This window comes from Bacteroides sp. AF39-16AC (genome assembly GCF_003602735.1).
GTDB lineage: Bacteria > Bacteroidota > Bacteroidia > Bacteroidales > Bacteroidaceae > Bacteroides > Bacteroides uniformis.
Genome location: NZ_QTLN01000013.1, coordinates 63,889 through 121,559, shown reverse-complemented (window position 1 = coordinate 121,559; position 57,671 = coordinate 63,889). Strand labels below are relative to the sequence as shown.

General features: G+C 48.4%; 42 protein-coding genes (1 of these 42 running past the window's edge). 24 read left to right on the top strand and 18 right to left on the bottom strand.

Features of this window, described 5'->3' with window-relative positions:
• The 5 genes from DW039_RS12400 to DW039_RS12380 form a co-directional block, all read left to right on the top strand.
• On the top strand, positions 1-822 hold the 3' portion of the coding sequence (locus tag DW039_RS12400; RefSeq protein ID WP_120381992.1) for a 3-phosphoshikimate 1-carboxyvinyltransferase. The gene continues 501 nt to the left of window position 1, outside the view; 822 of the gene's 1,323 nt are visible here — the last part of the coding sequence; its start codon lies beyond the left edge, outside the window; it ends in the stop codon at positions 820-822.
• Positions 823-1,076: 254 nt separating this feature from the next.
• The gene (locus DW039_RS12395) at positions 1,077-1,505 is read left to right on the top strand and encodes a hypothetical protein (protein ID WP_035450311.1); all 429 of its coding nucleotides are present in this window, start codon (positions 1,077-1,079) and stop codon (positions 1,503-1,505) included.
• A 50-nt stretch (positions 1,506-1,555) separates the two neighbouring features.
• Positions 1,556-2,368, top strand: a complete 813-nt coding sequence (locus tag DW039_RS12390) for a metal ABC transporter permease (RefSeq protein ID WP_005824182.1) — start codon at positions 1,556-1,558, stop codon at positions 2,366-2,368.
• Between the two features lie 13 nt (positions 2,369-2,381).
• Positions 2,382-2,807, top strand: a complete 426-nt coding sequence (gene tsaE / locus DW039_RS12385) for a tRNA (adenosine(37)-N6)-threonylcarbamoyltransferase complex ATPase subunit type 1 TsaE (protein ID WP_117703512.1) — start codon at positions 2,382-2,384, stop codon at positions 2,805-2,807.
• A 49-nt stretch (positions 2,808-2,856) separates the two neighbouring features.
• Positions 2,857-3,075, top strand: coding sequence for an immunity 17 family protein (locus tag DW039_RS12380; RefSeq protein WP_005835118.1), 219 nt, complete (start codon positions 2,857-2,859; stop codon positions 3,073-3,075).
• Positions 3,076-3,136: 61 nt separating this feature from the next.
• On the opposite strand, the gene DW039_RS12375 is transcribed toward DW039_RS12380, so the two are convergent.
• The 3 genes from DW039_RS12375 to dnaE all read right to left on the bottom strand — a co-directional run bounded on the left by DW039_RS12375 (position 3,137) and on the right by dnaE (position 7,866).
• Entirely contained in the window at positions 3,137-3,469 is a 333-nt protein-coding gene (locus DW039_RS12375; protein ID WP_005824189.1) for a hypothetical protein, read from the bottom strand.
• 118 nt (positions 3,470-3,587) lie between these two features.
• Positions 3,588-3,902, bottom strand: a complete 315-nt coding sequence (trxA, locus tag DW039_RS12370; RefSeq protein WP_005824191.1) for a thioredoxin — start codon at positions 3,900-3,902, stop codon at positions 3,588-3,590.
• 166 nt (positions 3,903-4,068) lie between these two features.
• A complete protein-coding gene (gene dnaE, locus DW039_RS12360; protein ID WP_009037192.1) occupies positions 4,069-7,866 on the bottom strand; it encodes a DNA polymerase III subunit alpha in 3,798 nt (1,265 codons plus the stop codon).
• A gap of 170 nt (positions 7,867-8,036) precedes the next feature.
• Here dnaE and DW039_RS12355 point away from each other — a divergent pair, with 170 nt between their 5' ends.
• The 3 genes from DW039_RS12355 to DW039_RS12345 all read left to right on the top strand — a co-directional run bounded on the left by DW039_RS12355 (position 8,037) and on the right by DW039_RS12345 (position 9,811).
• Positions 8,037-8,723, top strand: a complete 687-nt coding sequence (locus tag DW039_RS12355; protein WP_005824199.1) for a phosphatidylserine decarboxylase family protein — start codon at positions 8,037-8,039, stop codon at positions 8,721-8,723.
• 13 nt (positions 8,724-8,736) lie between these two features.
• A complete protein-coding gene (gene pssA, locus DW039_RS12350) occupies positions 8,737-9,444 on the top strand; it encodes a CDP-diacylglycerol--serine O-phosphatidyltransferase (protein WP_005835110.1) in 708 nt (235 codons plus the stop codon).
• Between the two features lie 67 nt (positions 9,445-9,511).
• Complete coding sequence (locus tag DW039_RS12345) at positions 9,512-9,811, top strand: DUF4834 family protein (RefSeq protein ID WP_005824202.1); 300 nt, start codon at positions 9,512-9,514, stop codon at positions 9,809-9,811.
• A gap of 24 nt (positions 9,812-9,835) precedes the next feature.
• On the opposite strand, the gene DW039_RS12340 is transcribed toward DW039_RS12345, so the two are convergent.
• Positions 9,836-10,270, bottom strand: coding sequence for a nucleoside deaminase (locus DW039_RS12340; protein WP_009037193.1), 435 nt, complete (start codon positions 10,268-10,270; stop codon positions 9,836-9,838).
• Positions 10,271-10,302: 32 nt separating this feature from the next.
• A complete protein-coding gene (locus tag DW039_RS12335) occupies positions 10,303-10,536 on the bottom strand; it encodes a hypothetical protein (protein WP_005824205.1) in 234 nt (77 codons plus the stop codon).
• Positions 10,537-10,716: 180 nt separating this feature from the next.
• Here DW039_RS12335 and DW039_RS12330 point away from each other — a divergent pair, with 180 nt between their 5' ends.
• The 4 genes from DW039_RS12330 (at position 10,717) to DW039_RS12315 (ending at position 14,067) form a co-directional block, all read left to right on the top strand.
• Positions 10,717-12,519: a S41 family peptidase gene (locus tag DW039_RS12330; protein ID WP_008665734.1), complete on the top strand. Its 1,803-nt coding sequence runs from the start codon at positions 10,717-10,719 to the stop codon at positions 12,517-12,519.
• A complete protein-coding gene (locus DW039_RS12325; RefSeq protein ID WP_005824208.1) occupies positions 12,519-12,884 on the top strand; it encodes a YraN family protein in 366 nt (121 codons plus the stop codon). Before DW039_RS12330 ends, DW039_RS12325 begins: the two co-directional genes overlap by 1 nt.
• Before the next feature lie 69 nt (positions 12,885-12,953).
• Positions 12,954-13,310, top strand: coding sequence for an MmcQ/YjbR family DNA-binding protein (locus DW039_RS12320; protein WP_005824210.1), 357 nt, complete (start codon positions 12,954-12,956; stop codon positions 13,308-13,310).
• Positions 13,294-14,067: a biotin--[acetyl-CoA-carboxylase] ligase gene (locus tag DW039_RS12315; RefSeq protein ID WP_005835105.1), complete on the top strand. Its 774-nt coding sequence runs from the start codon at positions 13,294-13,296 to the stop codon at positions 14,065-14,067. The genes DW039_RS12320 and DW039_RS12315 overlap by 17 nt, the downstream gene beginning before the upstream one ends.
• Before the next feature lie 121 nt (positions 14,068-14,188).
• Here the strand turns inward: DW039_RS12315 and DW039_RS12310 are convergent, their stop codons facing one another.
• The 5 genes from DW039_RS12310 to DW039_RS12290 form a co-directional block, all read right to left on the bottom strand.
• Positions 14,189-16,630, bottom strand: a complete 2,442-nt coding sequence (locus tag DW039_RS12310) for a sugar-binding domain-containing protein (RefSeq protein WP_016274167.1) — start codon at positions 16,628-16,630, stop codon at positions 14,189-14,191.
• A 36-nt stretch (positions 16,631-16,666) separates the two neighbouring features.
• Complete coding sequence (locus DW039_RS12305) at positions 16,667-18,274, bottom strand: glycoside hydrolase (protein WP_120381991.1); 1,608 nt, start codon at positions 18,272-18,274, stop codon at positions 16,667-16,669.
• 118 nt (positions 18,275-18,392) lie between these two features.
• Positions 18,393-20,054 carry a RagB/SusD family nutrient uptake outer membrane protein gene (locus DW039_RS12300; protein ID WP_055288498.1) on the bottom strand — a complete coding sequence of 554 codons (1,662 nt, stop codon included), beginning with the start codon at positions 20,052-20,054 and terminating at the stop codon, positions 18,393-18,395.
• A gap of 13 nt (positions 20,055-20,067) precedes the next feature.
• A complete protein-coding gene (locus DW039_RS12295) occupies positions 20,068-23,118 on the bottom strand; it encodes a TonB-dependent receptor (protein WP_120381990.1) in 3,051 nt (1,016 codons plus the stop codon).
• Positions 23,119-23,140: 22 nt separating this feature from the next.
• Positions 23,141-24,661, bottom strand: a complete 1,521-nt coding sequence (locus DW039_RS12290; RefSeq protein ID WP_120381989.1) for a hypothetical protein — start codon at positions 24,659-24,661, stop codon at positions 23,141-23,143.
• A 203-nt stretch (positions 24,662-24,864) separates the two neighbouring features.
• Here DW039_RS12290 and DW039_RS12285 point away from each other — a divergent pair, with 203 nt between their 5' ends.
• Positions 24,865-28,920: a hybrid sensor histidine kinase/response regulator transcription factor gene (locus tag DW039_RS12285; protein WP_120381988.1), complete on the top strand. Its 4,056-nt coding sequence runs from the start codon at positions 24,865-24,867 to the stop codon at positions 28,918-28,920.
• Between the two features lie 40 nt (positions 28,921-28,960).
• Here DW039_RS12285 and DW039_RS12280 read toward each other — a convergent pair whose 3' ends face one another.
• Complete coding sequence (locus DW039_RS12280) at positions 28,961-29,641, bottom strand: lipopolysaccharide assembly protein LapB (protein WP_034523335.1); 681 nt, start codon at positions 29,639-29,641, stop codon at positions 28,961-28,963.
• 143 nt (positions 29,642-29,784) lie between these two features.
• On the opposite strand from DW039_RS12280, the gene DW039_RS12275 reads away from it, so the two are divergent.
• The 11 genes from DW039_RS12275 to DW039_RS12225 all read left to right on the top strand — a co-directional run bounded on the left by DW039_RS12275 (position 29,785) and on the right by DW039_RS12225 (position 45,304).
• Complete coding sequence (locus DW039_RS12275; protein ID WP_117866706.1) at positions 29,785-31,152, top strand: MATE family efflux transporter; 1,368 nt, start codon at positions 29,785-29,787, stop codon at positions 31,150-31,152.
• 269 nt (positions 31,153-31,421) lie between these two features.
• The gene (locus DW039_RS12270) at positions 31,422-33,944 is read left to right on the top strand and encodes a heavy metal translocating P-type ATPase (protein WP_120381987.1); all 2,523 of its coding nucleotides are present in this window, start codon (positions 31,422-31,424) and stop codon (positions 33,942-33,944) included.
• 88 nt (positions 33,945-34,032) lie between these two features.
• Positions 34,033-34,971, top strand: a complete 939-nt coding sequence (locus DW039_RS12265) for a DMT family transporter (RefSeq protein ID WP_005824237.1) — start codon at positions 34,033-34,035, stop codon at positions 34,969-34,971.
• A gap of 22 nt (positions 34,972-34,993) precedes the next feature.
• Positions 34,994-35,509: a nucleoside 2-deoxyribosyltransferase domain-containing protein gene (locus DW039_RS12260; protein ID WP_005824239.1), complete on the top strand. Its 516-nt coding sequence runs from the start codon at positions 34,994-34,996 to the stop codon at positions 35,507-35,509.
• 83 nt (positions 35,510-35,592) lie between these two features.
• On the top strand, positions 35,593-36,303 hold the full coding sequence (pyrH, locus tag DW039_RS12255) for a UMP kinase (protein WP_005835090.1): 711 nt from the start codon (positions 35,593-35,595) through the stop codon (positions 36,301-36,303).
• 113 nt (positions 36,304-36,416) lie between these two features.
• Positions 36,417-36,977, top strand: a complete 561-nt coding sequence (frr, locus tag DW039_RS12250) for a ribosome recycling factor (RefSeq protein ID WP_005824243.1) — start codon at positions 36,417-36,419, stop codon at positions 36,975-36,977.
• Positions 36,978-37,083: 106 nt separating this feature from the next.
• Positions 37,084-38,016, top strand: a complete 933-nt coding sequence (gene rsgA, locus DW039_RS12245) for a ribosome small subunit-dependent GTPase A (protein ID WP_120381986.1) — start codon at positions 37,084-37,086, stop codon at positions 38,014-38,016.
• 121 nt (positions 38,017-38,137) lie between these two features.
• A complete protein-coding gene (locus DW039_RS12240) occupies positions 38,138-39,220 on the top strand; it encodes an efflux RND transporter periplasmic adaptor subunit (protein WP_117652454.1) in 1,083 nt (360 codons plus the stop codon).
• A 40-nt stretch (positions 39,221-39,260) separates the two neighbouring features.
• Entirely contained in the window at positions 39,261-42,293 is a 3,033-nt protein-coding gene (locus tag DW039_RS12235; protein WP_120381985.1) for an efflux RND transporter permease subunit, read from the top strand.
• A complete protein-coding gene (locus DW039_RS12230; RefSeq protein WP_119958060.1) occupies positions 42,290-43,615 on the top strand; it encodes a TolC family protein in 1,326 nt (441 codons plus the stop codon). The genes DW039_RS12235 and DW039_RS12230 overlap by 4 nt, the downstream gene beginning before the upstream one ends.
• Before the next feature lie 48 nt (positions 43,616-43,663).
• The gene (locus DW039_RS12225; protein WP_044467866.1) at positions 43,664-45,304 is read left to right on the top strand and encodes an amino acid permease; all 1,641 of its coding nucleotides are present in this window, start codon (positions 43,664-43,666) and stop codon (positions 45,302-45,304) included.
• Positions 45,305-45,351: 47 nt separating this feature from the next.
• Here DW039_RS12225 and DW039_RS12220 read toward each other — a convergent pair whose 3' ends face one another.
• The 7 genes from DW039_RS12220 to DW039_RS12185 all read right to left on the bottom strand — a co-directional run.
• Positions 45,352-46,509, bottom strand: a complete 1,158-nt coding sequence (locus tag DW039_RS12220) for an acyltransferase (RefSeq protein ID WP_009037205.1) — start codon at positions 46,507-46,509, stop codon at positions 45,352-45,354.
• Between the two features lie 371 nt (positions 46,510-46,880).
• On the bottom strand, positions 46,881-48,521 hold the full coding sequence (locus tag DW039_RS12210) for a fumarate hydratase (RefSeq protein WP_005824254.1): 1,641 nt from the start codon (positions 48,519-48,521) through the stop codon (positions 46,881-46,883).
• A gap of 132 nt (positions 48,522-48,653) precedes the next feature.
• A complete protein-coding gene (locus tag DW039_RS12205) occupies positions 48,654-50,645 on the bottom strand; it encodes a DUF4954 family protein (RefSeq protein WP_022402282.1) in 1,992 nt (663 codons plus the stop codon).
• A gap of 108 nt (positions 50,646-50,753) precedes the next feature.
• Positions 50,754-52,010 carry a GTPase HflX gene (hflX, locus tag DW039_RS12200; RefSeq protein ID WP_005824258.1) on the bottom strand — a complete coding sequence of 419 codons (1,257 nt, stop codon included), beginning with the start codon at positions 52,008-52,010 and terminating at the stop codon, positions 50,754-50,756.
• A gap of 187 nt (positions 52,011-52,197) precedes the next feature.
• On the bottom strand, positions 52,198-52,974 hold the full coding sequence (locus tag DW039_RS12195; RefSeq protein WP_022402281.1) for a hypothetical protein: 777 nt from the start codon (positions 52,972-52,974) through the stop codon (positions 52,198-52,200).
• A gap of 31 nt (positions 52,975-53,005) precedes the next feature.
• Positions 53,006-54,634: a RagB/SusD family nutrient uptake outer membrane protein gene (locus DW039_RS12190; RefSeq protein ID WP_225982625.1), complete on the bottom strand. Its 1,629-nt coding sequence runs from the start codon at positions 54,632-54,634 to the stop codon at positions 53,006-53,008.
• A 25-nt stretch (positions 54,635-54,659) separates the two neighbouring features.
• A partial coding sequence (locus DW039_RS12185) for a SusC/RagA family TonB-linked outer membrane protein (RefSeq protein WP_256373166.1) occupies positions 54,660-57,671 on the bottom strand: 3,012 nt, incomplete at its 5' end.

Here is a 57,671-nt window from a genome sequence, read left to right as displayed (position 1 = left end):
GACATCATCTCCCGCCCTTACATCAACCTGACCCTGCAACTGATGCGCGACTTCGGTGCCCAAGCCGACTGGGCCTCCAAAGATTGTATCACCGTCAGCCCCGGCGGATACACAGATACTCCTTTCACCGTGGAAAGCGATTGGAGCGCCGCCTCTTACTGGTATCAGATGATGGCAATAGAAGGAATTAAAAATGAAAAAATAAAAATGAAAGGGGGAGACAGAAGTAGCGCGAAAGAAAGTGAAGACAGCACGAAGGAAGAAGCGCACACGGCAGAAATCGGACTGCTCGGTCTCTTCGCCCACAGCTATCAAGGCGACAGCCGCGGCGCGGAAGTCTTTGCCCGCCTCGGCGTCCATACCGAATATACAGACCGGGGAGTAAAACTGATCCGTAAGGGTACTCCCGCCACCCGTCTCGACGAAGACATGGTGGACATCCCGGACCTGGCGCAGACCTTTGTCGTCACCTGCTGCCTGATGGACATCCCTTTCCGCTTCACCGGACTGCAAAGCCTTAAAATAAAGGAGACCGACCGTATCACCGCCCTCATTACGGAACTGCGTAAACTGGGTTACGTCGTGCGCTCCGAGCAAGACAGCATCTTGTTGTGGGATGGCGAACGCTGCCCGGCAGACGCTGACCCCGTCATCGCCACCTACGAAGACCACCGTATGGCCATGGCATTTGCCCCCGCCTGCCTTGTACTGCCCCAAATACAGATAGATGAACCACAGGTCGTTACCAAATCTTACCCTGCTTACTGGGAAGACTTGCAAAAGGCGGGATTTAAAGTCTGCCAAAATGCAATGCAATCTTAGAATAAAGCTTTTATTCTAAGAAATACAGCCTTTATTCTTAAGAATATAACCTTTATTCTTAGAAATAAAGGATACATTCTAAGATTAGGATGTATCCAAAGTAGTTTTACAGTACGTTCCAAGCAAGTAATGCCTGCGTCGGGTGGAAGTAATCTACCTACCTGCAATCTGAAGCATTATTTTGTCGTGTACAAAACAATATGTATCTTTGTCCGTTCTATTAATGGAACATGTTTTTCAAGAAAAGGAAGCCCATGTGGATATTGATTATTAGCCTGATTGCCCTTGCCCTCGTGGCAGCCACAGCCGGAATTATACGCAACCGGAAACTGCAGAAGAAGATAGACCGCGGCGAACTGGACGCCATGCCCGAAGTGCAGGAAGTGGATGCCGAGTGCTGCGGACAGCATGAAATCTGCGAACGTGACAGCCTGCTGGCAGCCGTCAGCAAGCAAATAGAATATTACGATGACGAAGAACTGGACAAATACATCGGCACCGCTCCCGATGCCTATACTCCCGAGCAGGAAGACGAGTTCCGCGACGTGTTCTACACCATGCAAGACACGGACGTAGCCGGATGGGTGCGCAGCCTGCAACTGCGTGGCATAGCCTTGCCGGACAACATCAAGGATGAAGTGTTCCTCATCATCGGCGAACGCCGTCTCACCCCCCATTCCTAACACTCCACATCCAACTTTTAATTTTTAATTCTTAATTTTTAATTGAATAAATGGAGCTACTGCAATACACTTTTTTCCAACATGCCCTCATCGGCAGTCTGCTGGCAAGCATTGCTTGCGGGCTGATAGGCACGTACATCGTTACCCGGAGACTAGTGTTCATCAGCGGCGGATTGACGCATGCATCTTTTGGCGGTATCGGCCTGGGATTGTATACCGGCATTTCCCCCATTCTGTCGGCAGCCTTGTTTGCAGTCTTGTCCGCTTTCGGTGTAGAGTGGCTCAGCAAACGGAAGGACATGCGGGAAGACTCCGCCATTGCCGTATTCTGGACATTGGGCATGGCACTGGGCATCATGTTCACTTTCCTCTCGCCGGGATTCGCACCCGACTTGTCCGCCTATCTCTTCGGCAACATTCTCACGATTACCTGGAGCGACATCGCTCTATTGGGAGGGCTCGCCGTCCTGCTGATACTGTTTTTCGCGCTGTATCTCCATCCCATCATCTACGTGGCTTTCGACCGGGAGTTTGCTCGCTCGCAAGGTATTCCGGTGCAGGTATTCGAATATGTACTGATGATGTTCATTGCGCTGACCATCGTGGCATGCCTGCGCATGGTGGGCATCGTGCTGGTTATTTCACTGCTCACCGTTCCGCAGATGACCGCCAACTTGTTCTCGCACCGGTTCCACCGCATCATCTGGCTTTCCATCGGCATCGGTTACCTCAGTTGCCTGGGCGGGCTGATGATTTCTTTCTACTTGAATGTCCCCTCGGGTGCATCCATCATATTCTTTTCCATCATTATCTATGCCATTTGCAAGACGGGAAAAAGTTTTTGGCTATATTTGCAACGCTAAATCAAAAGACACAATGGAAATCAAAATTCAGTCATTAGACCAGATTCACGAAGCCGCCCGCCAGTTCATCGCTGAAATGGGTGACAATACCGTCTTCGCCCTCTATGGAAAAATGGGGGCGGGCAAGACGACTTTCATCAAAGCCGTTTGCGAGGAATTGGGCGTTTCCGACGTCATCACCTCCCCTACCTTCGCCATTGTCAACGAATACCGTTCCGACACTGCCGGCGAACTGATTTACCATTTTGACTTCTACCGCATCAAGAAGCTGGAAGAAGTGTATGACATGGGGTACGAAGATTACTTCTACAGCGGCGCCCTCTGCTTCATAGAATGGCCGGAGCTGGTAGAGGAACTCTTGCCGGGCAACACCATCAAGGTCACCATCGAAGAAGTGGAGAACGGAGAGCGGAAAGTCACGTTAGAGAGCTTTGAATAAGGCATGCTTTTCCCCCGCTTTAATTTTTAATTCTTAATTCTTATTTCTGATGAGCCAATACATCGTTCAAGGGATTTTTGCCGTCGCAGGCATCATCGCCTTGCTGGCAGCCATATTGGACTGGAACTGGTTCTTTACTGCCCGAAACACCCAGTTTATCGTACAAAATGTAGGGCGGCGACAAGCTCGCCTGTTCTACGGTGTATTGGGTGTCATTCTCATCGGCACATCCATCTTCTTTTTTCTGAATACGCCACCGGTTACATAAAAACAAGAAATCGCGGATGAAGCCATGCTCATCCGCGATTTTACTATACTTTTGATACAGACTATTCTTCGTCCAAAGATTCCGTATATTCCATCTCACCTTGTACGATGAAAAGGATTTCTTCCGGATCATAGTCACCCATCTCATCCTTATGGGCTTCCTTGACAATATAGTCCACGATTTTCCCCAAATCAATCTCGATGTACCCATCCGCATCCGGCTGCGCATCAAGGATGCCGCTCTCGGAATAGTACTCGTCAATCAAATCGAGAAAATAATAGAACTCGTCGTCAGAGAACTTCTCTTTCAACTCCTGCGGCAAATAATTCTTGATGTACTCGATGGTCTTTTCATCATCGACATCATTCTGCAAAAAATCGTCTTCCATTCCCATACTTACTATTGCTTAAAGGGTTAATGTTATTGACTATTTGACGATTTACGATTTACTATTTGGCTGCGCTATGATGCCGAAAGGGTAAATCGTAAATAGTAAATCGTCAAATAGTACCTTATAATATCGCTTCTATCTTGGCCACGTAAGCAGATTTCGGAGCAGAACCTACTTGCTTGTCCACCAGCTCTCCATTCTTGAAGAACAAGACTGTAGGGATGTTGCGTATACCATATTCGGCAGCCACGTCGCCGTTCTCATCCACGTCACATTTGCCAATGATTACCTTTCCTTCATATTCAGTAGCCAATTCATCGATGATTGGTCCCACCATCTTACAAGGGCCGCACCAAGGTGCCCAGAAATCCATAACTACCGGTTTTCCCTCTGCCAGGATTTCTTGAAAATTGCTGTCTGTAATTTCTAAAGCCATTTCTTTTAATATTAAATGTCAACTATAATTATTAATTTACTGTCAATTGCGTTTTATCAACCTTCGCTTTCGAAGCAAAGATAGTGCAAACCGAATGCAAAACAAAATGAACTAGTTCATTTTTTATGCTGAGATGCAGCCTATCTTCGTTTTCCAACAAAGATAACTAATTAATCCTGAACTCAAGATCCGAACGCTCTTTTAAATAAGTAATCAGTTCACGCCCCACGGAAAGCTTCACGGGACGGGAAATCAAATCGACCGTCATCTTGCTATCCTCATCTCTGACTTTGAAATAAAGCTCCGTACTGCCCGGACGTTCCTTGGTCAGTTCCGCCAGTTCAGTTATCAAAGCCTTGTTCAGCACACTCAGCGGAATGAGAATGGTTATCTTCTCAATCAGTTTCTCCTTGACGTCAGGCAACAGTTCCATGGAGGTTATCTTCAGCTCCAACTCATCCTGCCGCCATTGCTTGGGCTGGCAACGGGCTTTGATGAACAAGAAGGTACGTTCACCCAGATACCCCTGATAGGTCACCCAATCATTTCCGAAGAAAGGAAGCTCTGCCGAACCGGAATAGTCTTCAATCTTGGCTATGCCGTAAGGATTTCCATTTTTGCTGATACCGCGACGCACGGCGGTCACGATGCCACCCATTGTTATTTCGCGTCCCACAAGTGCCGTCTTATCTTCCAGCTCTGCCATGTGAGTGTTGCAAACATGCTCCAGAACTACGGAATACTCATCCAACGGGTGTGCGGACAGATAGATACCTACCAAATCGCGCTCCCGGTTCAAACGGTCGAGGTCGCTCCAACGTTCCGCTACCGGTATTTCCGGAGTGGCGATATCCACCACATTCTCACCGCCGAACAAGGAGTTTGCAGCCGCAGCCTGGTCGGCCTGGTAACGGTTACCATACCGCACCAAGGTTTCGAGGAAGACCTCGTTCTTGGAATTTACGGCAAAATACTGCTCTCGCTTCAGCTCCGGGAAGCTGTCGAACCCGCCCGCCAAAGCAAGACATTCCAGATTCTTCTTGTTGCAGGCTGTCAGATTGACACGCTGCACAAAATCAAATATACCCTTGAAAGGACCATTCTTCTCGCGTTCCTCCATGATGCTCTGCACAGCACCCTCGCCTACCCCTTTCACCGCGCCAAGACCAAAACGGATATTGCCTTCCTTGTTCACGGTGAACTTCAGGTTACTTTCATTCACATCCGGCCCCAATGTATTGATGCCCATTGCCTTGCATTCGTCCATCAGTTTGGTTATATCGGTAATATTCGCCAAACTTCGGCTCATGACCGCCGCCATGTATTCGGCCGGATAGTTGGCCTTGAGGAAAGCCGTCTGATAGGCCACCCACGAATAGCAAGTGGCATGTGACTTGTTGAAGGCATAGGATGCAAACTTTTCCCAGTCGGCCCAGATTTTCTCAAGCACTTTCGGGTCGTGGCCGTTCTTTTGTCCGCCCGAAATGAATTTCGGCTTCATGTGGTCCAGCTTGTCACGCAGTTTCTTACCCATCGCCTTACGCAAGGCATCGGACTCACCACGGGTGAAGTCCGCCAGCAAACGCGACAGAAGCATGACCTGCTCCTGGTAGACCGTAATACCGTAGGTATCCTTCAGATACTTCTCCATGATGGGGATGTCATACTCGATGGGCTTGCGTCCCCACTTACGGTCGATGAAGTCGGGGATATAATCCATAGGTCCCGGACGGTAGAGGGCGTTCATGGCAATCAAGTCCTCGAAAGTGCTCGGTTGCAACTCACGCAGATATTTCTGCATACCGGCCGATTCAAACTGGAACGTACCGATGGTGCGGCCGTCGCAATAGAGTTTATAGGTAGCAGGGTCGGAAATGGATATCTTGTCGATGTCGAGTTCCAAGCCGCGGTGCAGACGTACATTGGCAACGGCTTCCTTAATGATGGACAAGGTTTTCAGTCCGAGGAAGTCCATCTTGATAAGTCCCGTATCTTCGATGACGGAACCTTCGTATTGGGTTACGAGCATCTTCTCGCCCGTCTCCTTATCATCCGCCGTGCTGACGGGTACCCAATCCGTGATGTCGTCACGGCAAATAATAGTACCGCAGGCATGCACACCCGTACCGCGTACATTACCTTCCAGCATCTTGGCATATTTCATCGTATCGCGCACCAGCGGATCGGGCGAAGCCTCCGCAGCCTGCAATTCGGGTACGTACGCGATAGCATTCGGCAGGTTGAGTTTTTTGTCGGGAATCTTATCCGGCACGAGCTTGCACAGACGATCCGATTCGCTCAAAGGCAGTTTCTGTACGCGCGCCACGTCCTTGATAGCCATCTTGGTCGCCATCGTGCCGTATGTAATGATGTGCGCCACCTTCTCTTGCCCGTACTTCTCCGTCACCCAGCGGAGCACTTCTCCACGCCCGTCATCATCGAAGTCCACATCGATATCAGGCAAAGAGATACGGTCGGGATTCAAGAAACGCTCGAACAGAAGGTCGTATTGAATCGGGTCTATTTTCGTGATGCCCAGGCAATAGGCCACCGCCGAGCCGGCAGCCGAACCACGTCCCGGTCCTACCGAAACGCCCAGCTGTGTGCGGGCGGCATTGATAAAGTCCTGCACAATCAAGAAGTATCCCGGGAAACCCATCGTCTTCATGATGTACAGCTCAAAGACCAGACGCTCCTTCACCTCGTCGGACAAGGGATCACCGTACAGCTTTTTAGCACCGTCGAATGCCAACTTTGCCAGATAGTCGGCTTCCAGCTTGATACGGTACAGTTTGTCGTAGCCCCCCAGACGCTTTATCTTGGCATTGGCGGCATCCTCATCCAGCACCACCTTGCCGTTTTCATCCTGGGTAAACTCATCAAATAAGTCCTTTTCGGTATATTTCTGCCGATAGCCCTCTTCCGTTCCGAAATCTTCCGGAATAGCAAACGTAGGCATAATAGGAGCGTGGTCGATGGAATAATATTCCACCTTGTCCAAAATCTCCAAGGTATTGGACAAGGCTTCGGGAACATCCTCAAACAAGGCGTTCATCTCAGCCTTTGTCTTCATCCATTCCTGCTTGGTATAAAGCATTCGGGTAGGGTCATCCAGATCTTTACCCGTGCTCAGACAAATCAGGCGGTCGTGCGCTTCCGCATTCTCTTCATCCACAAAGTGGACGTCATTAGAGCAGATAACCTTAATGTCATATTTCCGGGCAAGCTCCAGCAACTTGGCATTCGCCTTCTGCTGAAGCGGATAGGCTTCGTGGTTGGCACGGGGAACAGTGGCTTTATGGCGCTGAAGCTCCAGATAGTAATCATCGCCAAACAGATTCTTATACCAGCGTACAGCTTCTTCTGCCTCTTCCAGCTGGTCATTGATAATCTTCTTAGGAACCTCGCCACCGATACAAGCCGAGCAGACAATCAGCCCCTCATGGTACTTTTCCAGTTCACTGCGGTCTGTACGCGGACGCATATAGTATCCCCTTGTCCAGGCATGCGATACAAGTTTTATCAGATTGTGATACCCCTTCTCATTCTTTGCCAGCACAATCAGGTGATAGCCACTCTGGTCCGGCTTCCCCTCCTTCTTATCCATGGTTCGGCGGGCCACATACATTTCACAGCCTACAATCGGCTTGAACAGCTTGCTTTCCGCTTCTGCCATCTTGGCACGACAATCGGCAATCTCCGCTTCCTTGTCTTCACACTCTATCTCACCGCTTTCAATACCGGCAATCCTTTTCTTGAGGTCCTTTATCTCCCCCTTTGGCCCGCTGTTCTTCTTGTTGACATAGTTGGTGAACTCCTTGATACCGAACATATTTCCATGGTCGGTCACGGCAATGCCTTTCATACCATCCTTCATGGCCTTGTCAACCAGCCTGCTGACACTTGCCTGACCATCCAGAAGAGAGTATTGGGTATGGACATGTAAATGAACAAAATCTTGCATATATATCCTTTCTATTGAGAGCCTAAAATTACAACCTCTATCACAGCTAACAAAAATATTTCCCAAAAAGTTATCAACATGCACATTTCTCTCTCCAAATCCTTGTTAGATTTTCAAAATAAGCCTATTTTTGCAGATAATTTCTATCTAAATTAGCAAATACGATATACATGGGTCGATTAAAAAGATTAAAAAAGATACGCATACACCGTGAAGGAACACATACATTGGCAGGCAGCCTGGTTCTGATTCTGGCTGTCAACACTGCCCTTTACTTCGGATTGGAATGCAAAGTTCCTTTTTACGTAGTAGCGGTCATCAGCCTCATAGTATATGGCATACTCGTGAACTTCTTCCGCTGCCCCATCCGTTTGTTCGGACAAGAAACGGAGAAAGTCGTGGTAGCTCCTGCCGACGGTAAAATCGTAGTGGTGGAAGAAGTGGAGGAAAACGAATACTTCCACGACCGCCGTATCATGGTATCTATATTCATGAGTCTGGTTAATGTACACGCCAACTGGTATCCGGTAGATGGTACGGTAAAGAAGGTATGGCACAAAAACGGGAAGTTCATGAAAGCCTGGCTGCCCAAAGCCAGCACCGACAACGAGCGTTCCACCGTAGTAATAGAAACTCCGGAAGGCGTGGAGATTATGGCACGACAGATAGCCGGAGCCATGGCGCGCCGCATCGTGACCTATGCCGAACCGGGCGAGGAATGCTATATTGACGAACATATGGGTTTCATCAAATTCGGCTCCCGCGTGGATGTCTTTCTACCGTTGGGCACCGAAGTATTCGTTAAACTAGGACAACTGACTACCGGCAATCAGACTGTGATAGCCAAACTTAAATAATAAAAGAACAACAATGGCAAACTGCATTACCCGCCATATTCCAAATACTCTGACCTGCCTGAACCTATTCTCCGGGTGTATTGCTTGTGTCATGGCATTCGAAGCCAGATATGAATGGGCACTCGCTTTCATTATCTTCAGTGCCGTATTCGATTTCTTCGATGGCATGATGGCACGTGCACTGGACGCACACTCCATTATCGGCAAGGATTTGGATTCTCTGGCAGATGATGTCAGTTTCGGAGTGGCCCCTTCCCTGATTGTATTTTCCTTGTTCAAGGAAATGGACTATTCGGGCGCAATGGAAAGCTTGGCCGGCGTTTTCCCCTATCTCGCATTTCTTTTGTCCGTATTCTCTGCACTGCGGCTTGCCAAGTTCAACAACGACACCCGCCAGACGAGCTCTTTCGTAGGACTTCCCGTCCCGGCAAACGCCTTGTTCTGGGCTTCATTGGTGACGGGCGCTCACGACTGGCTGGTGAGCAGCAATTTCCATCCGGTTTATCTGTTGCTGCTGGTCTGCCTTTTCTCATGGCTGCTTGTATCGGAGATTCCAATGTTCTCACTCAAATTCAAGAATCTGTCATGGAAAGACAATAAAACAAGCTTCATTTTCCTGCTTGTCTGCATTCCGTTCCTCATCTTCTTGGGAATCTGCAGCTTTTCTGCAATCATCGTCTGGTATATACTGCTTTCGCTTATTACAAGGAAAAGTAAATAAACAAATCTTTGGCACGGTTGTTGTATTGAAGTTCGCAGAAAACGAACACATAAAAAGACATTAGCCCATGTTTCATATTTTAGGATTTTTATTCATCATCATAATTGCCATTCTGCTCATTGGCCTCAGCATTATCGGTACTGTCATCCGGAACATATTCGGATTGGGCGGACGCCGTACTTCCTCCAACTCCGGTCCCTACCAAAAAGGAAATGGTAATTACCAGCCGGGAGGGTATTCCTACAATGATAATAGACAATCGTCTGAGGAGGCACAAACTGAAGAAGGTGAAATACGTCCCCGCCACAAGAAACTGTTCTCCAAAGACGAGGGAGAGTATGTGGATTTTGAAGAAATCAAGGAGTAGGGATTAGGGATAAAGGATTAGAGATTATTTGCGCTTGGCGGCAAAGAACTCTTTCATCAGGGCGGCACATTCATCTGCCAGAATTCCTTTTACTACTTGTGTTTTGGGATGCAATGCCTGCGAGGCATAGCGCTGATACCCTCTTTTCTCATCTTCGGCGCCAAACACCAGACGCCCCATCTGTGCCCAGGCAATGGCACCGGCACACATCACGCAGGGTTCCACTGTGACATAGAGAGTACATTCATTCAGATATTTGCCGCCAAGAGTTGCAGCGGCAGCGGTAATGGCTTGCATCTCGGCATGGGCGGTGACATCCGTCAAAGTCTCCGTCAGATTATGGGCACGAGCTATGATACGGTCCTTGCACACCACAACTGCACCTACGGGAACTTCTCCCCGTTCACCGGCCTTATGGGCTTCCAAAAGCGCCTGCTTCATATAATAGCTATCGTCCAACGCCACCCCCTTTAATTTTTAATTTTCAATTTTCATCTCCTCATGTCGTGCTCACCGAACAAAGTAGGATAATCCTCTTCCATATTCTTATGGATAAACATGAGAATAGTCTCCCGCAGCCAACGCGACTTGTTCGTTATCTTGTATTTCTCCAGATAACGGTCCACAATCCGCTGCTCTTCCTCGCTCATCAGGCATACCATGCGCTGCTCGCGTTTCGGTTCTTCGGGCGTTGCTTTCGCACACGTTTTATCTCTCTTTCTCATATTTCCTGCAAAATTACTTTTACTTCTGTAAAAACAAAACGAACCTACGTAATTTTTATATCGGAAACACTTAAATAGCACTGAAATATTTTTTTGACCGGTAAACTTAAAGTATTTCTTAAAAACATTTTAATTTAGTAATTAAAAACGTATTTTTGGAGAGTTCTAAATTTAAAAGGTATGAAACATGTAAATTATCTTAGTTTCTTTCTACTCACATTGTTCAGTATAAGTTTTATCTCATGTAGTGACGATGACGATAATAAACTTAATACCGGCATAACCAATCAGAGTTGGACAGAGGGAAAATCCCTGGAGATCAGCCAGGATAATGAGTTGTCTGTAAGCTTCAATGCTGCAGCCAAATGGGTAGCTTCCGTCACCTCAGGAGCGGATTGGTGCAAACTGAATACGACCTCGGGTACAAAAGGACAAAGCACCTTGAAATTATCTGTAAGTACAAGTTCCACCACCGACCGGACAGCCAGAATTTCCATTAATATAGACGGCTATTCTCCTGCAAGTTTTGAAGTTACACAAAAGGGGACCAGTGTTCCCCAAACCACTGAAGATATGGAGATTAACGCAAAAGTTGATGAATATCTGAGGGAAATGTATCTCTGGAACGATGAATACAAAACGTTGAATCTTGACCATAACAAAGGCTATGAAGACTTCTTCTATGATGCATTGGGAAGTATGACTACCAATACATTGGATAAAAAAACATATGTCGGTAGCGACGGCAAGACATATTATAATCTTTTCTCTTATATCCAGCTATTGCCCAATATTAGTTCAACCCGTACCACCAAAATTGTAAACAAGGAACTGGCATATAGTTTCGGTATCACCGGTATAACCCCCATAAGCATTGGCACACAAGCAGAAAATACCATTTATTTCTGCCTCCAAGGTGTATATCCCGATTCACCGGCCTCCGAAGCTGGACTCAAACGAGGAGCAATGATAAGCCTGATAAATGGAAAGAAGATAAATAATAACAATATTAATAACTTCTATTACGACATATTGTCACCAGATGCAACTATCAACTATACTTTGACAGAAGATGTCGTAGAAGGAGGCACCATTACCGGGCAAAAGGAATACACCATAACTTCCAAAGCCACATACAACAACCCCGTCATCTTCAGTAATGTCAAGGAAGATATAGAAGGACATAGAATCGGTTACCTCGTTTATTCTGGGTTCGAGGCAGGCTTTGACCAAGAATTATTCAATGTTTTCAAAGATTTTAAAAACAAGAACGTCACAGATTTGATTCTGGACTTGCGGTACAATGGTGGTGGGCATACCATGTCGGCTAATCTGATAGCAACTTGTATTGCCGGTACTGCCTCTCAAGGTAAAGTATTCAGCAGTTTACGATACAATGATGAAAGAATGGCAAAACTCAATAACAAACGGGAAGATGAATTATTTGCATACTCCAGTTATCCCAACTTGGGTACTTCCTTATCAGCCGGAAGCCTCAACCTTCCCCGCGTCTACTGCCTTGTCGGAAATGGAACGGCCTCTGCCAGTGAACTCGTCATTAATTCCTTAGAAGGAATAGATTTGGACGTAATACTTATAGGTGAAAAGACCACTGGTAAGAACGTAGGTATGGAATATGAGGAGTACACTGTCCGGAATAACACATATCGTGTTGTTCCTATCACCTTCCAAAGCTATAACGCCAAAGGATTCGGGGAGTATGAAAAAGGATTTGAACCCGATATATTGATGGATGAAACCAATCCTTATAACGAACAAGGTGTATTCTATATTCATAAAGATTATGGAAACAATGAAGAACCTCTGTATGCCAAGGCCATTGAACTGATTACCGGTACAAATCCAGCCCCCCAAACGCGCAGTGCAGTGGTCAATACATTGGATGGTAAAACTTATAAGTTGCCCGCTATCTTCCGTCCTGGACACGACGGTATGCTGATGCCTGCCAGACACGCAGAATAATGAGTGCACACAATATTCTTGGAAAAGCCGGTGAAGACGCCGCTGCCAAATACTTGGAACAGAACGGTTACACCATACGTGACCGTAACTGGCGGAAGAATCACCTTGAGCTGGATATTGTAGCCGACAAAGATAAGGAACTGATTATTGTGGAAGTGAAAACCCGTAGCAATACGGACTACATTGAGCCGCAGGATGCCGTGAACTGGCAGAAAATACGACGTATTGTCGTAGCGGCCGATGCCTATATCAAACACTTCTGCTTGGATGCACCCGTCCGCTTCGACATCATAACGGCTGTAGGCGAACCGGGTGCATTCAGGATAGAGCATCTCAAAGAAGCCTTCTATCCGCCGATGTTCTGAGAGTTGAAAATTGACAAGCAAGAGTTATTTCAATCGTAAATTGTAAACCGTAAAACCGTAAATACCATCATGGACATCGAAACCGCCCGCGAATATTGCCTCAGCAAAAAAGCCGTCACGGAATGCTTTCCGTTTGACGAATACTCGCTCGTGATGAAAGTCATGAATAAAATGTTTGCACTTATCGACCTGGAAAGCGCCAACAAGATTTGTCTGAAATGCGACCCCGAATATGCACTCGAACTGCGGGAGCACTATGTTGCCATCGAAGGTGCCTATCACTTCAACAAAAAGTACTGGAACCAGGTGTTCCTTGACGGTGACGTCGACGACAAACTGTTGAAGCAACTGATAGACCACTCCGTGGAAGAAGTATTGAAGAAGTTCACCAAAAAAATGCGTACCGAATATGAAGCCCTGCCCTGACACATTCCCGTTCCCGCTGGTGGCATTGGACGAGACGGCATCGACCAACCAATACCTCAGCCAGCTTTGCAACCAGTTGCAAGAATCCGTTGCCGAACTAACAACCGTGACTGCCGAGTTCCAAACTGCCGGTAAAGGCCAGCGCGGCAACACCTGGGAAGCTGAAGAAGGCAAGAACCTGCTTTTCAGCTTTGTACTCTACCCTTCTTTTCTGGAAGCCCGCCGGCAGTTCATCCTTTCACAAATCGTTTCCCTCGCCATTAAGGAAGAGCTGAGCAGATGGTCTGATGAAATCACCATCAAATGGCCGAACGACATTTATTGGAAAGACAAGAAAATCTGCGGCATACTGATAGAGAACGACCTTTCCGGACATCATATCAGGCGCAGCATTGCCGGAATCGGCATCAACATCAACCAGGAAGTCTTCAACAGTGATGCTCCCAACCCCGTCTCACTGAAACAAATCACCGGAAAGGAGCACGACCGTTATGAAATCCTTGCCCATATCCTAAGACGTGTACAAATCTACTACAACAGCCTCCAAATGGAGGACTTCGCCGTCTACTCCGACGAGATATCCACACGGTATGCCCGCTCCCTTTTCCGTCGCCGGGGATTGCACCCTTATGAAGATGCCAACGGCAAGTTCCTTGCCCGGTTGCTGCGTGTAGAGCAAGACGGACGGTTCGTGCTGGAGGATGAAGGAGGAAGTGAACGGGAATATCTGTTCAAGGAAGTGCAATACATTCTGTAAGAAATGCACAACCCGTGCCATCGCATTGGCAAAGTTGTGCCACCATACTGGCACAGCCTTGCCATCGTACTGGCACGACTGTGCCAATACGATGGCACAAACATAAGTCCATAGTAGTGTACTACTGCCCTACTTCAAACTTTACTTCAGTTCCTTTCAGAAGGGGGGAAGCAAACTTTACTTTAACCGGTCCCTCTCCTCCGGTAGTCTGTATATAGGCCAGCAAACGCCCGTGGTATACGCGGTGACGGTTATCGGTATAATCACTCATGTCACTGTTGTCAGAGCCTTCGAGCCCAAGCAGACGCGCCGCTCCTTCAACTGTACACGTAATTTCATTGTCGCCAAGTTTCACAACAGTACCTTCTTCGTCAACCACCTCTACGGTTATGTGCGCAGTGGCGCGGTCGCCGGACAAAATAGTGCGATCCGCCGTGGCACGGATGGCATAAGGACGTCCAGATGTCCGGATGGAATAGCTCGACAAAGCATTTCCTTCCTTATCGCAGCCCTCAGCACGAAGCTCACCAGCCCGGAAAGGAATATCCCAGTAGATGATGCCGGTCTTTTCATCATAAGGTTTCATCTCGCCTACCACCCTGCCGTTGAGCAGCAAACGCGCCTGCGGAGCATTGGTATAACACACCACACGTATGTTCTGCCCCTCGTCATAGTTCCAGATGTCCCATGCATCAGGCGAAAGGAATACATGCTCGGGATGCTTGGGATGGACATATACCGGATATGTTCCTGCATACGTGACCGGATTCTCGCACCACAACGAAGCCCGGAAATGTCCGCGTGGCTTGGGGAAACTTCCGAAATCGAGCAAACCCGTGTACAAACCGCGGGACGGCCATCTGCCCGATTCACCCAGATAATCCGTACCGGTCCAGATGAACTGCCCGAAGATGAAATCCTTGTCGCGGACGGCATACCAGGCATCAAGCCCCGAACCCGTCTCGCTTCCATAGATAATGCGGTCCGGATAAGTGGCATGGTCTTGGTCGTAGCGGTTTTCCGTATAGTTATACCCCACCACATCCACAGCATCGGGATACTCCGTCTCGTTCGACATCACGACACCCGCCAAAGCTCCGGTCACGGGACGGGAAGTGTCCACGGCACGTACACAGGCAGCCAGACGCTTTGCTATGGTTCCGATGCGCATGGCATCGGGAGCATCCGGCTTATAGCCCCCGAACATAGGCTGGTTGATTTTAGCTCCATCAAGAACGGGATGCGAATAAGGGTCGTTCGGATAATCCACTTCATTGCCGATACTCCACAAGAAAATACAGGTATGATTGCGGTCACGACGTACCATATCGGTTACGTCCCGTTCTATCCACTCCTCGAAGAAGTCGAAAGTACCGTCATAACTCGGAGTACCCACATTCCAGCCTTGTACCCATTTGCGTTTCGGAAACTCCCATTCGTCAGAGACTTCATCCATTACAAGAAATCCCAGGCGGTCACACAGTTCATAAAGAACGGGGGCTTGTGGGTTATGGCTCATGCGGATGGCATTTACGCCAATCCCTTTCAAGTTATTCAAGCGGCGTTCCCATACCTCCGGCGGCACTACTGCACCCAGCACTCCTGCATCATGATGCAGGCATACACCTTTTACCTTCATCCAGTTGCCGTTGAGGGCAAAACCTTTGTTGGCATCAAATTCCAGCGTACGCAGTCCCACTTTGGTCTCACTGCCGTCAATGCGTTTGCCATTGGCAAGCAATTCGGTTTTCAATGTATACAGATACGGATTATCCAGATTCCAACGATGGGGTTTGGACACTTTCAAGTCAAGACTTTGCTTGGCAATGCCCTCTTTTCCATCGGCAACACGCACACGGCGTTGTGCCACCTGCTTTCCGGCAGTATCGTACAGTGAAGCCTTCAGTTCCAGTTTGTCGGAAGTTGCCTTGTGCTTCTCCACCTCTACATCGACCGCAACGACGGCTTGCTTGTCTGTCAGCGAAGCGGCATGCCAGCCCACACCCCATTGCGCAATATGTGTATCGGGAGCAGCCACCAGCCATACATCGCGATAGATGCCCGACCCCGTATACCAACGCGAATCGGCATAACGGCTATGGTCTACACGGACAGCCAGCACATTGTCGCCTTCCTTCAGGTAAGGGGTCATGTCGTAAAGAAACGATACATAGCCGTTGGGGCGCCTGCCAAGCAGATGCCCGTTCAGGTAAACCTCGCTCCGGTTATATACCCCTTCGAAATAGATATAATGACGTGTTGCGTTGTCTTCAACCCTGAAGTGTTTGCGATACCAGCCTATCCCACCCGGCAGGTACCCGGTGCAACTGGCCAGTGTGGGCGACAATTGCCCCTCTATGGACCAATCGTGTGGCAAAGAAAGCTTCCGCCATTCGCTGTCGTCATAGTCAGTCCGGACAATAGCCGAGTCGTCCGTCAGCCGGAACAGCCATCCGTCATTGAATTTTGCGGCATCGCCAAATGCCACCTGCGCCTTTATCGGAGCAACGGCCAGCATTGCCAGCAAGAAGACAAGAGCAGTCCTGTTATTCTTAAAATACATTTTCATATAGATTTTCTTTGAAGTTAAACTAATTCCTTACTTCAGGCTATACACCACGGTTGTCACACTCTTGGCTTCCAGAATCACCTGCTTGCCTGCCGCCACCGTTCCTTCCACCAGATTCTTGCTACCGGTAGTTGTATAAGTAGCTATTGACTTCGCTTCATTGCTCCATCCCACATGCGTTTCACCTAAGCGAACCGCCTTATCAGACATGTTTGTATAGACGGCCACTACCTTATCCCCCTCGGGAGAAAGCCAGGCGGAACCGAAAAAAGTACGCGATTCGTTCAAGTCGAGGGCAATACGGCGGTATCCCGGACGGATAAAGCGGCTGTAATTGCCCAGTACCCAAAGAGTGGCAGTAGCCTGATAGCTTCCCTCCTGCTCTATATCACCATACTCGCCACCGGCAGGTACCAGCGAAATCAAGAGAAAACGGTTCTTATGCCCCCAACGGGAAACATCCATCGATGTCCAGTAACTCCAGGAAGACACCCCAGCCACAGTGAGGTCATTGTGGATGACCTTCGACATGTAGAAAGCGATATCCATCTCAGAAGCCTGCTCGTAGCCCACGAATTCGGAACTGCTGTAATTATCGCCCAGCATACTCCATTCACTCTGCCAAACATCCAGATTATACTGACCGGCAGCCTGGGCCACTTGCTTGCGCACGTTGCGCATACCGTCCCATGTGCCGTCAGTCCAATAGCTGTGTCCGCAAATGAGATTCTTCACGTGTGCCAAGTCACCCACGTAGGCGGAAGAGCCGGGTGTAAAGAAAGCTGAGAATACATTACTGCGGTTGGCATCGCCTTTCACTTTATACAGATACTCCCAATCACCGGATTCGCCCAAGAGAATGTCTGTGGAAAGCCCCCGGTCATCCAACGACATATCCAACTCGCGTGCCAGTGCAGCCACTTCGTCATTGGTCCAGCCACTGCCCTCCTGTCCGCTGTCCCAGTTGTACTGCGGCTCGTTGACGGGTGAGATATGGCTTATGTGATAGCCTTCAGCGGTATAACGGGCCGCTACATCGGCCATATATCCTGCAAAGTCACCATAATGTTCCGGTTTCAGATTAGAAAGTCCCCCTCTGGCGGAAAATCCTTTTCCATTATAGGTGTACTGCACGGGAGGTGTATTGCTGAAAAGAACGAAATTGTTACATCCCAGCTCCTTGGCACGGTCCATGAAGTAACGTTGTCCCTCGCAACGGGTCCAGTCGTACGTCAAGTCATCGGTAAGATAGGATTCCGCACGACGGGATTTGTCCTCGATGCCGCAGGCTTCACCTTGCGCGGCACTGCCGCCACCAAGATTCACCCGCCATTGGGAAAGGCCGATTCCTTTCGGCTTGCCGCCCACAATCTCTGAGGAAAAAAGCAGTTCCGTAATCCCCGCACGGTGCGAAGTCCATGACTTGCCCACAAAGGCTGGCGTCCAACAGTCCGAAGCGCCGAAGCCGGCTATTGTCTGGAAAGTCTGTCCGGCATCGATGCTCACCAGTTTCTCTACGCTGTTCGTAATGTCCGGACCCTCAGGAGTGTCGGGAGTATCCGGTGTAACGGGAGAATCATCGCTGCAAGCCATTGCGGTAAGCAGTGCCGGAAGAATAAAAATGTGTCTCAAATTCATGATATTATTTTGGATTAAAAAACTGCCGCGGATAATCCATTGCAAACTATCCGCGACAGAATATAAAGACCTATTGAATAATCAGTTCCTGCAACAATCTGCTTTCATCAGAATGTGTTTAATTCCAACCCGGATTCTGGGTAATGGAACCGTTGGACATCGTGATTTCGTACAAAGGAATGGGGAACACCATGTCGCGGTTTTCATTGAAAGTGATGCCTTTGTCACTTGCTTCACCTTGATTTTCCCACTCAAGAGCGTCACGGGTAGCCTCTTCAGTGTTCCACTTCACAAAGGAACCGTTCGGTCCCAGGATATTGCTAATCATCTTTTTACCATTTGTATCAGTCCAGCGGCGGATATCATACAGACGGTTCTGCTCGAAAGCCAATTCCAAACGGCGCTCCAGGCGAATGGCACTTTGCAATGCCTTTCCACTTGCCGTAACGTCATCCAACTTGGCCCGTCTGCGCACCTGATTGAGAGCATCGCGGGCAGAAGCGTCATCACCCAGTTCATTGCAAGCCTCAGCATACATTAAAAGGACATCGGCATAACGCAGAATACGGTGATTCAAAGGACTCTTGTCCGTGGCGTAAGCCGTTGCATCGCCTTGAGCACGATATTTCATCGGCAGGAAATACTTGCGGATGATACGCGCAGACTTATGGTCAGCGGGATTGATAATATAGCAATTGGGGTCCCAACCATATTTATCAAGATATTCCTGATACTTATTCAACGCTTTGCTTGCGTCAATGAAATCTTCGAATTGGTCTTCGCCAGCAATTTCTGTACAGCCCGACTTGATTATTGTCCATTTCAAACGTTCCGTATCACCGGCCTCAATATAAGCTTGCTCCAAATTTGCCGTAGGCTGACACCAGCTCCAACCATCACCAGGACCATTACGGGCACCGGTTACCGTAGCAAGCGCCCCTCCTAAGCCCAAAGTGGGATGATATTCATACTGGATTTCCAGAAGGCTCTCCGCACTGTTGTCATAGTCGACATTCCATACCTGCCCGAAATCGGGAAGCAATTGGTATTCGCCTTCATCTATCACAGTCTTCAACACATCATGGGCAGCCTGCCATTTCTCCTGATAGAGGTACACCTTACCCAATAATCCTAAAGCGGCGCCACGGGTAGCATGCCCTACTTGCGCAGTACTGCGTTGCGGCAGTATTTCGGCAGCTGCCATCAGGTCATCCTCTATGAATTTGTACACGGCTTCTGCCGTAGCACGTTCTGTTCCCTCCACTTCTTCCGGCATTTGGAAACTGGTCATCAAGGGCACCCCGCCAAAATTTCTCACCAGTTCGAAGTAATAGTAGCCACGCAGGAAACGGGCTTCTGCCACCAGACGGTCTCTGGTTTCTGTCTCTTGGGTTTCGAGAGCCGCAATGCGATCTATGGCTATGTTACAACGTAAAATACCTTTGTAACGGTACTGCCAAAAATTGGAGATAGGGCCATTGCTGGCACCGTTTCCCTGATAATGCGCCAATGAGATATAATCACTCTGAGACTGAGAGGTATTCCCCATCCAGGCATCATCTCCACACATTTCGGAAAGTAACCACACGGTGTTGATTTGCCACCATCCTCCATATGTCATGGCCTGATAACAGCTCGTGACTGCGGATTCACACTCTTCTATGGACTTATAATAAGTGTCCACGTTCAATTGCCCACGTACGTCTTCCGTCAGGAAGTCCTCGCAAGAGGTAAACACCAGCGAAGCAATCAGAACTACTATTGTAAATATTCGTTTCATGGATAATCAAGAATTAAAATTTGAAGTCAATGCCAAACAAGAATGTTCTCGGATTAGGATAAGCCACGTTGTCAATACCGGTATTGATGGCACTGCCAGAGCTGTCGGTAGTACCGTCAACCATCGGGCGTTCGGGGTCCATTCCCGAATAACCGGTAATGGTAAACGGATTCTGTGCAGAGAAGGAAAGACGCAAGTCAGCACCTCCAACCCATTTCTTAGGAAGCGTATAGCCTATCTGTAACAGCTTGCAACGCAAGTAGGAACCATCTTCCACATAGAAACTGGAAACACGGTTATAGTTCAGGTTCAAGTCATTGCTCGACAAACGGGGAATATCATTGCCGGTACCCTCGCCATGCCATGCTTTCTCCAGTGTACCTGCCCAGACATTCTGTCCACCTGAACCGGAGTACCGTCCTTTGGTGACATTGTAAATATCATTACCGAACGTACCATAGAAATTGGCTGCAAAATCAATGTTCTTATAACGCATACCAATAGTCAGACCCATCATTAAATCAGGATAAGGATTGCCGATATAATCTTTGTCATTGGCATCGAGCACTCCGTTATGGTCCCGGTCCTTGAAGCGGATGTCTCCCGGTTTTGCATTGGGCTGAATCAGTGTTCCGTGTTCGTCAGTGTGCGCATACACCTCTTCCCAATTCTGGAACAAGCCATCGGCCACGTAACCGTAGAAACGGGAGATAAAACCACCATCTTCGTTACGGATAATCTGGTCGCTATTGAATCCACCAACATTGATAGGACCGTCGCCCGAGAACTTGATGGCCTTGTTGCGCACGGCAGAAAGGTTCAGACCAAGATCGTAAGAGAAATCCTTGCCGATTTCATCGCGCCAGGTAAGTCCCACTTCCCAACCGCGGGCCTGCATACTACCGATGTTCATCCAAATCTGGCTGTTCCAGTTATCATATCCCAAAGAGAGGATGTTCTGTTTCTGGTAGAGCATGTCAATGGACTTTTTCTGGAAATATTCGAATGTTACACCCAAACGTGAATCAAGGAATGACATATCCACGCCTACGTTCCAATCTTCCACAGTCTCCCACTTCAACTGGTTGTTACCTACTGTAGACACGAAGTAACCATTTGCCAACGTATTGCCATAATAGTATTGGGTTTCGCTCAACAAAGTAAGGGTAGCATTATTGTTGATATTCTGATTACCTACACGGCCCCAGCCTCCACGAAACTTCAGGTCACTGAAGATGTCCTGGTCCTGCATAAATGCCTCACTGATGACACGCCAGGAAGCGGAAACAGACGGGAAGAGGGCATACTTGCTGCCCTTCGGGAAACGGGAGGAACCGTCGGCACGGAGAGATGCCGAAATGTAGTAACGGTTATCGTAGTTGTACATGACACGGCCCAGGAAAGAAACCAGTGTATTGTAAGTGGTTTCACCGTTGGCCTCGTCCGTACCCTGCTGTCCGGCATTCACTTCCTGCATCTGGTCCAGATTATTGGGAACATTATCACGCCGTGCCTGAGTATTGTACCATGCAAAACGTTCGGCAGTAAAGCCAGCCATTACATTCAAGTTGTGCTTTTCAGCGAAAGTGTCCATGTAAGTGGCTGTATTCGTCCAGTTCCAGTCAAACCACTCCTGATTGCGGCGGGTGATTTCGTTCAAGTCTTGTTTCTCCAACGGATCCATATTGAACTTCGGAACGAATGAATCAGAACGGCGATAGTGTGCATTGGCACCGAACTGGGTGCGCAACGTCAGCTTTTCTATCGGGTTTACCTGCAGATAGGTATTCAGAATGGCACCCAACTCGCGAGAATGAGCATTGCTACGGGCAATTGAACCGGCGGGATTCCACTCCTGGTTGTTGTAAGAGCGTTGATAGTTGTTGTACTCATTATCCTCCCATTGGTCCTGCGGACGGAATACCGGAGTTGTCGGGTCCATAGCCATGGCTGCCGAGAACTGATTTGGGGTATCATCCCATGATTCGACACGTGGAGCAATATCAACTCCCAATTTTACATACTTATTAAATGTATATTCAGTATTCAGACGGATATTTATCTTATCCCAATAACCTACATCAAACTGTGAGTTGTTACGATAATAGCCCACGCTAAAGTTATAAACAAACTGTTCTGAGCCACCGGCAACACTAAGTGAATGGTTCTGCACCAAAGCTGTTTTATTGACTACAGTATCCCACCAGTCTGTACCATCGGGATTGGTCGTAGCACCCGTATCGTTCCAGATAGAAGAAAGGCCATCATTCGTATAACGGGTATTGAACACTTCTTTATATTCAGCTGCACCGGCAATATTAGGTTTGGCCACGGTCTGGAAACCAACAGAAGAATTCCAATTGATGCGGGCTTTACCAGTCTTACCTTTCTTTGTAGTAATCAGGATGACACCGTTTGATGCACGTGTACCATAGATAGCGGCAGCCGAAGCATCTTTCAATACTTCCATGGAAGCAATATCGTTACTATTCAGAAAGTTGATATTGTCACCTACCGGCATACCATCCACTACATACAGCGGATTCGTACCGTTTACGGTAGTTACACCACGAATCAGCACCTTCGGAGTAGCTCCAGGGCCACCACCACTGGTGACTTGTACACCATTTACCTTACCCTGCAAAGCATCCATAGCATTACCGGTCACGGTTTCAGTGATTTCATCGCCTTTTACTGTAGCAATAGAACTGGTCAAATCGCTCTTTTTCACAGCACCATAACCGATAACCACCACTTCATCCAGTAATTCCGCAGCCTCCTTCAGTACCACGTTAATCGTAGTACGTCCACCTACAGCTATTTCCTGAGACTCAAAACCAATAGAAGAGAATACCAACACTGCATTCTTGTCTACATTGGGTAATGTATAATCACCGTCGATACCGGTAATTGTACCCGTACCGGTACCTTTCACTTGAACTGTAGTTCCAATCAACGGCTGCTGGTCGGTGGCCGAAGTCACCACACCCTTAACCGTTATCTGCTGCGCATAACCGCAAAGGCTTATCAGCGCAAGACATAATAATAGAATTTGCTTTTTCATATCTTAAATCTAATGTTACTTTTTAATTAGCAGGAATAATCTTGCCGCGACCCAAATGCGCGTCAAACTCAAAGCGGTAGTTGCCGGTCACCGTAACCGTAGGCTTCATCCAGTTGTCACCTACCATCGAGCCGTCTTCCCAACGCTGATTGGTGCCTTCCCAATCAGGATTCACATCCCCTTTCTTACTGAAGTAACCAAACTTCTCTACATTCTGAGAGTCGTCACACCGCCATTCCACATGATCCCACCATCCGTCGGGATGATAATTGGATATGATGAAGTTCATTTCTTCACCGGCTTCCAGCGTCCAAGTTCCATTTTCCGGATAATAGAAAAGATGAGGATTATTTTTATCCTGGGCAAACAACTGATTTCCCGCATCCTGAGGAGAACCTCCCCAACCGATATAGAAATCAATGAACGATTCCCCATTCTCCCAACGGTCAAAACAAGGCTTTCCATATTCATATTTCATCGGATTTGTAGCCTCTGTCACCGAGTACGTGCGCATACTATAAGTAGACTCTTTCACATTGATGTCTATTTCATAATAAACACCAGCCTCATCCAAGACAATAGGTTTAGCCGTTTCCGGGTCATCCGTCAATTTTGTATTATCCTCCGGATCAAGGCCAAAACAGATAGGAGTAAAGTCTGTCTTTTGCGGTAAGAAGAAAATTTCCGTACCGGCAGCTTTATTATAATAACGTGCACGATATTGGTACTCGCCCGTATGGTTAATCACCATCGGTACACCGAAAATATCACTGTTCAATTCCTCTACGGTTGCCACATCGGCCAGATACATTTTGGGGAAGTCAGGCATTTCAGATACACTGATGGTACTATTGGTCACTGTCTGATTGCCTCTGGCATCCACAGCCGTCAAAGTCACATCGTAACTTTTCACCTCATTAGGCAGAATAATCTTCTCCGTAAAGCTCAAAGTAGATTGCCCGCCAGCCTCTATACGGCGGCTTTCAAAACCTTCTACCCCAGGAATCTCAATGAGTACATAATCCAGTATGCGGTCATCTTTCACCGTGAAATTCAGGTTGAACTTTGTTTCATCCTTTATCAGTACGGTAACCTCCTTACCAGGGGCAATTGTAAATATAGGATTCTCAAAGTCCCCATCCATCGTTATCAACACATCCTGCGACACTTCACGCCCGCCCGCATCTGTTACGGTCACTTTCACGGTGAAGCGTTCACCGATTTCATCACGCTTGAGGTCATAAGAATAGCTCAACTCATACTCCGTTTGGGGAGCTCCATAGATTTCGACCAAATCAATGGTCTTGTTCAGATAAAGATCGGCACATTGCAGATTGACGGATACAATTCCATCCTGGTCAGCCAACGAACCCTCAATGGTAAAACGATGGCCGGCACCGGATTCAATATGATCCGTCACCAATGTCATTGTCGGAATCTGCCCGTCTACATCAGAGTATCCGTCATCGTCACTACATCCAGTAGTCCATAAAGCCAGCGATAACAACGCCCAGAAAGTGGCGTTAAAGAAATGCTTCTTCATAAATATTATTATTAAAGTTAAACAAAAAAGTACATTTTGTTCCGATTTATAATAATCGGCAATGCAAACATATGCCAATTTTCGATTCAACAGCTGTATAAATCTTGCAGAGAAGGCATATAAATCTGTCAATGCACGATTTGTGCACATCATCTAAAGATTTTATTTGTACTTTTGACTCATGCAATGAAAAACGACCCGTTATGAAGAAGATTCTACTTTCCATTTTCCTATGCCTGCCATTCCTGCTATCCGCGCAGCCATATACCATAAAACATCTGAGTATCCGTGAAGGGCTGTCCAACAACCATGTGGTAAGCATAGCCCAAGACAAACGGGGCTCTCTATGGTTTGCCACAGAAGAGGGTTTAAATAAATTCGACGGAATACGCTTCCTTACCTATTATAAAGAAGAAACAACCGGCAAGCAAAGCATCACCGGCAACGAACTGAACTGTCTGCTGGACGATCCCATCGACTCCATCTTATGGATAGGAACCCAGCGTGCCGGAATCAATGCATACAATTATGCCAACGATTCATTCATCACTTACAGACACAACGAAAACAACCCTGAAAGCCTGGTTACGGACGACATTACCAAAATCATTGCCGCCTCCGACGGTAACCTATGGATTTGCACCTATTGGAAAGGCGTGGACTATTTTGACAAGCAAACCGGGCAATTCACCCATTACAATACCGAAACCGTACCAGGTTTTGCAAGCAACCATATCTGGTCTGCCATAGACGGTGGTAACGGACTACTCTATATCGGGCATGTGGACCGGGGATTCAGTATACTTTCCATAAAAGACAAGACAGTCAAGAACTTCACACACGAGCCGCAATCCCCCAACAGCCTGCCCGGCAACGAAGTGACATGTGTCTACAAAGACAAAAGCGGAAACATATGGATAGGAACCGATAGAGGAGTGGTACTGTTTAACCCGGAAGCGGAAAGTTTCATCCCCTTCGACGACAAAACCAACTGCATATCGCACCGTGTATATGATATACACCAACTGGATGACAACAGACTTTGGATAGCCATGGAATTCGGCGGCATTGCCGTAGTGGATTTGTCCCAACAGCTTTTCCATTCGTCGGACCAGATTCATGCGCTTTCTATCCGGGAGGGAGACGATGAATACGGCTTGTCCAACTCCAGTATCCGTTGCCTGCTCCAAGATTCCTTCGGTAATGTATGGGCAGGTTCCTGGGGAGGCGGCATCAACTTCATAAAACGCGAGCCGTCACTCTTCAGCACTTATAAATATTCTCCTTTTCCATCCACCAACAACAGCCTGAACAGTAAAATAGCCTCCGGTGTCTGTATGGACAAAGCCGGTAACCTCTGGATAGGAACCGATGGAGGAGGAATCAACGTATTCAACAAGGGAAGACGAATAGCCATATACAATGCTGACAACAAGAAATTCAGAAGCAATACGGTGCAGGCAGCCTTGTGCGACTCAAAGGGAGGATTATGGTTCGGACTTTTTTATGGAGGAATAGCCTACTACAATCCCAAGAGCCAAAGCTTCCGGCAGATTTTCTCCGAAGACAAGTCACGCACTGACGTACGTTCCTTTCATGAAGACAAGCAGGGAAACATTTGGGTCGGAACCAGCGAAGGCGTCTATCTTATAGATTGTGACAGCAAGACAATCAAGGCACACTACAATCTGGAGAACAATCTGGCCCGCTGTGTGCTGAAGGATTCCGAAGACCAAATATGGGTAGGATTCTTCGGAGGAGGCCTGGGCCTCTATGACCCTCAACTCCAAAGCATCCAGCTCTTCAACGTCCTGGCCAAATTCCCCTCCAATACCATCAATGCTCTCTACGAAGACAGCAGAAAGCGGTTGTGGGTGGCCACGGGTGAAGGTTTGGTATGCTTCCCCTCCCTGACAGACAGAAACTACAAAGTATACCAACGTGAAAGCGGACTGGCTAACACCCACATACAAGCCATCGGTGAGGACAAGGCAGGAAATATTTGGGTGAGCACCAACAAAGGTATCAGCTGTCTTGTGGACAGTAAAGACATTTTCTATAACTACGACTATCACGACAACCTCCCCATGGGAAGCTTCAGTCGGGGCAGTGTAACCTACGGACAAGACGGCAACTTTTACTTCGGCTCTATAAACGGTCTGTGCTACTTCAACCCGGAAGTTGTATTGCAGGAACGCAAATCACCGCCCGCATTCATCACCAACATTGAAATTACCGACCCGCTGAACAAACCGGAAAACGGACAGAGCACCATTGCCTTAAACGGACAGAAGAACGTGCAACTGAAATATACACAGAATAGTTTCAGTATCCGGTTCAACATCCAGAACTATGCCCTGGTCAACCAAGTGGAATATGCCTATATGCTGAAAGGACTCGAGAACTCCTGGTATACGCTTACAGACCCCAATAATGTCACCTTTCGTAATCTTCCTCCCGGGAAATACCAGTTCCAAGTGAAAACGCGCATGCGCAACCAAGCATGGTCGGACGCAACCACCTCATTGAACATCCGCATCGCCCCACCCCTTTGGCTTACTTGGTGGGCAAAGTCATTCTATATCCTGCTGTCCCTTATCATCCTTTTCTCTATACTCTATGCCTACAAGAAAAGACTGGATGCTGAAGCACTGTACCAACTGGAGAAGCAGAGCCACGAACACGAGCAGGAACTGAACAACGAACGCCTGCGCTTCTACACCAACATCACCCATGAACTGCGCACCCCGCTTACGCTGATACTGGGTCCGCTGGAAGACATACAGAAAAGTGATACACTATCCACCAAAGACGCACAGAAGATATCCGTCATTCACCAAAGTGCCATCCGGCTACTGAACCTCATCAACCAGATATTGGAGTTCAGAAAGACCGAGACCCAGAACAAGAAACTCTGCGTGAGCCGGGACAACCTCGTACCCCTTATCCGCGAGATAGGCCTGAAGTACAAGGAACTGAACCGGAAGCCAGCCGTCGATATCCGGCTGGTGGTGGAGAAAGAGCATATGCCTATATACTTCGACAAGGAAATTATCCAGACCATCCTGGACAATCTGATATCCAATGCCCTAAAGTACACGGAAAAGGGTAGCATCAGCATCGGTATCCGACAGGTGGAACGTGCCGAAGTGAACTATACGGAAATCCGGGTCAGCGACACGGGATACGGTATCAAGCCGGAGGCACTACCCCACATATTCGACCGTTATTACCAGGAAGGCGGCAAACACCAGGCTTCGGGTACCGGTATCGGACTTTCTCTGGTGAAAAACCTCGTAGCCCTACACGAAGGGGAAATCCGCGTAGAGAGTGCTCCCAATCAAGGTAGTACCTTCTACGTCAGCCTGCTTACCGACAACAGTTACCCGCAGGCACTGCATGCCGATTCGCAGGAAAAGGAAAGCAACGTCCAGCATATAGAAGAGGCACAAGTAAATCAAGTTTCATCCAGCGACAAACCCATATTGCTGGTAGTGGAAGACAATCCGGACATCTGCGACTATATAGCCGAATCCTTCTCCGACCACTTTGAAGTAAAGACTGCCGCCAACGGAAAGCTGGGCAAGGAAAGCGCCCTGAAAGAAATACCTGACATCATCGTCAGTGACATTATGATGCCGGTAATGGACGGAAACGAGATGTGCCGTGAGCTGAAAAAAGACGTGCGCACCAGCCACATACCCATTATACTGCTGACAGCCAAAGACTCGCTGCGCGACAAAGAGGAAGGCTACCAGGTAGGTGCCGACTCCTACCTCACCAAACCGTTCAGCGCCAGCCTGCTGCATAGCCGTATAGAAAACCTGCTCCAGTCGCGGCGCAACCTGGCAAACCATTTCAGCGCCAATGCCGCCATAAGCAATAAAGCGGCTGTCATTACAGAATCGCTCAACAAGCTGGACAACGAGTTTATCCACAAGATAAACCAGCTGATAGAGGAACGGCTTTCTTCAGACAAAATAGACATCAGCTATCTTTCGGATAAAATGTGCATGAGCAATTCCACCCTCTACCGCAAGATGAAAGCGCTTACCGGACTTTCCACCAACGAATATGTCCGCAAGATAAGGATGAAACACGCCGAGCAATACCTGCTGGAAGGCAAATACAACATTTCGGAAATAGCATTCAAGGTAGGTATAAACAATCTGTTCTACTTCCGGCAATGCTTCAAGGAAGAATTCGGCTGCATACCTTCGGAATATCTGAAGAGATTAAAAGAGACCGGAGAGAAATAAGAGACAAACAGCCCCTTCCTATTAGTCGGAATGCGGACAGCTATTTCAGCTCCAGCTCCATCTTCTTTATCTTTTCCAGCGTATTGCCTGCTTCCATGGAGGGGAATACCTGAAGCACGCGTTGCAGGTATGCCTTAGCCTTGCCGTAGCTATTGGTGAACACGTCTGACAATCCGTTGCGATAGCGTGCATACTGCATCCTTGTGGGGGAAGTTATCTTTTTATAGTCTTCTTCGAGCTTCTTCTTATCCTTCTCGGCTTGGAGATAATAATAATTTCCTAAGAAAATATTGGCTTGGAGATTGTCGGCATCCAGCATCAATACCTTTTCATAGGTTTTTAAGGCATCTTTCTCCTTTCCCCGCATCATCTCCATTTCGGCACAAGAGACAAGTGCAGGTACGTCTTCGGGATGACGCTGCAAGAACTCCTTATAGAAGAGGTAGGCTTTATCGTAATTCCGCATTTCCTTGTAGTGCACAGCCAGCACATCCGCAAGACGAGGAGCCACCTCACTGCTCTTGTCCACATTGGTCCAGTAGAACATTTCCGTCCTATCCTCACCGGCATTTGCCGCCTGGCGAAACAAACTCACCGCATAGTCATCTTTACCCTCGGAAAGTGCATCGGACACTTTCGAAAGCAACTCATCTGCCGACTGTCCCCAGACAGACAGCGGACACATCAAGAACAAGGAGAAAAGCAACGTTAAGGTTTTCATTTTTAGTGTATATATATAGTTTAACAGCCCAATCAGTCTCATAGAAATCTACCTACAAAACTACGCATTTTTACGGCAACCATCAATAGTTGAAAGTAGAAAAATAGTTAACTTTGCCGACCTTAATGAATTAAATAATATAAATGAAGCCCAGAGACAGACAAATACTGCAAATAGCCTTACCTTCCATCGTATCGAACATCACCGTGCCGCTGCTCGGCCTGATTGATGTAGCCATCGTCGGCCATCTGGGTTCGCCCGCCTACATAGGCGCCATTGCCGTGGGTGGCATGCTGTTCAATATCATCTACTGGATATTCGGCTTTCTGAGGATGGGTACCAGCGGAATGACCTCGCAAGCATTCGGTAAGCGGGATTTGCCGGAGGTGGTCCGCCTACTGTTGCGTTCCGTGGGCATAGGCCTGGCAGTCGCATTCTGTCTCATCCTGCTGCAAACGCCTATCAGGCAGGGAGCCTTCCTTCTCATCCATCCCACGGATGAAGTCAGAGAAATGGCAACGCTCTATTTCCATATCTGCATCTGGGGTGCACCTGCCATGCTGGGGCTATACGGACTGACGGGATGGTTCATCGGCATGCAGAATTCGCGTATCCCCATGTATATAGCCATCACACAGAATGTGGTCAATATCATTGCTAGCCTCGGACTGGTTTATCTATGTGGGATGAAAGTAGAAGGAGTAGCTTTGGGGACGTTGATTGCCCAATATGCCGGCTTCCTGATGGGCATTGCCCTTTGGATGCACAACTACGGCAGGCTGAAAAGATTGTGGGAAATTAAAAATTATAAATTAAAAATTAAAGGGGGAGAAGAGGCAGGTATCTGGGAGAAAGAGGCGATGTTCCGGTTTTTCCAAGTGAATAGGGATATTTTTCTGCGTACCCTTTGCCTGGTGGCAGTCACGTTGTTCTTCACTTCGGCGGGAGCTTCGCAGGGAGAGATTATTCTGGCGGTCAACACGCTGCTGATGCAGCTCTTCACCTTATTCTCGTATGTAATGGACGGCTTTGCCTACGCTGGCGAAGCCTTAAGCGGCAGATACATAGGCGCACGCAACCGGGAAGCCTTTACAGACACCGTCCGGCACCTCTTCGGATGGGGAGCGGTGATGGCGGTTCTCTTTACATTGGTTTATGCGCTGGGAGGCAATGCCTTCCTCGGACTATTGACGGATGACAAAGAAGTGATAGCTGTTGCCGACACCTATTTTTATTGGGCGCTTGCCGTGCCCGCCGTCGGGATAGCCGCCTTCATCTGGGACGGCATCTTCATCGGTGCCACCGCCACGCGAGGAATGCTCCTCTCCATGGCAGCGGCAGCTGTCAGCTTTTTTATCTTATATTATGGGCTGCATCCCGTCCTGGCAAACCATGCTCTATGGCTTGCCTTCCTCACTTACCTGCTGATGCGGGGAGTGGTGCAGACAGGCTTGAGCCGGGAAGTCATCCGACGGGCATTTCCCAGCAAGAAGGAACCTGCTTGGCGTTAGGGGTAGGCTATGAACAATTTCAAGGGAAAAAGCATTATCTTTGTATCGCTATGACTGATATAAAATATGGATTCCACCCTCCAGAACAAGGCGTCAGGTAGCCAGTATACGGTGCCAAACAAGTTTCAACTTTTGGCACCATCGGTTTCAATGCGAGAAACCGACGGTTTCAAGTAGTGAAACCAACGGTATCTCGGAATAAGACTGACGGTATTTGCATTTGGAACCAAGTCACTCATAGCAAGAGTAATGACTTATACAAAATTGTTATGGCAGAAAAGAATATAGTTCAAGAGACATTTCCCGTATTGGGAATGAGTTGCACCTCATGCTCCGCACGGGTAGAAAAGACGCTGAACCATCAGTCAGGTGTCAAGAAAGCGGTCGTAAACTACGCTTCGGCAACGGCAACCGTGGAATATGACCCTACGAGCTGTTCTTCCGAGACTTTGCAGCAGGCTGTGCAGGCGGCCGGATATGACTTGTTGATAAACCAGGACGGCAACACGCTCGAAGAGGCGGAAGAGGCCCACAACAAGAAATTCAGCGCATTGAAATTCCGCACAACCTGGGCCATCATCTTGTCTATGCCCGTTGTCATCATAGGCATGTTCTTCATGGATATGCCCCATGCCAATCCCATCATGTGGGCGTTGTCCACTCCCGTCGTATTCTGGCTGGGGCGGGGATTCTTCACCAGCGCCTGGAAACAATTGCAGCATGGCAGCGCCAATATGGACACACTGGTAGCCATCAGTACGGGGACCGCCTATCTGTTCAGCCTGTTCAACATGCTATTTCCGGACTTCTGGCTATCCAGAGGCATCCATCCGCATGTATATTTTGAGGCGGCAAGTGTCATCATAGCCTTTATCCTGCTGGGCCGCCTGCTGGAAGAAAAAGCGAAAGGAAACACCTCAACCGCCATCAAGAAACTGATGGGGCTCCAACCCAAGACTGTGACCATCATTGTGGATGAAGGACACGCTGTCCCTCACTCTTCCTTTGAGCGCGTTATCCCTATCGAGCAGATTCGCCCCGGAGACATCGTCCTGGTGAAGCCCGGAGAACGGATTGCCGTGGATGGCATCGTGACGGAAGGTAGCTCCTACGTAGACGAAAGTATGCTGAGCGGCGAACCGGTAGCAGTATCCAAGCACAAAGACGCCAAGGTCTTTGCAGGTACCATCAACCAGAAGGGAAGTTTCCGCTTCCGGGCAGAGAAAATCGGCACGGATACACTGCTGGCGAAGATTATACACATGGTGCAGGACGCGCAAGGAAGCAAGGCACCGGTGCAGCAGCTGGTGGACAAGATAGCCGGGATATTCGTGCCTACCATTATAGGCATCGCAGTGCTTGCCTTCATCGCATGGATGCTACTGGACGGAACCGGCGGATTCACCCACGGATTGCTGGCATTTGTCACGGTGGTCATCATCGCCTGCCCGTGTGCACTGGGACTGGCTACTCCTACCGCCATCATGGTAGGCATCGGCAAGGGCGCCGAAAGGGGCATTCTGATAAAAGATGCCGAAAGCCTGGAGATTGCCAAGAAGATAGACACCGTGGTACTCGACAAGACCGGAACGGTGACTGAAGGAAAACCGGTAGTCAGCAAGCTGATATGGAATACGCAGGCAATGACGCCCGGTACTGGCGCCACTGCAGGCAATGCGCTGTCGGACATTTTCTATAGTCTGGAGAAGCTCTCGGAACATCCGTTGGCAGAAGCCGTGGTGAACCACCTCAAGGAGTCGGCCCCCATAGACATTCAATACTTTGAAAGCATCACCGGAAAAGGCGTGAAAGGACGGGCACAAGGCCGGACCTACCTCGCCGGGAACCGGAAACTGCTGGAAGAAAACCATATCGCCATCCCCCCCTCCCTGCAGGAAGAGGCAACCCGACTGACATCGGAAGCACAGACCGTCATCTGGTTTGCCGATGAAGAAAACGTGCTGGCAATAGCCGGAATTACAGACCGGATAAAAGAAACTTCCATCCGCGCTGTCAGCGAGCTGCGCGCCGCCGGCATCGAAGTCCACATGCTGACCGGAGACAATGAGGCCACCGCCCGTGAGATTGCCCGCAAAGCAGGCATCGCCCACTACCAGGCCAGTGTATTGCCGCAGGACAAGGCTGCCTTCGTCAGCCGGTTGCAGGCAGAAGGCCGGAAGGTTGCCATGGTGGGCGACGGCATCAACGACAGCGCCGCCCTTGCCCAAGCCGACTTAAGCATCGCCATGGGTGGAGGCAGCGACATCGCCATGGATGTAGCCAAAATGACCATCATCTCTTCCGACCTGGCTAAGATACCGGAAGCTCTCTGTCTGTCGCGTCTCACCGTCCGGACCATCCGGCAGAATCTCTTCTGGGCATTTATATATAATATAATAGGTGTACCCATTGCGGCCGGAATACTCTATCCCATCAACGGCTTCCTGCTGAACCCGATGATAGCCGGTGCGGCCATGGCATTCAGCAGTGTCAGTGTGGTGAGCAACAGCCTGCTGCTGAAACGGAAAAGAATACATGAAGGAGAAGAAAACAAAGAAGTTGAACCGCCAACAGAAACAATCATGAAGAAAGAATTCAAAGTAGAAGGCATGATGTGCAACCATTGCCGCATGCATGTAGAGAAAGCATTGAACAGTATGGAAGGCATACACGCCACCGTAACCCTGAACCCTCCGGTAGCCACCGTAGAGTTTTCGGACGGTGAAAAGACGCTCGAAGAACTGCAGAAAGTAGTGACGAAAGAAGCCGGCGACTACACACTGAAGGCATAAGTGTAGAATTCATACGGTTTTCATACAGAAAAGAAGGAGGAAATCAAAGTAAATATCTACCTTTGCGCGCTAATTTACAGATAAAGATATGAACGCAAAAGCCAAAGGATATATTTTAGGTTCCATCGCCGCAGCCTCCTACGGCATGAATCCACTGTTTGCCCTCCCGTTGTACAAGGCCGGCATGGACCCGGACTCGGTACTTTTTTTCAGATACCTCTTCGCCATCCCGTTGCTGGGCATTATGATAAAGGCGAGAGGGCGGTCATTCAAGATACAGCGGAAAGAAACATTTCCGCTCATCATCATGGGATTGCTCGTGGCCCTCTCCTCACTGACGCTTTTCCTGAGCTATAACTACATGGCCGCCGGCATAGCGTCTACACTGCTGTTTGTCTATCCCATCATGGTGGCGCTTATTATGGCCATGGTTTTCAAAGAGAAGCTGGCACTGCAAACCATCGTCTGCATGCTGCTTGCACTGGGAGGTATCGGACTGCTCTACAAGAGCGAGGACGGCAGCACACTGAGCCTGATAGGGACACTGCTGGTTTTCGCGTCTTCCCTTTCCTATGCCATATACATCGTGGGCATCAACCAGACATCGTTGAAAAATGTGGCTACGCTTAAAGTCACCTTCTATGTCCTTCTCTTCGGCCTATCGCTTTTTGTGGCACGCCTGCTCTATTCCGGCGTACTGAACACACCGGACCAGTGGTATCTGTGGGCCAATCTGCTTGCATTGGCTGTCTTCCCCACCGCCATATCCTTCCTCTGCACTACCGGTGCCATCCAATATATCGGCTCCACCCCGACCGCCATTCTCGGCGCATTGGAGCCCGTGACAGCCATCTTCTTCGGAATAGCCGTCTTTGGAGAAAGCCTGACAGTCAGAGAAAGCTTCGGACTGGTGATGATTATCGTAGCCGTAACGTTCGTCATCGCAGGAGGCAATATTACAAGCCAACTGGTCCGTTTCAGGAAACTGTTCCCAAGACTCCCGATAAGAAGCAAGAAAAGAAACTAATCCTATAAAACCATCACCAACCATGAAGAAAAGTCTCTACCTGCTTTTACTGCTGTTGTTTCCTATCGGGCTGCAGGCTCAGTCCGAGGTTATAGTACTCCACCCGGATGAAGGCAAAGCCGAAGTGAACGAAGCCGAATACACCAGAATTTTCCTGGCAGGCACCATCGACATGGGCAAAAGCATAGACTGGCAAAAGGCAACCTGCGACTGGTTCCGCGCACGCCCCCAAGGTAAATACATCCTATACAATCCCCGAAGGGACAAGGGACTCAGCGGCGAAATGTCCGACTTTGAACATCAAGTGAACTGGGAACTGGAACATCTGGAAAAAGCCGACCTGATAATCATGAATATCCTGGCAAGCAGCAAGTCCCCCATCACCCTGCTGGAGATGGGACTGCACATGCGTTCGGGCAAACTGCACGTTATCTGTGAACCCGGTTTCTACCGCTACGACAATGTGCGGATTACTTGCAACCGCTATGGCGTTCCGTTATATCACAGCATGGACGAGTTCCTAAAGACTGTGCGTTAGGCAACTATCCTACCACATTCTGCTGCACTTTTCAGTTTAATTCTTTATCTTTGCTGCAAAGCAATGTAACAAAACTATATATTATGGCAACCTATAAAAGAATCTTATTGAAACTCAGCGGCGAGAGCCTGATGGGTGAAAAGCAATACGGCATCGACGAGAAACGCCTTGCCGAGTACGCAGCTCAAATCAAAGAAATCCACGAATTGGGAGTACAAATAGGCATCGTGATAGGCGGTGGAAACATTTTCCGCGGATTGAGCGGTGCCAACAAAGGGTTCGACCGTGTGAAAGGCGACCAGATGGGAATGCTGGCAACCGTCATCAACAGCCTTGCACTCAGTTCGGCTCTGGTAGCTGCCGGCGTGAAGGCCCGCGTGCTGACTGCCGTACGTATGGAACCCATCGGTGAATTCTACAATAAATGGCGTGCCATCGAATGTATGGAAGCAGGCGAAGTAGTCATCATGTCCGCCGGTACAGGCAATCCGTTCTTCACTACCGATACCGGTTCCAGTCTGCGCGGCATCGAGATTGAGGCGGATGTCATGCTGAAAGGTACCCGTGTGGACGGCATCTACACCGCCGACCCGGAGAAGGACCCGACAGCCACGAAGTTCCACGACATCACCTACGACGAAGTGCTGAAGCGCGGTCTGAAAGTGATGGACCTCACTGCCACCTGCATGTGCAAAGAGAATAACCTGCCCATCATCGTTTTTGACATGGACACAGTGGGTAATCTGAAAAAAGTGATGCAAGGAGAAGAAATCGGTACACTGGTGCACAATTGAATGGAAAATGGAGAATAAAAAATGAATGTTATTTAATTCTTAATTCTCAATTTTCAATTTAATAATTATATTTGCAAAGTTTCAAATCAAAGCTATTTCAAAACGAAAATAATATGAGAGACGTAAAAGACATCTTAGACGAAGCGCAAGAAAGTATGGACATGGCCATCATGTATCTGGACGAGGCACTGGCTCATATCCGCGCCGGAAAAGCCGATATCCGTTTGCTGGACGGTATCCGTGTGGATTCTTATGGAAGTATGGTTCCTATCAACAATGTGGCAGCCGTAACCACTCCGGACGCACGCAGCATTGCCATCAAGCCATGGGATAAGAGCATGTTCCGCGTCATTGAAAAGGCCATCATTGACTCCAGTCTCGGCATCATGCCCGAAAACAATGGTGAGATTATCCGTATCGGCATCCCGCCACTGACGGAAGAACGCCGTAAACAACTTGCCAAACAGTGTAAGGGAGAAGGAGAAACTGCCAAGGTAAGTGTACGTAATGCACGCCGTGATGCCATCGACGCCTTGAAGAAATCCGTAAAGGACGGACTGGCCGAAGACGCCCAGAAAGGCGGTGAAGAAAAGCTGCAGAAGATTCACGACAAGTTCATCAAGCAGATTGATGACATGCTGGCTGCAAAGGATAAAGAAATCATGACCGTTTAATTAAGTTGAAAACGGAAAATGGAAAGTTGAAAATAAACCGATATACCAAGTATAGAAGCCTTTCAACCTTCCATTTTCAACTTTCAACTTTCAACTTTCAATTATTTTGAGGGGACTCGTTATAAAAAACACCGGAAGTTGGTACTTGGTACGGACTGACGACGGAAGGGAGATTGAATGTAAAATCAAAGGGAACTTCCGGCTGAAAGGCATACGAAGCACTAATCCCGTGGCTGTAGGCGATTATGTGAACATCATACTGAACCAAGAAGGTACGGCCTTTATCAGCGAGATAGAGGACCGGAAGAATTACATCATCCGCCGCGCCTCCAACCTTTCCAAGCAATCGCACATTCTTGCTGCCAACCTCGACCAGTGCATGCTCATAGTGACGGTGAACTATCCCGAGACCTCCACTACCTTTATAGACCGTTTTCTCGCCTCTGCCGAGGCATACCGTGTTCCCGTCAAGATTATATTCAACAAAGTGGATGCCTACAATGAAGAGGAACTGCACTATCTGGACAGTCTCATCAACCTTTACACCACCATCGGCTATCCTTGTTTCAAGGTTTCTGCCAGAAAAGGGGAAGGCATCGACACTATCGAGAAAGAACTCAAAGGACGCATAACCCTCTTTTCCGGACATTCCGGAGTAGGGAAATCGACACTCATCAAGGCAATACTGCCCGATATAGAGATTAAAACCGGAGAGATATCCACCTATCATAATAAAGGTATGCACACCACTACCTTCTCAGAAATGTTCCCGGTTCCGGGCAACGGATATATCATTGACACTCCGGGCATCAAAGGTTTCGGAACATTCGATATGGAAGAAGAAGAGATAGGCCACTACTTCCCGGAAATATTCAAGGTATCTGCCGACTGCCGTTACGGCAACTGTACCCACCGCCACGAACCCGAATGCGCTGTACGCGAGGCTGTCGAGAAGCACTATATCAGCGAATCCCGTTACGCTTCTTATCTGAACATGCTGGAGGACAAGGAGGAGGGAAAATACCGGGCTGCTTACTGATTTGTCATTTTATCACCTTTCCAATCCATATTCTTACACTTTTTAACTCTTTATCTTTTAAACTATTCTCTTTTCCCGTAGTCTAATCTAAGGCTGATTTTATTACTACTAATACTACAACATGAATAAGAGAGTTAAATGGGGCATCATTATCGTGATTGGTGCCGGACTGATTGGAGGAGGAATCTACTCCCAATTACCTAAAGAGAATGAAGAATTAGCCGCTGCAGACAAGGTGATGACCGGTCAACGTAGCGGTAAGAAAATTCTAAACGTAAACGCAAAAATAATCAAACCGCAACTGCTGAAGGATGAAATACAAATCAGCGGCAGCCTGCTGCCGGATGAGGAAGTGGACCTTTCTTTCGAGACATCCGGCAAAATCATAGAGATAAATTTTGAAGAAGGCAGCTTCGTCAAGAAAGGACAATTACTTGCCAAAGTTAATGACCGGCCGCTGCAAGCACAATTGCAACGCCTCGTCTCCCAATTAAAGTTGGCAGAAGACCGCGTGTTTCGCCAGAACGCCCTGCTGGAAAGGGATGCGGTCAGTAAAGAAGCCTACGAACAAGTAAAGACCGAGCTGGCCACCCTGAATGCCGACATTGACCTGATAGAATCGAACATCGCACAAACTGAGCTGCGTGCTCCTTTCGACGGTGTCATCGGTCTGCGCCAAGTCAGTGTGGGTACTTACGCTTCCCCTACAACCATTGTAGCCAAACTCACCAAGATTTCGCCGTTGAAGGTGGAATTTGCCGTACCCGAGCGGTATGCCAATGACGTAAAGACCGGCGCCGGACTGGACTTCACTCTCGAAGGAAAGCTAAATACCTTCCACGCCACGGTTTATGCACGCGAATCAAAGATAGACCCTACTACCCATACCCTGACAATCCGTGCACTTTATCCCAATGCCAACGGAACTGTGCTTCCGGGCCGCTATGCCAGCATCAAGCTGAACAAGGATGAAATTCAGGACGCCCTTGCCGTACCGTCCGAAGCCATTGTACCGGAAATGGGAAAAGACAAGATATTCCTCTATAAGTCGGGAAAAGCCCAGCCGGTAGAGATTACTACGGGAATCCGTACGGAAGCGGAAGTACAAGTATTGCAAGGCTTGCAGGCAGGAGATACCATCATCACCTCGGGAACCCTGCAACTCCGTACCGGACTACCGGTAACACTGGACAATATCAATTGACAACTGTCAATTATCAACCGTTAATTATCAATTGTAAAGAATGAATATATCCGAATTAAGTATACGGCGACCGGTACTCTCGACAGTACTTACCCTGATAATCCTGCTGTTTGGCTTCATCGGCTACAATTATCTGGGTGTACGCGAGTACCCGTCTGTAGACAATCCTATCATATCAGTATCCTGCTCCTATCCGGGTGCCAACGCCGATGTCATCGAGAACCAGATAACGGAGCCTCTGGAGCAGAACATCAACGGTATTCCCGGCATACGCTCCCTCTCCAGTGTCAGCCAGCAAGGCTCATCACGCATTACAGTAGAATTTGAGCTTTCCGTTGACCTGGAAACCGCCGCCAACGACGTACGTGATAAAGTGTCGCGTGCACAGCGCTATCTGCCTCGTGACTGTGACCCTCCTACCGTATCAAAAGCCGATGCGGACGCCACCCCTATCCTGATGGTTGCCCTCCAAAGTGACAAACGTTCCCTACTGGAGCTCAGTGAAATAGCCGACCTGACTGTCAAGGAGCAGCTTCAGACTATTTCAGATGTAAGTAGTGTAAGTATCTGGGGAGAAAAGCGCTATTCCATGCGGCTTTGGCTGGACCCCATCAAGATGTCCGGCTATGGAATCACTCCTCTGGATGTAAAGAATGCGGTGGACAACGAAAACGTAGAGCTCCCTTCCGGAAGTATCGAAGGAAACACTACCGAGCTCACCATCCGTACGTTGGGTCTGATGCATACAGCCGAAGAGTTCAACAATCTTATCCTGAAGGAAGACGGTAACCGTATTGTCCGCTTCAGCGACATTGGACGTGCCGAACTGGGACCAGCCGACATCAAAAGTTATATGAAGATGAACGGTGTGCCCATGGTAGGTGTCGTAGTAATTCCGCAGCCGGGTGCCAACCACATTGAAATAGCCAACGCCGTATATGACCGCATGGAGAAGATGAAGAAAGACCTTCCCGAAGATGTTCATTACAACTACGGTTTTGACAATACCAAGTTTATCCGCGCTTCTATCGACGAGGTGAAGCAGACGGTGTATGAGGCCTTTGTACTGGTTATCATCATCATTTTCCTCTTCTTGCGCGATTGGCGTGTGACGCTTGTGCCATGTATTGTAATCCCCGTTTCGCTGATTGGAGCTTTCTTCGTCATGTATCTGGCCGGTTTCTCCATCAATGTGCTCTCCATGCTTGCCGTGGTGCTTGCCGTGGGCTTGGTGGTGGACGACGCCATCGTGATGACGGAGAACATTTATGTCCGCATCGAGAAAGGGATGCCACCGAAAGAAGCCGGCATAGAAGGAGCCAAGGAGATTTTCTTTGCCGTCATCTCCACTACCATTACGCTGGTGGCGGTATTCTTCCCTATTGTATTCATGGACGGTACGACAGGACGACTGTTCCGCGAATTCAGTATCGTGGTCTCCGGTTCGGTGATTATCTCCTCCTTCGCCGCATTGACTTTTACGCCGATGCTTGCCACCAAACTTTTAATCAAAAGGGAACAGCAGAGCTGGTTCTATCGCAAGACCGAACCTTTCTTCGAAGGGATGAACCGGGTATACAGCCAGTCACTGGCCGCCTTCCTGAAACGGCGCTGGATTGCCCTGCCCTTCACCATCGTCACCATCCTGCTTATCGGAGTCCTTTGGAATACTATCCCGGCTGAAATGGCGCCATTGGAGGACCGTTCGCAAATCAGTATCAATACAATGGGTGCCGAAGGAGTGACTTACGAATATATCCGCGACTATACCGAAGACATCAATCATCTGGTGGACTCCATTATCCCGGATGCAGAAGCGGTAACAGCGCGTGTGTCCAGTGGTAGCGGTAACGTACGTATCACACTGAAAGACATGAAAGACCGTGACTATACCCAGATGGAAGTTGCCGAAAGGTTGTCGAAGGCAGTGCAGAAAAAGACCATGGCACGCTCTTTCGTACAGCAGTCCTCCTCATTCGGAGGACGGCGCGGCGGTATGCCCGTGCAGTATGTATTGCAGGCAACCAATATCGAGAAATTGCAGGAGGTGCTCCCCAAGTTCATGACGAAGGTCTACGAAAATCCGGTATTCCAGATGGCAGACGTAAACTTGAAGTTCAGCAAGCCTGAAGCACGCATCAACATCAACCGTGACAAGGCGAGCATCATGGGCGTAAGCACCAAGAACATTGCCCAAACCCTGCAATACGGCTTGAGCGGACAGCGCATGGGCTACTTCTACATGAACGGAAAGCAATACGAGATATTAGGCGAAATCAACCGCCAGCAACGCAACAAGCCCGCCGACCTGAAAGGCATCTATATCCGAAGCGACAACGGGAACATGGTACAGCTGGACAACCTAATTGAGCTTACCGGCGGCATCGCACCTCCGAAACTGTACCGTTACAACCGTTTCGTTTCCGCCACCATCTCCGCGGGACTGGCGGACGGCAAGACCATCGGACAAGGTCTGGATGAAATGGACAAGATTGCCAAGGAGACGCTGGACGAGACCTTCCGCACCGCACTGACCGGAGACTCCAAAGAGTATAGGGAGAGTTCCTCCAGTCTGATGTTCGCCTTCATTCTGGCCATCGTGCTGATTTACCTGATTCTGGCCGCCCAGTTCGAAAGCTTCAAGGACCCGCTGATTATCATGTTGACGGTGCCTCTCGCCATTGCCGGCGCACTGGTGTTCATGTATTTCGGGGGGATTACGATGAATATATTCAGCCAGATTGGTATTATCATGCTGATTGGTCTAGTGGCAAAGAACGGTATTCTGATTGTGGAATTTGCCAATCAGAAGCAGGAAGCGGGTGAAGACAAGATGCGAGCCATCAAGGACGCCTCCCTGCAACGTCTGCGCCCCATCCTGATGACGAGTGCCTCCACCATCCTGGGATTGATACCGCTTGCCTACGCCACCGGCGAAGGCTGCAACCAGCGCATCGCCATGGGTACTGCCGTCGTAGGCGGCATGCTCATCTCCACACTGCTGACGATGTACATCGTGCCTGCCATATATAGTTATGTATCAACGAACCGAAGTAAACTGAAGACCGAATGAAACGCATTGTTTTAATTTTCATAGCCACTGCCTGCACAGCGCTGGGCCTTTATGCACAGCCTGCGCCTACCTACACCTTGAAGTCCTGCCTGGAGCAGGGATTGCTGAACAACTACTCCCTGCGCATTGTCCGCAATGAAGAGCAGGTCAGCAAGAACAACGCCACATTGGGCAATGCGGGCTACCTGCCCACACTGGACCTCTCCGCCGGCTACAAGGGAACCATAGACAATACCGAGACCAAAGCCCGAGCCACCGGAGAGACAACCAAGGACAACGGAGTGTTTGACCAAACTCTCGATGTAGGCATCAACCTGAACTGGACCATCTTCGACGGTTTCAACATTACCGCCAACTACCAACGGCTCAAGGAGCTGGAACGCCAAGGCGAGACCAATACGCGCATCGCCATCGAGGACCTGATAGCCAACATAGCCGCCGAATACTATAACTATGTGCAGCAAAAAATCCGCTTGAAGAACTTCCGTTATGCCGTATCGCTATCCAAAGAGCGCCTGCGCATTGTGGAAGAGCGTTACCACATCGGTAACTTCTCGCGCCTGGACTACCAGCAGGCCAAAGTGGACTTCAATGCCGACAGTGCCCAATACATGAAACAGCAGGAACTGCTGCACACCTCACGTATCCAGCTGAACGAACTCATGGCAAACAAAGATGTAGACCAGCCGTTTATCATACAAGACAGCCTCATCAACGTGACCGCCTCCCTGAACTTCGAGGAGCTGTGGAACGCCACCCTCACCATCAACGCCTCACTGCTACGTGCCGAACAGAACAATACCCTGGCCCGTCTGGACTACAAGAAAGTCTGCTCGCGCGACTACCCATACGTGAAGATGAACGGCGGATACGGCTACACCCTCAACAAGTATGACATCTCTGCCAACAGCCGCCGCAGCAACCTCGGTCTGAACTTCGGCGTCACGGTCGGCTTCAATCTGTTCGACGGCAACCGGCGCCGCGAACGCAAGAATGCCCGCATTGCCGTACAGAACGCTCGCCTGGAACGGGAGCAACTGGAGCAGGCCCTGCGCGCCGACCTCAGCAACCTATGGCAGGCCTACCAAAACAACCTGCAAATGCTGAACCTGGAACGCCAGAACCTTGTGGCTGCCAAGGAGAACCACGAGATTGCCATGGAACGATATATGCTGGGCAACCTCTCGGGAATCGAGATGCGCGAAGCCCAAAAGAGTCTGCTGGATGCAGAAGAACGTATTCTCTCCGCGGAATATGATACCAAATTATGTGAAATCTCCCTACTGCAAATCAGTGGAAAAGTAGCGCGCTATATGGAATAAGCAATATAATCCGTACCTTTACGCCCGATTTATCAGAATTAAAGCACAATGGGATTATTCATCAGAAAGCCATTCGAGGCACTGCAAGCGGAGGCGAATGCCTCCGGAAAGAAAACATTGAAACGTGTACTTGGTCCGTGGAGCCTTGTTGCCCTGGGCGTGGGAGTCATCATCGGAGCGGGTCTATTCTCCATCACCGGAACGGTGGCGGCAGGCTATACGGGACCGGCCATCACACTGTCCTTTGCCATTGCCGCACTGGGATGCTGCTTCGCCGGACTATGTTATGCGGAATTTGCATCCATGATACCCGTAGCCGGCAGCGCATACACCTACTCGTATGCCACGATGGGCGAACTCATCGCCTGGATTATCGGGTGGGACCTGGTATTGGAATACACCGTAGCCGCAACCACGGTAAGCATCAGTTGGAGCCGCTATCTGGTCGTCTTTCTCGAGGGACTGGACATACATCTACCGCAAGTCCTCACCGCCTGTCCCTGGGATGGTGGAGTCGTAAATATCCCCGCCTTCCTTATCGTCGTGCTGATGAGCCTCTTCCTGATACGGGGTACGGAAGGCAGCTCCATCTTCAACGGCTTCATTGTATTCCTGAAGGTTTCCGTCATACTGATTTTTGTCATACTCGGCTGGAAATACATCAATACCGACAACTATACACCTTACATCCCTGCCAATACGGGCGTGCTGGGCGAATATGGCTTCTCCGGCATCCTGCGAGGGGCGGCCATCGTATTCTTCGCCTTCCTCGGGTTCGACGCTGTGAGCACAGCCGCCCAAGAGACGAAGAACCCGAAGCGGAACATGCCTATCGGCATTCTGGTCTCCTTGCTGGTATGCACCGTGCTCTATATGGTTTTTGCCCACGTCATGACGGGAGTGGCACACTACACCGCCTTCAGCGGACAGCAAGGCATTGCTCCCGTTGCCATAGCCATAGAGCACATGGGGCAGGCTGATGCTGCAGGTATCATCCAGCCGGACTATCCCTGGCTGAACCGTGCCATCGTGCTGTCCATTCTGTTCGGATATTGCTCCGTCATCATGGTGACGCTGCTGGGACAGAGCCGCGTATTCCTGAGCATGAGCCACGACGGGCTGCTGCCTCCTTTCTTCTCGCATATCAACGAAAAGTTCCGTACTCCGGCACGCAGCAACCTGCTCTTCATGGTACTTGTGGGCCTGCTGGCAGCTTTTGTACCCGCACGGCTGGCCGGGGAGATGACAAGCATCGGCACGCTGATGGCCTTCACGCTGGTCTGTGCCGCTGTACTGGTAGTACGCAGAACCATGCCTGACGTGCCCCGTTCCTTTAAAACCCCACTTGTTCCACTTATCCCCATACTGGGTATTCTTACTTGCCTTTGCATGATGTTGTTCCTTCCTGCCGATACATGGATACGCCTGGTGCTGTGGATGCTCATCGGTCTGGACATCTACGTGGGCTACGGCATGAAGCACAGTAAGCTGGAGCATGGAGGCGACACCCGCCACGGGCAGGTGACCTTGAACATGATTGGACTTATCCTTGCCGTTCTTTGTGTCATCACCGGACTGTGGCACCAACAGACTGTGGGATGGGGAGAAAGCAAAGTGCTGCTGATTATCTCGTTTGTTTTCGCATTCACGCACTGCGCTTACTATATGTGGAGAATCTGGAGGAGATAATAAGCCCTAAATCTCCTCCTTTAAAGATAAACAATCTTTCATCCAAACTACCCCAGCACCCACTTGGTCCGCTTCCCGAAACAACGGTATGCCATTGCCACCAGAAACCAGGAAGTACAGAAAGCGACGACTGCGGCACAAGGTATCTGAAGATAGATAGGAACATGGATAGCACGCATCAGGACTACGCTCGGTCCGGTAAAGAAATAGTGTATCATATAGACTCCAAAACCACAGAGCGTCAAGTTTGCCAATGCTTTCTTGATGCGCTCCGAACGGAAATTGGCCCGCTTGCAAAGCATAAACACGGGGATGGTCATCATTACTACATTCAGCGAACAGTAGGTGAAGAAGAGTTCGAGCATCTCATCCGTAAAATCCGGCAAGGAGGTCATACGACGGAAACCAAGGAATGTTACGGCATAGCCAATGGCAAACATGGGAATGCCGATGCCACAGAGTTGCCGGCCCGTCCAGTTATGGTTCCTCAGATAATGGCCCAACAATAGGTAGCCGTTAAAACCGGCAAAGTAATACAGCATACCGAACGAGTTCCACGAGCAAGTCCCCCAAAGGTACGGAGCGGCAAACTCGGTATAATAAGGCAGCAGCAGTGTCACTCCCCATGCTGCAAGAAACCATAGTTTGGCACGTTCCGAGGCCTTCTCCACCCATGCCGAGAATATCGGAAGATAGAGATAAAGCCCTATCAGCAGATAGATATACCACATGTGTACATCCAATAGAGAGAAATTAAAAGGCATTTCTGCAATATATCCCAGGCTCACTGCCAGAGACTGGCGCATCACTTCCTCACCCGAATAAGGGAAGAAATCCAGAATCACTTTCGGCTCCACTCCCAGCAGTCCCGTTATCCAGGGGAACAGATTGTAAATCACAGACCAGATGAGGAAAGGAAAGAATACGCGGGGGATACGTTTCTTGTAGAATGCCGAGGCGTCACCCCGTACCGGCAACAGCAATGCACCGGTAATCATTACAAAAAGCGGTACGCAAGGACGGAGCGCCGCACCGTAGACAGCTCCCCAGAACTTGATGTCAACAATGTCGGGCGATGTGCCCGGATAGAAGTTAAAAGGGTCTGTGCAATGGCAGCAAACTACTGTAAACATTGCAACAAGGCGTACCACATCCAGCCATACGATGTGTTGTGCCGGAGTTTGTCGTGTAAGAGTTGGTTCCATGTTTTATTAAATTGGTTGTTTGGAGGGCTAAAGATAAAGAAGTTAACCGAGAAATGAAAAGGAGAATGTAACAAAAATACGACAACAAACGAGTTTCAGTTTTATTCTCCTATAGAGAACAATCTGTTTTATCAAGGCAGAACAGAGTGTTCCAATAGGGAAGAACACTTTGTTCCAACATGAAAGAACAGTTTGTTTCAATAGGAAGAAACAATTTGTTTCAACATAAAGGAACAGTTTGTTTTGCTTGATGAAACAGAGTGTTCTATGTCGCGAAACACTTTGTTTTCCTCTACAAAACAAAAAAGCCGTAACAAGATTTTCTCCGTTACGGCTTTCCTTATATTATGCCTTTCTAAAAGGCTTCTGTTTTACTTGCTGCAATTCCAGGGCTTCAGTTGCTTGAAGAAGTCGTTGCCCTTATCGTCCACCAAGATGAATGCAGGGAAGTTCTCCACCTCAATCTTCCAGATAGCTTCCATACCGAGTTCGGGATATTCCACGCACTCAATACTCTTGATGTTGTTCTGTGCCAAGATAGCGGCAGGACCACCGATAGAGCCCAGGTAGAAACCGCCATACTTTTGGCAGGCATCTGTCACTTGCTGGCTGCGGTTACCTTTGGCAAGCATAATCATGCTGCCGCCGTGGCTTTGGAAGAGGTCTACATACGGGTCCATACGTCCGGCAGTAGTCGGGCCCATGGAGCCGCAAGCCATGCCTTGAGGAGTCTTGGCAGGACCGGCGTAGTAGATGGGATGGTCTTTAATGTACTGCGGCAGGTCTTCGCCACGGTCCAGACGTTCTTTCAGCTTGGCGTGTGCGATGTCACGGCCTACGATAATGGTTCCATTCAGAGACAAACGGGTGGAAACCGGATACTTGGTCAGTTCCTTCAGAATATCGGCCATCGGCTGGTTCAAGTCAATCTTCACCACGTCGCCTTCACCGGCCTTACGGAGTTCTTCGGGAATCAGTTCACCCGGATTGCTGTCGAGCTTTTCAATCCAGATACCTTCTTTATTGATTTTACACTTGATGTTACGGTCGGCAGAGCAGGAAACACCCAGACCCACGGGGCAGGACGCACCGTGACGCGGCAGGCGGATGATGCGGATGTCGTGAGCCAGATACTTGCCGCCGAACTGGGCACCGAGGCCAATCTTATGAGCTTCTTCCAGTACCAGCTTCTCCAGTTCCACATCGCGGAAAGCGCGGCCGAACTCATTGCCGGTAGTGGGTAGGTTATCGTAGAAGTGGGTGGAAGCCAGTTTCACAGTCAGCAAGTTCTTTTCGGCAGAGGTACCGCCGATAACGAATGCGATGTGATAGGGAGGACAAGCTGCCGTACCCAAAGTCTTGATTTTTGAGATAAGGAAGGGAACCAATGTTTCGGGGTTGAGGATAGCCTTTGTCTCCTGGTAGAGATAAGTCTTGTTGGCAGAGCCACCACCCTTGGTTACGCAGAGGAACTCGTACTCCATACCTTCCGTAGCTTCGATGTCAATCTGTGCGGGAAGGTTGCACTTCGTATTCACCTCATCGTACATGGTGAGGGGAGCATTCTGCGAATAGCGCAGGTTCTCTTCGGTATAAGTCTTGTAAACACCCAGTGAGAGAGCTTCTTCATCACAGTAGCCGGTCCATACTTGTTGTCCCTTTTCGCCGTGGATGATTGCCGTACCCGTATCCTGGCAGAAAGGAAGTACCCCCTTGGATGCTACCTCTGCATTGCGCAGGAAGGTGAGTGCCACGTATTTATCGTTATCGCTTGCTTCGGGGTCACTCAGAATCTTAGCAACCTGCTCGTTGTGCGAACGACGCAACATGAACGATACATCACGGAAAGCCGCATTGGCCATTGCCGTCAAACCTTCTTTTTCAATCTTCAGGATAGGTTTTCCTTCAAACTCGCTTACTGACACGTAATCTTTTGTAAGCAGATAATACTCAGTAGTATCTTTCCCCTTCTCGAACATGGGCTGATACTTGAACGGAGGTGTTGTTGCCATAATTACTCGTATATTTAATGTTTAAAAGTGATTCGGGTAGCAAAGGCAGCACAAAACCGCCTTTACCGAGCAAAGGTAAAAACTATTATTGAAATAATTCTTTAATTAGAGTAAAAACGCAACAAATCATAATTAATTTTCTGACACCCGCTGCATCCGCCCTATCAGTTCATCGCCCAGCGCCGTCTTCACCTCAATGTGTTTCAGCACAGCCATTACAAACGGATTGCTTTCAAAGTCGCCGCGTACCTGCTCAAAATCGAGTTCCTTTTCCAAGCGTGAGCCATCAGCTCCAAAGCCCGTCATGGAAGCCAGTGAAAATTCTTTCTTAGCATCCTCATACACCATGCGGTCGAGGCCAACTACTGCTTCTTTCCATTTTTCGACAATATGTATGACGTCTTCTGCCGTCATACCTTCCGGCTTGATACCATAGAACTCTTCCAACTTCTCATACGCCCAGGTCCATTCGTAGGTATAGTAGTTGCTGTGCATCTTCTCAAACTCGGCATTGATAGACTTCAAGCGATTGACTTTGCTGGACTCAATACCGTCTATCAGCGCATCTATCTCACTCTTTGGGGCTATCAATCCGGAAATATCCACCCATTCGCCGCTGCCAATGGCAGTATCGGGCTTCAAACGGGCACGTATTTCTTCATTGCTCCGGAAGTCAATGCCTTCCAAGCGCTTGATGACAGAGTTTCCGAGGAACTTATGAATGGCTATTTCATAGAAGCGGATACCTTTCACCAAAGCCGAGTTACGTATCTTCGCACTATGGAAAGAATAGATATCCGAAAGCTCGCCACTGGCATGACGCAGATTCTGCAACGTTTCCCGTCCCTTGAACATTTTCTGCACCGTGTAGGGGCTGAGAAGATTATAGTTGATGTAATCCAGTTTGTTCGGGTCGGTACGCCCGTCACGTTTCGGCCACTTCTGGGCATCACGGATGGTACCCACACTACGCAGGTTGACACCGGGTACAAGGTAGGTGGTATTATTCTGCTCTATCAAGTAAGAGAACGGCAGGTTCGAAGTATCAGAATGGTTGACATGGCGCCCCATTACCAAGGAAAACGCTCCCACCCTTGCAGGCCACAAGATGTACGAATCGGAAGTCGTCTTGGCACCACGCTCCAAAGTGCCTTGATGGATAGGCCCTAACTTATACATATGGTTGCTCTGATTGGACCCCGAACCGGCATTCATAAAGGAAAACATACCGGCAATCAGCAACGTGGATTTATGGTGTGTCACCGTATAAGGTCCGGCAAAAATAGCGCACGCCTCCCCGTTCTCTCCCTGGCAGTTGCTGAAAAACAAAGAATCCGAAGCAGAGTAGTTGTGTCCCAACTTGCATGCCTGCCCCACGAAGCAGCGGCTCAGCATAGCTCCGTCATCTACATGAGACCCGGTAGAGATGATGAAATCATCACAAATCACCCCATGCCCGATGTGTACCGGCGCCACCTCGTTGCTGTTGATGCTTCCGTTATACAGACGGCATGTACCACAGATGCGGCAATAATCACCGATGCGCACATTCTTTATGGAACCGGTGTTCAATATCATTACATGGTTCCCGATGCTTCCTACAGCAGAAGCATGTTTGTTGGAATAAAAATCCGTGATTTCCTTCATCCGTGCAATCAGCTCCGGGCGATGGCGGTAAAGCGCCAGAATATAGGCTTGGTGTGCGGAGAGTTTATCATTAATCAGCACCTCACGGCCTCCCGTCTCATTCAGGACAGACACTTCTACCCCGTTACCGAACTTCGACACACCGTCTACCAGAATAATATCCACATTCTCAATGAAGGTGTCATGCCCTATTTCATAATTGGCAATGTAGTTCTGGATATTCTCAATGCAACAGTTATCTCCCACCGTTACATTATGCAGCGTCACATGCCGCAAACCGGAATGCTTCCTGATTCCTCCCGGCAACATAAATTCTGAATGGAACACTCCCAAACACACCTCACCCGAAAAACGGGTATGATGCACAAATTCCGTTGAGAACTCTTCTGCAACGGTTACTTTCCCCCAATCATCAGCCAGACATGACTGGCTCTTCAACCGGAGAATTTCATCTTCGGTCAGTCTTCTGTAATTCATCCTTATAACGAGTTATGAGTTATGAGTTATAAGTTATTGCCTTTGCCGGCACTACCGATTCAAACCGCTGCCAGCAAATAACTCATAACTTATAACTCATAACTAAAATTAAACTTCTTCTTCGTAGGTCTGATAAAGAAAGTCATTATAGGGGTACTTCTGCACGTGCAATTCCTTCACACGCTGATAAACTACACTCTTCAGTTCCTCCATATTGATTTTTTCGCGGGCAGAAATAAAGAGGCAGTTATCCTCCATCTTAGCCATCCACGTCTTCATCAGTTCTTCGAGTGTCAAGTTTTCCTTGGTTCTGGGGGTAAGGTCGTCAGCCGCTTTCTCTATATAAGTATAAGCGTCTATCTTATTGAATACAAGAATCATGGGCTTACCGGCGGCACCGATATCTGCCAACGTCTTGTTCACAACTTCTATCTGTTCTTCAAAATCCGGATGAGAGATGTCTACGATATGCAACAGCAAGTCCGCCTCGCGTACCTCATCCAGAGTAGACTTGAAGGAGTCTACCAAATCCGTCGGCAATTTACGGATAAAGCCCACCGTATCGGATAGCAGGAACGGCAGGTTCTCAATAATCACCTTACGCACCGTAGTATCCAACGTGGCAAACAGCTTATTCTCTGCAAAGACTTCACTTTTCGAAAGCAAAGTCATCAATGTGGATTTTCCTACATTGGTATATCCCACCAATGCCACACGAATCAAGCGTCCGCGGTTCTTCCGCTGGGTAGACTTCTGCTTGTCAATCTCAGCCAAGCGCTCCTTCAACAATGACATACGGTTCAAGATGATACGGCGGTCCATTTCCAGCTGCGTTTCACCCGGGCCGCGAAGTCCCACGGAACCTTTACCTCCACCGGCACCGGAGCCACCACCCTGGCGTTCCAAGTGGGTCCACAAACGTTGCAGACGAGGAAGCATATACTTGTATTGCGCCAGCTCCACCTGCGTTTTTGCATTGGCAGTCTGGGCACGCATGGCAAAGATATCGAGAATCAGGGACGTACGGTCCAGTATCTTGATTTTGAGTTCAGCTTCTATATTGCGTATCTGCTTGGCGGAGAGTTCATCATCAAAAATCACCATGCCGATTTCGCGTTCGGCTTCTTCTTCATTCCGGATATACTCTTTAATTTCTTCCAGCTTGCCCTTGCCGACATAAGTCACGGAATGCGCTGCATCCAGCTTCTGGGTAAACCGCTTCACTACTTCCGCCCCGGCTGTCTCAGCCAAGAATGCAAGCTCGTCCAGGTATTCATTGGTCTTACGCTCATCCTGAGTCTTCGTGACAAGACCTACCAATACCGCTGTTTCTGCCTGCGCTTCGGAGATTACAAATTCTTTCATAGTTTCTATACCTTATTATATATACGTATTGTTGGTTCGGGCAGCAAATATAAATAATTTTGGCGGAAGCGCCTTAAAAAGGGGAATAAAATAAAAACAGACACAATAGAAAAATGGCATGTAAAATGAAGTCGAACTTCATCTTACATGCCATTTCAAATTACATGTTATCTAATTGCCAGAATAATCAGAACCCTTCCGGCATCTCCAACGTTTCCGTGAATCCCTGATACAGTACTCCCCATTTACCACTGTCAAGTACTACCAAGCCCTGCATCGGGAAAGACAACACGTTTCCTTTACGCTCCATACCTGCTGCTGCAAAGTATAGCATACCATAGTCCGTCTTGTCATAACCAGTAGGTTGAGGATCCCAACCTATCAGTTCTTGATTGTCATCGCTTAGCGTAAACATGATGGGATATCCTTTCGTAATGCAATCTTCCAGCTTATAGATATTAGCCTCTTTAGCCTTCAGCACAGGTTGATCCCAACCCTCTCCAAATAATTGAGATGTATAGTAGCCTGTACCTATATTGAGCCAAGTATAGTCACGCTTTATATTGACCGTCACCTTGGGTGAACCATAAACATAGGAATCTTCTTCAGGAATGGCAATAGTATAAGATGCAGTAGTACCCACAGCTATGTCAAACGCAATCTTTACTTCTTTGAGTGCTTCACCGGCAGCAAAATCAACCGTTGTCGGCACTGTTACGCTCTCCGCATCTGTAGTCAAGTGAATAGATGCAGCCGCATCTGTTTTCTGACGGCCGATTTTGACCACAAAAACCTGTTCATCATTCGGATAATAAGTCAAATCAGTGTTATCAGCATAAATATAAGCTTGTACACCCTCGGTAGGAACCGGAGAAGGCTCCCACTCCACACCGTCTGAACAAGCCGTCATAGCCAAACCGCATACGGCCAAGCCCAAAAACAATTTATTGAATATCTTATTCATATACAAATTCTATTAAAAGTTAGTTCATTGGTTAATTGTTACCCGGTGCAAACTCCCCTATCGGAGTAGGACGTTTAGCAATAGCACCGGACGGGTCCGGATTGTTCATTCCCTGAAGGGCAGTATTTGAATCGACCTCGGTCTTAGGAATCATCAATGTCCAGTTGGGCTTCACACCTTTACAGTTTATCTTGAAGATATCTTCTATAAAGTTGGTACCCTCATAATTCTGAATGACATCTGGTTTCAGACGTTTAGCCGTGGGGAATGCGATTCCCTCACCCCAGAACTCGATACGCATCTGTTTCAACACCTCAAGTTGGAAATTACGCAAATCACCCGTACTGAAATTGTAATTGCTCTGGCGGTACTGCTTCATAAAGTTATTCAACAACTGTACGCCTGCTGCCACATTCTGGCTGGCACCTACTGCTTCAGCCTCTATGAGATACATCTCTTCCACACGCATCACGGGAATATCTGCAGCCGCACCCACAGAATAAGTGTTATAGTCACCACCCACGGGGCGGAACTTCAATGACATATAATCCGGTTGTTCATCCAGCCATGCATTGCCTCTCACTGACTGGTAAGCGTAAGTACTTCTGTCCGGGTCAAGGTAAGAATATTTGCGGAAATCGGTAGCAGGAATCGCGTCATAAAGTGAACGTGCCATCTGGAGCTTAGACAAAGAAGCATATCCCCAATCCGCTTCATTGGAAATGTGACCAATGAAATTAGCAAGATTACCCATATTGGAAGCCGTGGGGTGAAGGTACCACATCCATGCAGAAGTAGCCGTATTGAAACCGGTAGTGGGATTATGCCACTGTGATTCGCTCATAGGTGTTGCTCCCGACTTATCAATAGCCTTGCGGGCATACTCGGCAGCTTTAGCAAACTGACCATCCCACATATATACTTTGGCCTTCAGACCATATACGACCGCCAAGTCAGGGAAGTTCTTACTGACAGGTGTATAAGACTCCAAACCTATCTCTGCCTTGTCAAGGTCGGCAAGAATGAAATTCACCAATTCTTCGTGGGTCGCACGCGGATTGCTCTTCGCAATGTCGTTAGTTGTTGCCTCAGTCACGATGGGCACCGTCAGCCCCAGTACCTTGCTACAATCGGTATAGATGTTTTCTACCGGTTCGAAAAGTACCATCAGCGTATAATAGTCCAATGCACGGAAAGCATGGGCTATACTTCCAAGCCCACGCATTTCATCGGTAATTGTGGGATCAGTCACATCAACGGCCGCAATCACGTCATTGGCCGATTTAACGAACTTATATAGGGTGAAGTAAGGCAAATATGAATAATAGCCGGTGTCGTTCATACCATTATTGGCATTGAAGCGCCACCACCAGTCATATCCGTAATCCGTAGCCACGACATCACCCAGCAGTTCTGTCTGGGCCAACATCAATGAGGGATAAGCAAGGTCGGTCTCATGTGTTTGCTTACCGTACACTAGATAGCCTTGTACCATTTGCGATGGCAAGCCATTAAGCGAAGCCTCAATCGCTGTTGCCGATGCACCAATCTGATCGGAGGTCGCTGTAGAATCTTCGGGAAAAACCTCTTCTATACAGCCGGTCAATACCGTGGCCGATACGACCATAACCGAAAATAGTTTGAATATATTCTTCTTCATAATCATTGTAATCTATATATTAGGTTTAGAACTCAAATGACACACCACCGGAGATGGTACGCATCGGTGAATAGAAAGTAGCATTGGTTGTCTCGTCGTATGACTGACGTGGGTCGAACCCTTTACGTTTAGACCAATAGAAAACATTTTCTGCCGACATATACACGCGCAATGAGTTGATGGCCAACTTTCTTGTCCACTTGGAAAGTAACGTGTAGCCCACATTAATATTCTGGATATTCAAGAAGCTCGCATTTGTCAAGAAGCGCGTAGACATTGCCCCTGAATATTGGTCGTTCATCTGGAAACGAGGGATATTAGTATTTGTGTTCTCAGGAGTCCATGAGTTCAGCAAATCCTTATGGTAGTTGTAACCAGCCGTACCATAAGGTGACGACATAAAGTAAGCATACGTACCATCATATTGCTTACCACCAATCTGGTAAGTGAAGTTTATGCCGAAGTCCACGCCATATACTTTCAGTTTGGTACCGAAACCACCATACACCTTAGGTATTGAGCTTTCCTCTGTGATGTAATAGTCAGCCTGAGCATGATTCGTAGTCGTTTCACGTCCGGTGATATTGCCGGCCTCGTCCTTGACATTCTTATAGAACAAAGACTCACCCTTTTCATTCACTCCGGCATACTCCTTCAAGCGCCATGTAAACATAGACAAATCCTCACCAATGAAGAAGCTTCCGTTAGAATAGCCCTTATATCCTTTTCCATCAGCTGTATACTCAGTAGTAATCAACTTATCAGGATCAAGCATCGTAATACGGTTCTTCAAGGTTGAAATGTTCACATTCACATCCCACGTAAAGTTACGTGTATCGAAGATATTCACATTGAAGTCCATTTCCACACCACTATTGACCATGTTACCAACGTTGTCCATATAGGAAGCATAACCCAATGATGGAGCCACGGTAAATGAGAACAACATATCCGAAGTCTTACGTCTGTAGTACTCGATACTACCGGTCACACGGTTCCACAACTGGAACTCTGCACCGATATTGAAGTTAGTGTTGGTTTCCCAAGTGATGTCTTTAGTGCCCTTAGATTTAAATGAAGTACCAAGGCTGTTGTTAGAGTTGATAATGTTAAATCTATCCGTATAGAGGAAGTCACCGATATTGTCATTACCTTGTGAACCAATAGAAGCCTTCAGCTTCAGTTCCTGCACCCATGAAGCATCAAACCAGCTTTCTTTGTTGATAAGCCACGCACCGCCTACCGACCAGAATGTACCCCAGCGATGGTCCGGATGGAAACGGCTGGAAGCATCACGACGCAAAGAAGCCGAGCCGAAGATGCGTTCGTCATAATTGTATTGCAAACGGCCGAAGAAACCTTCATTGTTACGACGCTCTTTATAGGAAGAAGCACCTTGTCCGTCGATAATGGCACCATCCAATTCCTTATTGCCTTGAGAGAACATCTGCGACTTGCTAGCCCCAAGTTCATAGTAGCGATAATCATAATATTCGTGACCTAAAAGAATATCGAAGTTATTGTCGCCAAACGAACGGGCATAAGAAACAAGTTGTTGCAGGTTGTAATCGTAAGTACGTGTATGATACTTACTCACTGTACCGCCAGTGGAGTCGAACTGCCCATAGTAAGGATTGTAAACGTAACTATGACGTGTCTCATCCAAGTTGAAAGCACCATTGAATGTCACCTTCAGGCCTTCTATAGGAGTTATATCTACAAAGGCGTTGCCGTTAATGGCATTTCCTTCAGAGTTTCTGGTATTTAGTTTATTGTCTAGAATAGGGTTGGCATCAGCAATGAAAGGACGCTGCATACCTGCATTGATACCACTACCGTAGTCCATCATTCCAATACCATTATTATCCACCATGATGCTGCCGTCAGCATTGCGCACGTAGGCGGGATAGATGGGAGCCATTTGGGTAACAAACGCCCATATATTACCGGTAGACGAACTGGTACCATTGTTACTCAACGAGTTGGAATCAAAACGTGCATATCCCATATTACCACCAATCTTCAACCACTTCTTTGCCTGATAGTCGGCTTTCAAACGGCCTGTCAAACGTTTCAGGTCAGAGCCTTCAGTGATACCCTCATTTCCAAGATAACCTAAAGAAACATAGAAAGAGGACTTTTCATTGGCTGCGCTCACCGAGAAGTTGTATTCCTGACGCAGACCGGTACGCATTCCCACATCTTCCCAATCATCCGGAGTCAGCAGATAGTCACGTCCTTTATAATTCACAACTCTACCCAATGTGGCGTTGGGATTAAGTTTACCGTTCTGACCGATGAGGAATTGCCCATCGGGAACTGTATATACATTGTATCCCAATCCACCGTTGGAGCCAAACAGATTCTTGTTTGCCTCAAGCCATGCAGCTTGGTCATTCATTCCCGTTGACTTATAATAATTGTTCATGGCACGATAATGCATCTCGTAGTACATGCCAGGATTGTCAATCACTTCATATTTCTGCAACGCTCGAGTGTTAGCACCCCACTTAGCATCAAAAGTCACCTTAGCCTCTCCCGACATATTGGCCCTTTTGGTAGTGATGATAATTACACCATTAGCACCACGAGCACCGTAAAGTGCATTCGAAGCTGCATCCTTCAATACTGTCATTGACTCAACGTCGTTAGGATTGATATTATTAATATCACCGCTATAAGGAGCGCCGTCCACAATAATCAGAGGGTCATTCTTTGCATTGATAGAACTAAAACCACGAATCTTGATGGATGATTTTGCACCTGGAGCACCGTCATTGGAAGTCAATGTCACACCCGGCACAGCACCTGCCAAAGCATCGGTAACATTCGTCACTTGCGACTGCTCCAGCTTTTCGGTACCAACCACCTTAGCCGAACCCGTAAATGCAGACTTCTTTGCTGTACCGAAAGCAACCACCATTACCTCATCAAGCATCTCAGTATCAGACTTCATCACCACTTTTACGCTGGATTTTATTGCCACCTCCTGGGTCTGCATACCAATATACGAAATTACCAGAGTTTTCGCGGAACT

What these genes read in the sequence shown, in the direction of transcription:
- DW039_RS12395 (WP_035450311.1), top strand. Translation starts at nt 1,077, where the DNA reads ATGTGGATATTGATTATTAGCCTGATTGCCCTTGCCCTCGTGGCAGCC.
- DW039_RS12390 (WP_005824182.1), top strand. Translation starts at nt 1,556, where the DNA reads ATGGAGCTACTGCAATACACTTTTTTCCAACATGCCCTCATCGGCAGT.
- tsaE (WP_117703512.1), top strand. Translation starts at nt 2,382, where the DNA reads ATGGAAATCAAAATTCAGTCATTAGACCAGATTCACGAAGCCGCCCGC.
- DW039_RS12380 (WP_005835118.1), top strand. Translation starts at nt 2,857, where the DNA reads ATGAGCCAATACATCGTTCAAGGGATTTTTGCCGTCGCAGGCATCATC.
- DW039_RS12375 (WP_005824189.1), bottom strand. Translation starts at nt 3,469, where the DNA reads ATGGGAATGGAAGACGATTTTTTGCAGAATGATGTCGATGATGAAAAG.
- trxA (WP_005824191.1), bottom strand. Translation starts at nt 3,902, where the DNA reads ATGGCTTTAGAAATTACAGACAGCAATTTTCAAGAAATCCTGGCAGAG.
- dnaE (WP_009037192.1), bottom strand. Translation starts at nt 7,866, where the DNA reads ATGCAAGATTTTGTTCATTTACATGTCCATACCCAATACTCTCTTCTG.
- DW039_RS12355 (WP_005824199.1), top strand. Translation starts at nt 8,037, where the DNA reads ATGGGTCGATTAAAAAGATTAAAAAAGATACGCATACACCGTGAAGGA.
- pssA (WP_005835110.1), top strand. Translation starts at nt 8,737, where the DNA reads ATGGCAAACTGCATTACCCGCCATATTCCAAATACTCTGACCTGCCTG.
- DW039_RS12345 (WP_005824202.1), top strand. Translation starts at nt 9,512, where the DNA reads ATGTTTCATATTTTAGGATTTTTATTCATCATCATAATTGCCATTCTG.
- DW039_RS12335 (WP_005824205.1), bottom strand. Translation starts at nt 10,536, where the DNA reads ATGAGAAAGAGAGATAAAACGTGTGCGAAAGCAACGCCCGAAGAACCG.
- DW039_RS12330 (WP_008665734.1), top strand. Translation starts at nt 10,717, where the DNA reads ATGAAACATGTAAATTATCTTAGTTTCTTTCTACTCACATTGTTCAGT.
- DW039_RS12325 (WP_005824208.1), top strand. Translation starts at nt 12,519, where the DNA reads ATGAGTGCACACAATATTCTTGGAAAAGCCGGTGAAGACGCCGCTGCC.
- DW039_RS12320 (WP_005824210.1), top strand. Translation starts at nt 12,954, where the DNA reads ATGGACATCGAAACCGCCCGCGAATATTGCCTCAGCAAAAAAGCCGTC.
- DW039_RS12315 (WP_005835105.1), top strand. Translation starts at nt 13,294, where the DNA reads ATGAAGCCCTGCCCTGACACATTCCCGTTCCCGCTGGTGGCATTGGAC.
- DW039_RS12310 (WP_016274167.1), bottom strand. Translation starts at nt 16,630, where the DNA reads ATGTATTTTAAGAATAACAGGACTGCTCTTGTCTTCTTGCTGGCAATG.
- DW039_RS12305 (WP_120381991.1), bottom strand. Translation starts at nt 18,274, where the DNA reads ATGAATTTGAGACACATTTTTATTCTTCCGGCACTGCTTACCGCAATG.
- DW039_RS12300 (WP_055288498.1), bottom strand. Translation starts at nt 20,054, where the DNA reads ATGAAACGAATATTTACAATAGTAGTTCTGATTGCTTCGCTGGTGTTT.
- DW039_RS12295 (WP_120381990.1), bottom strand. Translation starts at nt 23,118, where the DNA reads ATGAAAAAGCAAATTCTATTATTATGTCTTGCGCTGATAAGCCTTTGC.
- DW039_RS12290 (WP_120381989.1), bottom strand. Translation starts at nt 24,661, where the DNA reads ATGAAGAAGCATTTCTTTAACGCCACTTTCTGGGCGTTGTTATCGCTG.
- DW039_RS12285 (WP_120381988.1), top strand. Translation starts at nt 24,865, where the DNA reads ATGAAGAAGATTCTACTTTCCATTTTCCTATGCCTGCCATTCCTGCTA.
- DW039_RS12280 (WP_034523335.1), bottom strand. Translation starts at nt 29,641, where the DNA reads ATGAAAACCTTAACGTTGCTTTTCTCCTTGTTCTTGATGTGTCCGCTG.
- DW039_RS12275 (WP_117866706.1), top strand. Translation starts at nt 29,785, where the DNA reads ATGAAGCCCAGAGACAGACAAATACTGCAAATAGCCTTACCTTCCATC.
- DW039_RS12270 (WP_120381987.1), top strand. Translation starts at nt 31,422, where the DNA reads ATGGCAGAAAAGAATATAGTTCAAGAGACATTTCCCGTATTGGGAATG.
- DW039_RS12265 (WP_005824237.1), top strand. Translation starts at nt 34,033, where the DNA reads ATGAACGCAAAAGCCAAAGGATATATTTTAGGTTCCATCGCCGCAGCC.
- DW039_RS12260 (WP_005824239.1), top strand. Translation starts at nt 34,994, where the DNA reads ATGAAGAAAAGTCTCTACCTGCTTTTACTGCTGTTGTTTCCTATCGGG.
- pyrH (WP_005835090.1), top strand. Translation starts at nt 35,593, where the DNA reads ATGGCAACCTATAAAAGAATCTTATTGAAACTCAGCGGCGAGAGCCTG.
- frr (WP_005824243.1), top strand. Translation starts at nt 36,417, where the DNA reads ATGAGAGACGTAAAAGACATCTTAGACGAAGCGCAAGAAAGTATGGAC.
- DW039_RS12240 (WP_117652454.1), top strand. Translation starts at nt 38,138, where the DNA reads ATGAATAAGAGAGTTAAATGGGGCATCATTATCGTGATTGGTGCCGGA.
- DW039_RS12235 (WP_120381985.1), top strand. Translation starts at nt 39,261, where the DNA reads ATGAATATATCCGAATTAAGTATACGGCGACCGGTACTCTCGACAGTA.
- DW039_RS12230 (WP_119958060.1), top strand. Translation starts at nt 42,290, where the DNA reads ATGAAACGCATTGTTTTAATTTTCATAGCCACTGCCTGCACAGCGCTG.
- DW039_RS12225 (WP_044467866.1), top strand. Translation starts at nt 43,664, where the DNA reads ATGGGATTATTCATCAGAAAGCCATTCGAGGCACTGCAAGCGGAGGCG.
- DW039_RS12220 (WP_009037205.1), bottom strand. Translation starts at nt 46,509, where the DNA reads ATGGAACCAACTCTTACACGACAAACTCCGGCACAACACATCGTATGG.
- DW039_RS12210 (WP_005824254.1), bottom strand. Translation starts at nt 48,521, where the DNA reads ATGGCAACAACACCTCCGTTCAAGTATCAGCCCATGTTCGAGAAGGGG.
- DW039_RS12205 (WP_022402282.1), bottom strand. Translation starts at nt 50,645, where the DNA reads ATGAATTACAGAAGACTGACCGAAGATGAAATTCTCCGGTTGAAGAGC.
- hflX (WP_005824258.1), bottom strand. Translation starts at nt 52,010, where the DNA reads ATGAAAGAATTTGTAATCTCCGAAGCGCAGGCAGAAACAGCGGTATTG.
- DW039_RS12195 (WP_022402281.1), bottom strand. Translation starts at nt 52,974, where the DNA reads ATGAATAAGATATTCAATAAATTGTTTTTGGGCTTGGCCGTATGCGGT.
- DW039_RS12190 (WP_225982625.1), bottom strand. Translation starts at nt 54,634, where the DNA reads ATGAAGAAGAATATATTCAAACTATTTTCGGTTATGGTCGTATCGGCC.